Source organism: Lactococcus sp. bn62 (assembly GCF_029492705.2).
Taxonomy (GTDB): Bacteria; Bacillota; Bacilli; order Lactobacillales; family Streptococcaceae; genus Lactococcus; species Lactococcus petauri.
The window spans coordinates 1-57,671 of record NZ_CP120417.1 but is presented as its reverse complement, the minus strand read 5'-3'; the positions used below and the strand labels follow the sequence as shown (position 1 = coordinate 57,671).

At 37.2% G+C, this 57,671-nt stretch carries 55 protein-coding genes, 9 tRNA genes, 1 rRNA gene and 1 pseudogene (1 of these 66 running past the window's edge); 21 read left to right on the top strand and 45 right to left on the bottom strand.

The annotated features are described in order from the left end of the window. From P3G65_RS00330 to plsX, 3 genes are all read left to right on the top strand, one after another. Positions 1-1,090 carry the 3' portion of an ATP-binding cassette domain-containing protein gene (locus tag P3G65_RS00330; RefSeq protein ID WP_014024105.1) on the top strand. Its footprint begins 539 nt before the window's first position, so the window shows 1,090 of its 1,629 coding nt (coding positions 540-1,629); its start codon lies beyond the left edge, outside the window; the stop codon is at positions 1,088-1,090. Between the two features lie 75 nt (positions 1,091-1,165). Continuing rightward, positions 1,166-1,975 (top strand): Cof-type HAD-IIB family hydrolase, encoded by an 810-nt coding sequence (locus tag P3G65_RS00325; RefSeq protein WP_019292104.1) that lies wholly within the window; start codon positions 1,166-1,168, stop codon positions 1,973-1,975. A gap of 114 nt (positions 1,976-2,089) precedes the next feature. Beyond that, the gene (gene plsX, locus P3G65_RS00320) at positions 2,090-3,082 is read left to right on the top strand and encodes a phosphate acyltransferase PlsX (protein WP_019292103.1); all 993 of its coding nucleotides are present in this window, start codon (positions 2,090-2,092) and stop codon (positions 3,080-3,082) included. 35 nt (positions 3,083-3,117) lie between these two features. Here the strand turns inward: plsX and mgtA are convergent, their stop codons facing one another. Together mgtA and P3G65_RS00310 are read right to left on the bottom strand one after the other, a co-directional pair. After that, positions 3,118-5,715: a magnesium-translocating P-type ATPase gene (gene mgtA / locus P3G65_RS00315; RefSeq protein WP_019292146.1), complete on the bottom strand. Its 2,598-nt coding sequence runs from the start codon at positions 5,713-5,715 to the stop codon at positions 3,118-3,120. Positions 5,716-6,071: 356 nt separating this feature from the next. Further along, on the bottom strand, positions 6,072-6,512 hold the full coding sequence (locus P3G65_RS00310) for an OsmC family protein (protein WP_019292147.1): 441 nt from the start codon (positions 6,510-6,512) through the stop codon (positions 6,072-6,074). 418 nt (positions 6,513-6,930) lie between these two features. Between P3G65_RS00310 and trpS the strand changes: the two genes are divergently transcribed. The 8 genes from trpS (at position 6,931) to lpdA (ending at position 15,748) form a co-directional block, all read left to right on the top strand. Beyond that, positions 6,931-7,962, top strand: a complete 1,032-nt coding sequence (trpS, locus tag P3G65_RS00305; protein WP_019292148.1) for a tryptophan--tRNA ligase — start codon at positions 6,931-6,933, stop codon at positions 7,960-7,962. 17 nt (positions 7,963-7,979) lie between these two features. Further along, entirely contained in the window at positions 7,980-8,618 is a 639-nt protein-coding gene (locus P3G65_RS00300; protein WP_019292149.1) for an HD domain-containing protein, read from the top strand. An 11-nt stretch (positions 8,619-8,629) separates the two neighbouring features. Then, positions 8,630-9,400 (top strand): glycerophosphodiester phosphodiesterase, encoded by a 771-nt coding sequence (locus P3G65_RS00295; RefSeq protein ID WP_019292150.1) that lies wholly within the window; start codon positions 8,630-8,632, stop codon positions 9,398-9,400. 204 nt (positions 9,401-9,604) lie between these two features. Next, positions 9,605-10,600 carry a lipoate--protein ligase gene (locus P3G65_RS00290; RefSeq protein ID WP_019292151.1) on the top strand — a complete coding sequence of 332 codons (996 nt, stop codon included), beginning with the start codon at positions 9,605-9,607 and terminating at the stop codon, positions 10,598-10,600. 31 nt (positions 10,601-10,631) lie between these two features. Continuing rightward, positions 10,632-11,756, top strand: a complete 1,125-nt coding sequence (locus tag P3G65_RS00285; RefSeq protein ID WP_284071211.1) for a thiamine pyrophosphate-dependent dehydrogenase E1 component subunit alpha — start codon at positions 10,632-10,634, stop codon at positions 11,754-11,756. 2 nt (positions 11,757-11,758) lie between these two features. Beyond that, positions 11,759-12,739 (top strand): alpha-ketoacid dehydrogenase subunit beta, encoded by a 981-nt coding sequence (locus P3G65_RS00280; protein WP_003133589.1) that lies wholly within the window; start codon positions 11,759-11,761, stop codon positions 12,737-12,739. Beyond that, positions 12,732-14,303: a 2-oxo acid dehydrogenase subunit E2 gene (locus tag P3G65_RS00275; protein WP_019292152.1), complete on the top strand. Its 1,572-nt coding sequence runs from the start codon at positions 12,732-12,734 to the stop codon at positions 14,301-14,303. Before P3G65_RS00280 ends, P3G65_RS00275 begins: the two co-directional genes overlap by 8 nt. A gap of 23 nt (positions 14,304-14,326) precedes the next feature. Next, complete coding sequence (gene lpdA, locus P3G65_RS00270) at positions 14,327-15,748, top strand: dihydrolipoyl dehydrogenase (RefSeq protein ID WP_284071210.1); 1,422 nt, start codon at positions 14,327-14,329, stop codon at positions 15,746-15,748. Positions 15,749-15,782: 34 nt separating this feature from the next. Here lpdA and recO read toward each other — a convergent pair whose 3' ends face one another. From recO to P3G65_RS00255, 3 genes are all read right to left on the bottom strand, one after another. Continuing rightward, positions 15,783-16,541: a DNA repair protein RecO gene (gene recO / locus P3G65_RS00265; protein WP_019292795.1), complete on the bottom strand. Its 759-nt coding sequence runs from the start codon at positions 16,539-16,541 to the stop codon at positions 15,783-15,785. A gap of 859 nt (positions 16,542-17,400) precedes the next feature. After that, positions 17,401-18,303: a GIY-YIG nuclease family protein gene (locus P3G65_RS00260; RefSeq protein ID WP_019292796.1), complete on the bottom strand. Its 903-nt coding sequence runs from the start codon at positions 18,301-18,303 to the stop codon at positions 17,401-17,403. 231 nt (positions 18,304-18,534) lie between these two features. Then, positions 18,535-18,858, bottom strand: a complete 324-nt coding sequence (locus P3G65_RS00255) for a sigma-70 family RNA polymerase sigma factor (protein WP_019292797.1) — start codon at positions 18,856-18,858, stop codon at positions 18,535-18,537. A 220-nt stretch (positions 18,859-19,078) separates the two neighbouring features. Between P3G65_RS00255 and P3G65_RS00250 the strand changes: the two genes are divergently transcribed. Continuing rightward, positions 19,079-19,166, top strand: a tRNA-Ser gene (locus tag P3G65_RS00250). A gap of 808 nt (positions 19,167-19,974) precedes the next feature. Here P3G65_RS00250 and P3G65_RS00245 read toward each other — a convergent pair. From P3G65_RS00245 to P3G65_RS00175, 15 genes are all read right to left on the bottom strand, one after another. Next, positions 19,975-20,286: a hypothetical protein gene (locus P3G65_RS00245; protein WP_019336069.1), complete on the bottom strand. Its 312-nt coding sequence runs from the start codon at positions 20,284-20,286 to the stop codon at positions 19,975-19,977. A 288-nt stretch (positions 20,287-20,574) separates the two neighbouring features. Next, the gene (locus P3G65_RS00240) at positions 20,575-20,853 is read right to left on the bottom strand and encodes a hypothetical protein (protein ID WP_019292799.1); all 279 of its coding nucleotides are present in this window, start codon (positions 20,851-20,853) and stop codon (positions 20,575-20,577) included. Between the two features lie 86 nt (positions 20,854-20,939). Next, positions 20,940-22,031, bottom strand: a complete 1,092-nt coding sequence (locus P3G65_RS00235; RefSeq protein WP_195917647.1) for a hypothetical protein — start codon at positions 22,029-22,031, stop codon at positions 20,940-20,942. A gap of 279 nt (positions 22,032-22,310) precedes the next feature. Beyond that, positions 22,311-22,445 carry a hypothetical protein gene (locus P3G65_RS00230; protein WP_306723670.1) on the bottom strand — a complete coding sequence of 45 codons (135 nt, stop codon included), beginning with the start codon at positions 22,443-22,445 and terminating at the stop codon, positions 22,311-22,313. Continuing rightward, positions 22,430-22,657 carry a hypothetical protein gene (locus tag P3G65_RS00225; protein WP_019292802.1) on the bottom strand — a complete coding sequence of 76 codons (228 nt, stop codon included), beginning with the start codon at positions 22,655-22,657 and terminating at the stop codon, positions 22,430-22,432. The genes P3G65_RS00230 and P3G65_RS00225 overlap by 16 nt, the downstream gene beginning before the upstream one ends. 399 nt (positions 22,658-23,056) lie before the next feature. After that, positions 23,057-24,823: a hypothetical protein gene (locus P3G65_RS00220; RefSeq protein ID WP_195917646.1), complete on the bottom strand. Its 1,767-nt coding sequence runs from the start codon at positions 24,821-24,823 to the stop codon at positions 23,057-23,059. After that, a complete protein-coding gene (locus P3G65_RS00215) occupies positions 24,820-24,951 on the bottom strand; it encodes a hypothetical protein (RefSeq protein ID WP_019292804.1) in 132 nt (43 codons plus the stop codon). The genes P3G65_RS00220 and P3G65_RS00215 overlap by 4 nt, the downstream gene beginning before the upstream one ends. Beyond that, positions 24,948-25,277, bottom strand: coding sequence for an HTH domain-containing protein (locus P3G65_RS00210; protein ID WP_019292805.1), 330 nt, complete (start codon positions 25,275-25,277; stop codon positions 24,948-24,950). The genes P3G65_RS00215 and P3G65_RS00210 overlap by 4 nt, the downstream gene beginning before the upstream one ends. An 88-nt stretch (positions 25,278-25,365) precedes the next feature. Continuing rightward, positions 25,366-25,635, bottom strand: coding sequence for a transcriptional regulator (locus tag P3G65_RS00205; protein WP_019292806.1), 270 nt, complete (start codon positions 25,633-25,635; stop codon positions 25,366-25,368). After that, the gene (locus P3G65_RS00200) at positions 25,628-25,870 is read right to left on the bottom strand and encodes a hypothetical protein (protein ID WP_019292807.1); all 243 of its coding nucleotides are present in this window, start codon (positions 25,868-25,870) and stop codon (positions 25,628-25,630) included. The genes P3G65_RS00205 and P3G65_RS00200 overlap by 8 nt, the downstream gene beginning before the upstream one ends. A 1-nt stretch (position 25,871) precedes the next feature. Further along, positions 25,872-26,366 (bottom strand): hypothetical protein, encoded by a 495-nt coding sequence (locus P3G65_RS00195; RefSeq protein WP_019292808.1) that lies wholly within the window; start codon positions 26,364-26,366, stop codon positions 25,872-25,874. Continuing rightward, a complete protein-coding gene (locus tag P3G65_RS00190; RefSeq protein WP_019292809.1) occupies positions 26,363-26,545 on the bottom strand; it encodes a DUF1655 domain-containing protein in 183 nt (60 codons plus the stop codon). Before P3G65_RS00190 ends, P3G65_RS00195 begins: the two co-directional genes overlap by 4 nt. Then, positions 26,545-26,838, bottom strand: a complete 294-nt coding sequence (locus tag P3G65_RS00185) for a hypothetical protein (RefSeq protein WP_019292810.1) — start codon at positions 26,836-26,838, stop codon at positions 26,545-26,547. Before P3G65_RS00185 ends, P3G65_RS00190 begins: the two co-directional genes overlap by 1 nt. 102 nt (positions 26,839-26,940) lie before the next feature. After that, positions 26,941-27,201, bottom strand: a complete 261-nt coding sequence (locus P3G65_RS00180; protein WP_019292811.1) for a hypothetical protein — start codon at positions 27,199-27,201, stop codon at positions 26,941-26,943. Between the two features lie 105 nt (positions 27,202-27,306). Next, positions 27,307-27,450, bottom strand: coding sequence for a hypothetical protein (locus P3G65_RS00175; RefSeq protein ID WP_284071209.1), 144 nt, complete (start codon positions 27,448-27,450; stop codon positions 27,307-27,309). A gap of 266 nt (positions 27,451-27,716) precedes the next feature. Between P3G65_RS00175 and P3G65_RS00170 the strand changes: the two genes are divergently transcribed. From P3G65_RS00170 to P3G65_RS00130, 9 genes are all read left to right on the top strand, one after another. Next, complete coding sequence (locus P3G65_RS00170) at positions 27,717-28,100, top strand: XRE family transcriptional regulator (RefSeq protein ID WP_019292812.1); 384 nt, start codon at positions 27,717-27,719, stop codon at positions 28,098-28,100. A gap of 9 nt (positions 28,101-28,109) precedes the next feature. Beyond that, entirely contained in the window at positions 28,110-28,664 is a 555-nt protein-coding gene (locus tag P3G65_RS00165) for a hypothetical protein (protein WP_019292813.1), read from the top strand. 130 nt (positions 28,665-28,794) lie between these two features. Further along, the gene (locus P3G65_RS00160) at positions 28,795-28,953 is read left to right on the top strand and encodes a hypothetical protein (protein ID WP_019292814.1); all 159 of its coding nucleotides are present in this window, start codon (positions 28,795-28,797) and stop codon (positions 28,951-28,953) included. 211 nt (positions 28,954-29,164) lie between these two features. Then, entirely contained in the window at positions 29,165-29,428 is a 264-nt protein-coding gene (locus P3G65_RS00155) for a hypothetical protein (protein ID WP_195917645.1), read from the top strand. Between the two features lie 334 nt (positions 29,429-29,762). After that, positions 29,763-30,053 carry a bacteriocin immunity protein gene (locus P3G65_RS00150; RefSeq protein ID WP_019292615.1) on the top strand — a complete coding sequence of 97 codons (291 nt, stop codon included), beginning with the start codon at positions 29,763-29,765 and terminating at the stop codon, positions 30,051-30,053. 65 nt (positions 30,054-30,118) lie between these two features. After that, positions 30,119-30,355, top strand: coding sequence for a hypothetical protein (locus tag P3G65_RS00145; RefSeq protein WP_019292616.1), 237 nt, complete (start codon positions 30,119-30,121; stop codon positions 30,353-30,355). Between the two features lie 21 nt (positions 30,356-30,376). After that, the gene (locus P3G65_RS00140; protein WP_019292617.1) at positions 30,377-30,688 is read left to right on the top strand and encodes a bacteriocin immunity protein; all 312 of its coding nucleotides are present in this window, start codon (positions 30,377-30,379) and stop codon (positions 30,686-30,688) included. 47 nt (positions 30,689-30,735) lie between these two features. Next, entirely contained in the window at positions 30,736-30,972 is a 237-nt protein-coding gene (locus P3G65_RS00135) for a hypothetical protein (protein ID WP_019292618.1), read from the top strand. A gap of 749 nt (positions 30,973-31,721) precedes the next feature. Then, positions 31,722-32,903, top strand: a complete 1,182-nt coding sequence (locus P3G65_RS00130) for a site-specific integrase (protein ID WP_019292619.1) — start codon at positions 31,722-31,724, stop codon at positions 32,901-32,903. Positions 32,904-33,184: 281 nt separating this feature from the next. Here the strand turns inward: P3G65_RS00130 and P3G65_RS00125 are convergent. The 25 genes and pseudogenes from P3G65_RS00125 to dnaA form a co-directional block, all read right to left on the bottom strand. Then, a tRNA-Lys gene (locus tag P3G65_RS00125) sits at positions 33,185-33,257 on the bottom strand. Between the two features lie 552 nt (positions 33,258-33,809). Continuing rightward, positions 33,810-33,883: transfer RNA gene (locus P3G65_RS00120), tRNA-Asn, on the bottom strand. Positions 33,884-33,885: 2 nt separating this feature from the next. Beyond that, a 5S ribosomal RNA gene (gene rrf / locus P3G65_RS00115) occupies positions 33,886-34,001 on the bottom strand. Positions 34,002-34,003: 2 nt separating this feature from the next. After that, positions 34,004-34,077: transfer RNA gene (locus tag P3G65_RS00110), tRNA-Ile, on the bottom strand. 39 nt (positions 34,078-34,116) lie between these two features. Beyond that, positions 34,117-34,187 (bottom strand) — tRNA-Gly (locus P3G65_RS00105). A 3-nt stretch (positions 34,188-34,190) separates the two neighbouring features. After that, positions 34,191-34,263 (bottom strand) — tRNA-Phe (locus P3G65_RS00100). 22 nt (positions 34,264-34,285) lie between these two features. Further along, a tRNA-Met gene (locus P3G65_RS00095) sits at positions 34,286-34,359 on the bottom strand. A gap of 9 nt (positions 34,360-34,368) precedes the next feature. After that, positions 34,369-34,458, bottom strand: a tRNA-Ser gene (locus tag P3G65_RS00090). Positions 34,459-34,463: 5 nt separating this feature from the next. Continuing rightward, positions 34,464-34,535: transfer RNA gene (locus P3G65_RS00085), tRNA-Glu, on the bottom strand. Positions 34,536-34,760: 225 nt separating this feature from the next. Beyond that, a complete protein-coding gene (gene ftsH / locus P3G65_RS00080) occupies positions 34,761-36,806 on the bottom strand; it encodes an ATP-dependent zinc metalloprotease FtsH (protein WP_003133580.1) in 2,046 nt (681 codons plus the stop codon). A gap of 112 nt (positions 36,807-36,918) precedes the next feature. Then, positions 36,919-37,458: a hypoxanthine phosphoribosyltransferase gene (gene hpt, locus P3G65_RS00075; RefSeq protein WP_003133579.1), complete on the bottom strand. Its 540-nt coding sequence runs from the start codon at positions 37,456-37,458 to the stop codon at positions 36,919-36,921. Further along, positions 37,451-38,704: a tRNA lysidine(34) synthetase TilS gene (gene tilS / locus P3G65_RS00070; RefSeq protein ID WP_019292432.1), complete on the bottom strand. Its 1,254-nt coding sequence runs from the start codon at positions 38,702-38,704 to the stop codon at positions 37,451-37,453. Before tilS ends, hpt begins: the two co-directional genes overlap by 8 nt. Further along, positions 38,701-40,002 (bottom strand): serine hydrolase, encoded by a 1,302-nt coding sequence (locus P3G65_RS00065; RefSeq protein WP_019292433.1) that lies wholly within the window; start codon positions 40,000-40,002, stop codon positions 38,701-38,703. The genes tilS and P3G65_RS00065 overlap by 4 nt, the downstream gene beginning before the upstream one ends. Then, positions 39,983-41,419 (bottom strand): annotated as a pseudogene (locus P3G65_RS00060) (4-hydroxyphenylacetate 3-hydroxylase N-terminal domain-containing protein). The gene P3G65_RS00065 and the pseudogene P3G65_RS00060 overlap by 20 nt, the downstream one beginning before the upstream one ends. Beyond that, the gene (locus P3G65_RS00055; RefSeq protein WP_019292435.1) at positions 41,416-41,697 is read right to left on the bottom strand and encodes a S1 RNA-binding domain-containing protein; all 282 of its coding nucleotides are present in this window, start codon (positions 41,695-41,697) and stop codon (positions 41,416-41,418) included. Before P3G65_RS00055 ends, P3G65_RS00060 begins: the two are co-directional and overlap by 4 nt. Beyond that, entirely contained in the window at positions 41,694-42,065 is a 372-nt protein-coding gene (locus tag P3G65_RS00050; RefSeq protein ID WP_019292436.1) for a septum formation initiator family protein, read from the bottom strand. Before P3G65_RS00050 ends, P3G65_RS00055 begins: the two co-directional genes overlap by 4 nt. 27 nt (positions 42,066-42,092) lie before the next feature. Next, positions 42,093-42,365 (bottom strand): RNA-binding S4 domain-containing protein, encoded by a 273-nt coding sequence (locus P3G65_RS00045; protein ID WP_017370095.1) that lies wholly within the window; start codon positions 42,363-42,365, stop codon positions 42,093-42,095. A gap of 119 nt (positions 42,366-42,484) precedes the next feature. Beyond that, positions 42,485-45,970, bottom strand: coding sequence for a transcription-repair coupling factor (gene mfd, locus P3G65_RS00040; protein ID WP_040086925.1), 3,486 nt, complete (start codon positions 45,968-45,970; stop codon positions 42,485-42,487). Beyond that, positions 45,967-46,539 carry an aminoacyl-tRNA hydrolase gene (gene pth / locus P3G65_RS00035; protein WP_019292458.1) on the bottom strand — a complete coding sequence of 191 codons (573 nt, stop codon included), beginning with the start codon at positions 46,537-46,539 and terminating at the stop codon, positions 45,967-45,969. Before pth ends, mfd begins: the two co-directional genes overlap by 4 nt. Positions 46,540-46,647: 108 nt before the next feature. After that, positions 46,648-47,763, bottom strand: coding sequence for a redox-regulated ATPase YchF (gene ychF / locus P3G65_RS00030; RefSeq protein ID WP_284071206.1), 1,116 nt, complete (start codon positions 47,761-47,763; stop codon positions 46,648-46,650). Positions 47,764-47,878: 115 nt separating this feature from the next. Next, positions 47,879-48,082, bottom strand: coding sequence for a DUF951 domain-containing protein (locus P3G65_RS00025; RefSeq protein WP_019292460.1), 204 nt, complete (start codon positions 48,080-48,082; stop codon positions 47,879-47,881). A 1-nt stretch (position 48,083) separates the two neighbouring features. Beyond that, on the bottom strand, positions 48,084-51,647 hold the full coding sequence (gene addA, locus P3G65_RS00020; protein ID WP_019292461.1) for a helicase-exonuclease AddAB subunit AddA: 3,564 nt from the start codon (positions 51,645-51,647) through the stop codon (positions 48,084-48,086). After that, on the bottom strand, positions 51,640-54,963 hold the full coding sequence (gene rexB, locus P3G65_RS00015; protein WP_284071205.1) for an ATP-dependent nuclease subunit B: 3,324 nt from the start codon (positions 54,961-54,963) through the stop codon (positions 51,640-51,642). The genes addA and rexB overlap by 8 nt, the downstream gene beginning before the upstream one ends. A gap of 43 nt (positions 54,964-55,006) precedes the next feature. Next, complete coding sequence (gene dnaN / locus P3G65_RS00010; RefSeq protein WP_019292463.1) at positions 55,007-56,149, bottom strand: DNA polymerase III subunit beta; 1,143 nt, start codon at positions 56,147-56,149, stop codon at positions 55,007-55,009. A gap of 163 nt (positions 56,150-56,312) precedes the next feature. Continuing rightward, the gene (dnaA, locus tag P3G65_RS00005; RefSeq protein WP_019292464.1) at positions 56,313-57,671 is read right to left on the bottom strand and encodes a chromosomal replication initiator protein DnaA; all 1,359 of its coding nucleotides are present in this window, start codon (positions 57,669-57,671) and stop codon (positions 56,313-56,315) included.

Genomic DNA, 57,671 nt, shown 5'->3' with positions numbered 1-57,671 from the left:
CGAACCAACTAATGGTTTGGATATTCAAGCGATCAACTGGCTTGAAGACTTCCTTATCAACTTTGAAAACACCGTTATCGTTGTATCCCATGACCGTCACTTCCTCAATAACGTTTGTACTTATATGGCTGACCTGGATTACGGCAAAATCAAACTTTATCCTGGTAACTACGATTTTTGGAAAGAATCTTCCGAGCTTGCCCTTCGTCTACAAGGAGATGCAAATCGTAAGGCTGAAGAAAAAATCAAAGAGCTGCAAGATTTCATCGCCCGCTTCTCGGCCAATGCTTCTAAATCAAAACAAGCCACATCACGTAAGAAAATGTTGGATAAAATCGAAGTGGAAAGCTTTGTACCTTCTTCTCGTAAATATCCTTTCATCGGTTTTGATCAAGAACGCGAAATCGGGAATGACTTACTCCGTGTAGATAATTTGTCCGTCGAAATCGACGGTGAAAAAGTCATTGACAACATCAGCTTTATCTTAGCCCCTGGTGACAAAACTGCCTTTATCGGTCAAAATGATATCCAAACAACTGCTTTGATTCGTGCCTTGATGGGCGATATCGAATACACAGGTGAAATTAAATGGGGTGTTACTTCATCACGTTCTTATCTTCCAAAAGATAACAGCCGTGACTTTGCGACAGACGAATCTATCTTGGATTGGCTCCGCCAATTTGTCTTAACTAAAGAAGAGGATGACAATACTTACCTCCGTGGTTTCTTGGGACGTATGCTCTTCAAAGGCGAAGAATCTCTCAAGTCTGTTTCTGTCCTTTCAGGGGGAGAAAAAGTTCGTGTTATGCTTTCTAAAATGATGTTGCAACGTGCAAATGTTTTAGTTCTTGATGATCCAACTAATCACTTGGACTTGGAGTCAATTTCTGCACTTAATGACGGACTGAAAAAATTCAAAGGCAGCATTATCTTTGCTTCACATGACCATGAATTTATCAATACGTTAGCAAATCATATCGTTGTTATTTCTAAGAACGGTGTCATTGATCGTATTGGAGAAACTTATGATGACTTCTTGGCTAATGACGAAGTCCAAGCTAAAGTGAAAGAACTTTGGTCTGAAGATTAAGATCAACTTTAAAAGAATAAATTGTTGCTCCGCCAAGACTATCTTGAAGCGGAGTATTTTTAATAAGGGGACAAGATGAGTAATCAATTGAAAATATTTGCGACAGATATGGATGGCACTTTTCTCGACGAAAACCGTGCCTACGATAAAAGTCGTCTACGTGATATTTTAAAAGAATTTAAAAAAAGAAATTATCTTTTTTGTGCAGCAAGCGGACGTCAACTCTTGGCTTTAGAAGAACTTTTTGACGAGTTCCAAGACCAAGTCGCTTTCTGTGCGGAAAATGGCGCCTTGGTTAAATACCAAGGCGAGATTCTCTACAGCAGTATCTTAGGTCAAGATAAGGCCAGCAAACTCGTTGAACTTGTACGTCAAAATCCACACATGCATCGTGATGTTGTTCTCTTTTCAGGACTCAACGGTGCTTATGCACTTCAAACAGCCGATCCACAATTTGTCGAATTTGCCAATCTCTATTATTCTGATTTAAAATTGGTACAATCAGTCCATGATATTGAAGATGAAATCTTAAAAGTCTGTGTGGAGTTTCCACCAGAACAAATCCGCGAATGTGAAGACTGGATAAATGCACAAATGACCGATATTCGTGCAACAACGACCGGCTTCCGCTCTATTGACATCATGTCAGCTGGAATCAGCAAGGCTACAGGCCTCTCACACTTGCTCACACACCTCCAATCAAGTCCGGAGTCACTTACAGCTTTTGGTGATCAAAGCAATGACTTAGAAATGCTGGAATTAGCAGGTACCGCTGTAGCCGTTGAGAATGCTATTCCGGAGGTTTTGAAAATTTCCGATAAGGTTATCGGTCACAATCGCGACGCAGCAGTCTTAACTGAGCTCGAAGCCATTTTGGCACATTAATCAAGAGTATGAGCCTTGCCTCATACTTTTTTGACTGTTTTCAGCCTCAATCATATTGGCAAAAACAAAAGATTTTCGTTATAATTGAACAGAGAAATTATCGGAGGATACACTATGAGAATCGCAATTGATGCTATGGGTGGCGACTTTGCACCCGAGTCAATCGTTAAAGGAATTAATTTAGCAAAAAAAGAATTTCCAAATATTGAGTTTCAGCTCTACGGAAAACCTGAAGCAATTAAAGCACATTTAGAGGATGAAAAAAACGTAAAAATCATCGCAACAACTGAGCTTATCGACTTCCACGATGAGCCAGTAAAAGCTATCCGCAAGAAAAAAGATAGCTCTCTCGTCCGTGCGGTTAAAGCAGTCAAAGATGGTGAAGCTGATGCTGTTCTTTCTGCGGGAAACACTGGTGCTCTGCTTGCTGCTGGCTTATTTATTGTCGGTCGCATCAAACAGATCGACCGGCCAGCTCTTATGAGTACACTTCCTACTGCAGATGGTACAGGCTTCGATATGTTAGATTTAGGTGCTAACGCTGAAAATAAACCTGAACATCTGGCTGACTTCGCTATTTTAGGAAGCTACTATGCGGCCAATGTACGTGGTGTTAAAAATCCTCGTGTAGCACTTCTCTCCAACGGATCTGAAGAATCAAAAGGTTCAACGATGATTAAAGAAACGCATGCTTTACTCTCAAATATTGAAGATATTAATTTTATTGGTAATATTGAATCGCGTGACATCTTGACTGGAGCAGCTGATGTCGTTGTCGCTGATGGTTTCACGGGAAACGCTGTGCTTAAAGCTATCGAAGGGACTGCAAGTGTTCTGATGCGTCAAATCAAAAACGGCATCATGAATGGAGGATTCACCACTAAAATCGGTGGTGCTCTTGTGAAAAAAGAACTCAGTAAACTCAAAGACACGATGAGTACCGATAGCGCGGGTGGTGCAGCTTTAGTAGGTGTCAAAGCACCTGTTATCAAGGCTCACGGTAATTCTAGCCCTGAGGCCATTGTTTCAACGATTCGTCAAATCCATCGGATGCTAGAAACGGATGTTACTGGCCAACTAGTGAAACATTTCGAAGACAAAAACTAATAAAAAAGCTTTACCATTATGGTAAAGCTTTTTTATTAGTTATATTTCTTGTAGTACACATTTTTGACAAACTGTAACAATAAGAGATAAGCAAGGATAATTAGACCCCAGTAGAAGAAGAATTGAACAGGCAAGTGTGCTAAGTCAATAATTGATCCATATGAACTTAAAATCAATGTAAAGCCAACGACAAATGCGCCAATTGTGGAAAGAATGACTGGCAATGAAGGACGACTTTGCAAGAAGGGGACTTTTTTGGTACGCAAGATATGGAAAGCCAAAGCTTGTGTACCTAAGCTGACTGCAAACCAACCTGCTTGGAAAAGGTTAGCATGGGCAACTGTATTGAAGCCAAAGACATACCACAATACAAGGAAAGTGATGATGTCAAAGATAGAAGACACGGGTCCAACAATAAATGCAAAACGGGCAAGACCTTTAGTTTGCCATTTCACTGGACGCGCAATGTCTTCTTCGTCAACATTATCCCAAGGGATTGAAAGTTGACTCATGTCATAAATCAGATTCAAAGTTAAAATTTGTAAACTGAGCATTGGCAAGAAAGGTAAAAAGGCGCTAGCCACCAAGACTGAAAAGACATTCCCAAAGTTTGAGGATAAAGTGATACGAATATACTTCATCATGTTTGTAAAGACTTTACGTCCTTCAGTGACACCCGTTTCCAAGACCTGTAAACTTTTCTCGAGCAGAATGATATTTGAGGCGTCTTTAGTAATATCGGCTGCAGTGTCAACTGAAATCCCGATATCTGCCGCACGTAAACTTGGGGCGTCATTTATTCCGTCTCCCATAAAACCAACCGTGTGAACCTTACGAATAAGTTCAATAATTCGTGCCTTTTGCATCGGATTTAATTTTGCAAAAAGGTGTACTTCCATAGCTGTATTGAACAGTTCTTCATCATCCATAAGATCAATTTCACTTCCGATACAATAACGATCAACCGGAATTCCAACATCTTCACAAACTTTTTGCGCTACAATGGCATTATCACCTGTCAACACTTTTACAGTTACACCGTGATTTTGTAAACTATTGATTGCTTTAGCAGCAGATTCTTTAGCCGGATCCAGGAAACCGATAAATCCGACAAGTGTCATATCACGCTCGCTATCAGAGTCAAAGTCTTCTAGTTCATCATCTGAAATGATTCGTTCAGCAATAGTTAAGACACGCATGCCTTGCATATTCATTTCACGGTTGACTTCTTTCATCTCTGCTAAACGTTCTTCCGTAATTTCAACACGTTTCCCGTCTTCCATTACATGTGTACAGATGGCTTGCATCTCCTCAACGGCACCTTTTGTGACCATCAAGTTTTTATTATCGGTTTTTACAACGACAGATAAAAGACGACGTGAGAAATCAAAAGGAATCTCATCTACTTTTGTAATATTTTCATCAGGCAATTCACGGCCCAATTTTTTGAAATAGTCAATGACAGCAACGTCCATCAGATTTTTCCAACCGGTTTGGAAGTTAGAATTGATAAAAGCGGAATTTAATACTTCATCTGCCTTATTGCCACGAGAATTTACATATTCAACCATAACGACACGGTCTTCTGTAATTGTGCCTGTCTTATCTGTACAAAGTATATCCATCGAACCTAGATTCTGGATAGCAGATAGATTTTTTACAATGACTTTTTCTTTACTGAGAGCCACTGCACCTTTAGCCAAGTTCGCATTGACAATCATGGGCAGCATTTCAGGTGTAAGACCGACAGCTACAGCGATGGCAAAGAAGAATGATGTTTCAAAATCGCCTTTTGTTACCCAGTTCAAAACCAAAACAACTGGGAACATAATCGCAACTAAAGTCAATAGAAGGCGACTTACACGGCTCAATCCTTTATCAAAAGCGGATTCAACCTTTGTTGCTGTGGCTTTACTGGCAATATCACCGAACATGGTAGAAGCACCAGTTTTAACGATTAAAATCTCACCATTTCCTGATAAGACATCTGTTCCCATAAAGAGAACATTTGGAGCATCAAGTGCTGACGTAACTTCCCAATCAATTTGCTCATCTTCATCTAAATCCTCCGGCAAACGCTTCTCGACTGGGAAAGATTCACCGGTTAAAGAGGCTTGATTGATAAAGAGATCTCGGTGTGAGAGTAGAATAGCATCTGCTGGTATCATATCTCCCGTTTGAAGTTGAATGATATCTCCTGGAACAACTTCGTCCATTGGGATTTCAAAATTTTCCGCTCCACGTTTAACATTTGTGGTATTTTCAATCATCTCATGTAAAGCGATTGAAGCTTTTTGTGACTTGTATTCCTGTACAAAACTAACACCAGCAGATACGGTAACCATGAGCAACATGTAAAGTGCGCCCTCCATATCTCCTGTCAATGCGGAAACAACTGCCAAAAAAGCAAGAACAAAAACAAATGGATTTTTAAAAGCATGGAGCAGAATAATATACCAGGGAATGGGTTGCTGACTTGCAACCACATTCGGTCCGTATTCGTCTAAGCGTTCCTCAGCCTGTTCAGCGTTCAAACCCGTAAAACTCGTGTTTAAACGTTCAAAAAGCTCGTCACGATTCAACTGTGCCAACTCTTTTAGCACATCGTTTTTGTTTGTTTTCATTTTTTGCATACTTGCACCTCCCTCATTTCTAGGGCGTAAACCTTTGAAGGCCTACTTTTCTTTTATTATGGTGTGGTTTGCGAAATTCCTCTCTTTATTCTACTACAAATTATAGGAAAGTCCTATGAAGATACTTAATCGAAATTATAAAGTAATTTATTATACATACATGAACACACTTCACTTCTTAGTGTTATATTTGTAACCAAAACCAGATGAACCACATGTAAACTTAGTTGACACATTCTTGACAACTCCTCTTGTCTTGCTCGAAAGGTTATGCACATGTTTACAACTTTATTTTTGTACAAAAAAAACATGTGGAAAGATATGGAGGCACCTTTCCACATGTTAATAACTGTAGTTTAAATCACTAATTCAGCATCAAGTTCAATAGGAACTGATGCTAAAGCTTTAGAAACCGGACATGTTGCTTCGATTTCTTTTGCTAACTTTTGGAATTCATCATCAGAAATTCCAGCAATTTTAGATTGGTTTTTCAGATGGATTTTTGTAATCGCAGGACCATCGGCTGTTACCGCAAAGGTAACATCTGCTTGGGTATATATATTATTGACCTTGTAACCTTTTTCGCTTAAAAGCAATGAGAATGCCATGCTAAAACAAGCAGCATGTGCTGCACCCAAAAGTTCCTCTGGGGTTGTTATTGATGCCGAATGCTCTGCGCGCGCTTCAAAATTATAAGGTGTATCAGTAAATACTTGTGAAGAATCTAGACTGATGGTACCTGAACCATTTTCTAAATCTCCTTGCCATTGTGCTGATGCTGTGGATACATTTGCCATATTTTTCTCCTTTTTATGTTATAAATAGTTAGTTTTCCTATATTCTCAGTATAGGATTTTATTATAGCCTTTTCAAGAGATTGGGCTCAGACTTATTTGACATTATTTGAAAATAAATGTAGAATTTGTACTATCAGAAGAGTAGCTTTTCAAAGAATTCTTTAGGAAGTTGACGGTTGTGCAAGTCAATGTTTTCAGAAAAGTGAATGGGCTGATAATAACAAAAAATGATTTTAAGCAATATAAATCACGGCTGCTCCCGTTAAAAAAGCACTCGTTCCTAGGACGAGCTAGAGGAAATTCTTAAGGAATTTCGAATTACGGTGGTACCGCGTGTTAACGCCCGTAAAGTATTTTTACAATGCTTTACGGGTTTTTTTGTTATAAAAATTTGTACATCAAGAAGGAGAGAACTATCATGAATAAACCTACAATCTTAACTGGCGATCGCCCTACGGGCAAACTCCATATCGGACATTATGTTGGCTCACTTAAAAATCGTGTGCTTCTACAAAACACAGGAAAATACAACATGTTTGTTTTCCTTGCCGACCAACAAGCACTCACCGATCATGCTAAAGAACCAGAAAAAATTATCCAATCTGTTGGAGACGTGGCTTTAGATTATTTGGCTGCTGGCCTCGATCCAGAAAAATCAACCATTTTTATCCAGTCCCAAATTCCTGAATTGGCAGAACTTTCAATGTATTATATGAATTTAGTCTCTCTAGCACGACTTGAACGTAATCCTACAGTTAAAACAGAAATTGCTCAAAAAGCCTTTGGTGAATCTATTCCTGCTGGCTTCTTAGTTTATCCTATCGCTCAAGCCGCAGATATTACAGCCTTTAAAGCCAATCTGGTTCCTGTAGGAAATGACCAGAAACCAATGATTGAACAATGTCGCGAAATCGCCCGTTCTTTCAATAATGCATATAACTGTGACGTTTTAGTTGAACCTGAAGGACTTTATCCAGAAAATGAAGCGGCAGGACGTCTTCCTGGGCTTGATGGGAATGCAAAAATGTCTAAATCACTTGGTAACGGCATCTATCTGGCTGATGATATGGATACGCTCAAAAAGAAAGTGATGAGCATGTACACAGATCCCGACCACATCAAGGTTGAGGATCCAGGTAAAATTGAGGGCAATATGGTCTTCCATTATCTTGATGTTTTTGGACGTGAGGAAGATGCTACTACTATTGCTGAGATGAAAGAGCATTATCAAGCTGGGGGCTTAGGAGATGTAAAAACTAAACGCTATCTATTGGATATTCTCGACCGTGAACTCTCTCCAATTCGTGAACGCCGCATCGAATTCGCTAAAGACATGGGCGCTGTTTATGATATGCTTCAAGCGGGCTCTGAAAAAGCACGCGCTGTTGCTGCAAATACCTTATCTGAAGTAAAATCAGCGATGGGTATTAACTACTTTGATGCTAAATAAAAAGAAGGCAAGAACTTATGACAACTCAAGAAAAAATTGCCGCATTTGCCAAGAAAATCCATGAGAATAACAATGATGGACATGGCTTTGATCACGTCAGTCGCGTTGTCAAGCTCGCAAAGCAAATTCTTGCTACTGAGCCCCTTGCAGATTCGGATTTAGTTATTGCTGCGGCTTACCTGCACGATATCTATGATGAAAAGCTCTGTGCCAATGTTGACAAACACAAACAGGACCTTGCAGCCTTCTTAACTTCCTTAGATTTTTCCAAAGAGAAGCAGGATAAAATCTTTTACATCATTGACAATATGAGTTATTCTACTAACCTTTTGGAGAAAAAAGAACTCGACATCAATGGTCAAATCGTCCAAGATGCCGACCGTCTTGATGCGATGGGCGCTTGGGGCATTGTGCGGACTTTAGAGTATGGCTGGGCCAAAGGTCGCACCTTTTACGCCCCACAAATATTACCCGAAAAGTTTGAGAATAAGCATACTTACCACCAAAACCAAGGCACAACGCTCAATCATTTTTACGAAAAGCTCTTTTTGCTCAAAAATTTACTAAACACAGCACATGCTAAAAAATTAGCTGAGAAAAGAGATAAAATTATGCATGATTTTGTCACGGCTATCGAAGATGAATACAATATTTAGAAGGAAAAGATATGGACTTAGAGAAAAATGATTCTTATATGAAAAATCAGAATACTTGTCTTATTTTTGCTCACCGTGGCTCAAAATGTAACCGACCTGAGAATACGTTAGCCGCCTTCCAAGAAGCTCTTCGTGTCAAATCAGACGGTATTGAACTCGATGTCCATCTGTCTAAGGATAATCAATTAGTCGTCATTCATGACGAAAAAGTCAATCGGACAACCTCTGGAAAAGGACGTGTCCGTGACTTAAGACTGGCAGAACTTAAACAATTAGATGCTGGCTCTTGGTTTGATAGCCGTTTCAGGGGAGAACGTATTCCTACATTACAGGAAGTTATAAATCTGCTGACAAAAGAGAACTTTACAGGCTTCTTAAACATTGAGTTTAAGACCGACATTATTGACTACCCAGATATCGAAGAAAAAGTATTGGAGTTGGTTGCTCAACAAACTCTTCCATTTACAATCATCTATTCTTCTTTTAATGTCAATACACTTCAGCGGCTTCAGGATCTCGGTGTAAAAGATGAAATAGCCTACCTTGCAGGTAAAAAATTACAGAAGGTAAGCCTAAATAAAGTAGAGAACTTTATGTCCAGTCTTCATTTGAAAAAAAAGTATGTTTTAAAGTACCCCGAACTTCTAGCTTCTGATCATCGGCCAATCCGGCTCTGGGGGATTGATTCGGAAACGGACATGCGCTATGCCTTTCAGCATAATATAGCAGGAATTTTTACAGATTTTCCTGAAAAAGCACGACACATCAGGCAAGATTTATAAAAATTATTGAACTCATAAAAAACATGCCAATGCATGTTTTTTTTACATTCATAACTTCACAAATTTTTCAAAGAAATAGCATAATATTCAATTATGATAGCGGAGTCATTTTTCTTTACATTCTATTTCACAAGGGATATAATGAAACTATATGTGTTCAATGTCAAAGACATTTGACATATATTTTTAATGGAAGGAGAATCTATGCAATATATCAATTATCTCGGGCAGGATGCCTATACTAACATTGCGATGGATTCTTGGTTATTAAACAATCTGAAAGCAGACGAACCCGTATTTTCCCTTTGGCAAAATAAGCGCGCTGTTATCGTTGGACGTAACCAAAATACTTTTGCTGAGATAAACCAAGATTATATTGATCAACATGATGTACAAGTTGTACGTCGCGTATCTGGTGGTGGTGCTGTCTATCATGATGAGGGAAATATTTGTTTTACATTTTTTGTTCCCGTAGCCAGTTCAGCCCAGGTCAACTTTCATCAATTCGTGAAACCCATGTATGATGCACTTCGCTCCCTTGGTATTGAAGCCGAAATTACTGGAAGAAATGATTTAGAAATTTCGGGGAAAAAAGTTTCGGGGAACGCTCAACGTTACGCTGGTGGTTACCTTATGCACCACGGTACTTTACTTTGGGATACTGATGTGGAGGCGATGATCCGCTCACTGAATGTCTCTGACGAAAAGTTTGTCTCTAAGGCTGCTAAATCTGTTCGCGCACGTGTCGGGAACATTAAAGACTTTGCCCCTGACTTAAACTTAGATACTTTTATCGATGCCCTCAAATACTATTTGACGGACCAAGGTAAAGATGGTGAATATATTCTGAGCGATGAACAGCTGGCTGGTATAAAGGTTGCACGTGATGAACAATTTTCAACTTGGGATTGGAATTATGGTGAAAGCCCTAAATTCAGTTTCAACAACCATGCCAAATTTACTGGTGGATCAATTGATATCCAAGTTGACGTTGATAATGGTCTGATTACTGATATTAATTTCTTGGGGGATTTCCTTGGTGTCCGTGACTGGCGTGATATCAAACAAGATTTTATCGGTCTTCCATTTAATCCAGATGCTGTCTATGAAGTTTTAGAGAAAAACAAAGCAGGTCAGTATTTTGGAACAATTGAAAACAACGAACTTTCACAGCTTTTTAGAGCTGATGAATTAGTTTAAAAACAAGAATGAAGAAGAAAGTGAGATATTTATGTCAAACAGCACAAAAATCCTCGATTTCAAAGAACAATTAGAATTACAAGATAGCGCATTTCCAACGCTTCAAATCTTAGACGAAAATGGAAAAATCGTTGACGAAGAAGGCCTTAAACGTGCCGATCTTTCAGATCAAGATTTAGTAGAACTCTTTAAAAACATGCTTCTTAGTCGTCAAATTGACATCCGTTGCATGAAGCTTGCTAAGCAAGGTCGTATGGGATTCTTTGGACCAACTGCAGGTCAAGAAGCTTCTCAAATGGCTTCTGCTTTTGCATTCACTGACGAAGACTGGCTTTTTCCAGGTTATCGTGACTTACCACAAATTTACGCAAAAGGTTGGCCAATTTGGAAGGGGCTCCTCTGGTCTCGTGGTCACCAACTCGGTAACGAATATACAACAGACGAAGGTGCGGAAGTAAAATCTTGGTTCCCACAAATCATCATTGGTGCTCAATATGTTGAAGCTGCTGGTGTTGCTTTGGGCCTTAAAAAACGTAAAAAAGATGCAGTTGCCTTTGTTTACACAGGTGATGGTGGTTCATCTCAAGGTGATACTTATGAAGGTATCAACTTTGCTTCTGCTTACAAAGCTCCTCTTGTTGCTTTTATCCAAAATAATGGTTATGCAATCTCAACACCACGTGAACTCCAAACAGCAGCACCTCACTTGGCTGCTAAAGGTTGGGCAGCTGGTGCGCCTTCTATCGTTGTAGACGGTAACGATGCAATCGCTATGTATTTAGCAGCTAAAGAAGCTCGTGCTTGGGCTGTTGCTGGTAATGGACCGGTAGTTATTGAAGCTCTTACTAACCGTTTGGAGCCACATTCAACAGCTGGTGATGATCCACTTCGTTACCGTAGCCAAGAAGGACTTGATGCTTGGTGGGCAAAAGAGCCATTACTCCGTATGCGTACTTACTTGACTGAAAAAGGTATCTGGGATGATGCTCAAGAAGAAGCTTATATCGCAGAACTTGATGCTCGTATCGATGCAGACATCAAGAAAGCAAATAATGTTGAAAAACAAAAAATCTCAAGCTTCTTGAAAAACACACTTGAAGTACCTAGCCAAGTGATGGCAGAACAAATTGCAAAATTTAAAAGTGAGGGCAAGTAAACATGGCAGTAAAAACTTATATTGCAGCAATCACAGAAGCGCTTGACTTGGCGCTTGAACGTGACGAAAACACATTGATCTTCGGTGAAGACGTTGGACAAAATGGTGGGGTATTCCGTGCAACCGACGGACTCCAAGCCAAACACGGAGAAGACCGCGTCTTCAACACACCTTTAGCTGAATCTGGTATTGGTGGTTTAGCAATTGGTCTTTCAACTCAAGGCTTCCGCCCTGTTATGGAAATCCAATTTGGCACATTTGTGTATGAAGTTTTTGACTCAATTGCTGGACAAATGTCTCGTACACGTTACCGTTTTAATAACACACGTCATAACCCAATTGTTATCCGTACACCTTATGGTATCGGTACAAAAACACCTGAAATGCATGCCGATTCTATTGAAGGGCTCTTTGCTCAAATTCCTGGTCTTCGTGTTGTTATGCCTTCAAATCCGGCTGATGCTAAAGGTCTCCTTTTGGCAGCCATTGAAAATAATGACCCTGTAATGTACCTTGAAAACTTACACCTTTATCGTTCTGTTAAGGGTGAAGTTCCAGAAGGTTATTACACAACACCTTTAGACCAAGCAGTGGTTGCTAAAGAAGGTTCAGACGTTTCAATTATCGCTTATGGTGGTACAGTTCCTTTGGCTATCAAGGCTGCTGAACAACTCGAAAAAGAAGGTGTTAGCGCTGAAGTTCTTGATTTGCGTACTGTTTCACCACTTGACATCAAATCAATCGGTGAAACAGTTGAAAAAACTGGACGTGTTGTTGTCGTTCAAGAAGCTCAACGTACAGCTGGTATTGCTGCTAACGTTATGGCGGAAATTTCAGAACGTTTCGTTCTGTCACTTAAAGCACCTATCGGCCGTGTAGCGGGGCCAGATTCTATCTTCCCATTTGCTCAAGCCGAAAATGACTGGGCAATTAAAGCTGACGATATTGTGAAAAAAGTGAAAGAGGTAGTAGATTATGACTGAAATTTTTAAAATGCCTGATATCGGCGAAGGCATGCACGAAGGCGATATCGCCAACTGGCTTGTAAAAGTCGGAGATGTCGTTAAAGAAGACGATCCAGTAGCCGAAGTACAAAATGACAAATTGATGCAAGAAATTTTGTCTCCTTACTCTGGTACTGTAACAAAACTTTTCGTTGAAGCTGGAACAACTGTTGAAGTTGGCGCTCCACTTATCGAATATGATGGAGATGGCTCAGGTGAAGCTGGTACTACTGAAGCATCTCCCGCTGCTGCTTCTGAAGCTCCTTCAGGTGATGCTCAAATCTTCACTATGCCTGATATCGGTGAAGGTATGCACGAAGGTGATATCGCCAACTGGCTTGTAAAAGTCGGAGACGACGTCAAAGAAGATGATCCTGTTGCTGAAGTACAAAACGACAAATTGATGCAAGAGATCTTGTCTCCTTACTCTGGTAAAGTTACAAAACTCTTTGTTGAGGCTGGAACAACTGTTGAAGTCGGCGCTCCACTTATCGAATACAATGGTAATGGTTCTACAGCTGCCGCTACTCCAGCTCCTAAAGCTGCTACAACAGCAGCTGCCGATACAGCACCTTCTGCTCCTAAAACTGAAGGTGGTGCTACAACACGTACTACTGCAGACGGTCGCGTTCTTGCGATGCCATCTGTACGTCACTATGCGCGTGAACACGGTATTGATTTGACTCAAGTTCAATCTACAGGTCGTCATGGACACACAACCTTGGCAGATGTCAAAGCCTTTGCTTCTGGCGCAGCTGCTCCTGCGGAAGCTAAGCCAGCTCCTAAGGCTGATGCAGCTAAACCTGCTGCTCCTAAACCAGCTCCAGCTCCTGTACAAGCAGCTGAAGGTGATCGTCGTGAGCCAATGACGCCAACACGTAAAGCCATCTCAAACGCGATGAGCACACAAAATGCAAATATTCCAGCGGTTACTAACTTTGACCAAGTGGAAGTTTCTAAACTTGTTGCTCACCGTAAAGAATACAAAGAAATTGCGGCTAAACAAGATGTTAAACTTACTTACCTTGCTTACGTGACTAAAGCCTTGGCTGCTACAGCTAAGAAATTCCCAGAAATTAACGCATCTATCGACGGTACGGATATTGTTTACCATAATGATGTAAACATTGGTATCGCCGTAAATGCGCCAAGCGGACTTTATGTACCTGTGATTAAAAATGCAGATAAGAAATCAATCTTTACTATTGCTAAAGAAATTTCTGAACTTGCTGAAGCTGTACGTACTGGTTCTATCAAACCAGACCAAATGCGCGGTTCAACAATCACAATTTCAAATATTGGTTCTGCTCGCGGCACTTGGTTTACACCAATCATCAATGGTTCTGACGTTATGATCCTTGGCCTTGGTTCAATCGTTAAAGAACCAATCGTTAACGCTGAAGGTGAATTAGCTGTTGGTCAAAACATGAAGCTTTCTGTAAGTTATGACCACCGTCTCATCGATGGTATGCTCGGACAAGGTTCATTGAACTATCTTAAGAGTCTTTTAGCTGATCCAGCTTACATGCTCATGGAAGTTTAAGAAGAAAAGAGGAAAGAATAATTATGGTTGTTGGTGCACAAGCCACTGAAGTAGATACAGTTGTCATCGGATCAGGCCCTGGCGGTTACGTTGCGGCGATTCGTGCGGCTGAACTTGGTAAAAAAGTTGTTGTTATCGAAAAAGATAACGTAGGTGGGGTCTGCCTTAATATTGGTTGTATCCCTTCAAAAGCCTTGATTAACGTGGGACACCACTATCAAGACGCTCTTAAACAAGAAGCAGTCAAAAGTCCTTTTGGACTTTCTAACGGTGAAGTAAATCTTGATTGGGCCGCTGCTCAATCATGGAAAGATGAAAAAGTTGTGAAGCAACTCACTGGCGGTATCGCAATGCTCCTGAAAAAGCATAAAATTGAGTTGATTAAAGGAACAGCTGAATTCATCGATAATGAAACAATTAACGTGGAGCAAGAAGACGGCTTCCAATTGTTGAACTTCCAAAATGCAATTATTGCTACAGGTTCACGTCCAATTGAAATCCCAAGTTTCCCTTACGGCGGACGCATTATTGATTCAACAGGTGCCCTTAATCTGAAGGAAATCCCTAAACATTTGATCATCGTTGGTGGTGGTGTTATCGGTTCTGAACTTGGTGGCGCCTACCGTATGTTAGGTTCTAAAATTACTATTGTTGAAGGATTAGATCACATCTTGAATGGTTTTGACAAAGAAATGTCAGACATCATTGCTAACCGTGTAAAAACTGCTGGTTCAGAAATCTTCACTTCTGCTATGGCAAAATCTGCGACTCAAACAGATACAGATGTTACTTTAACTTTCGAAGTAGATGGTAAAGAACAAACTGTTACGGGTGACTACTTACTCGTATCCGTAGGTCGTCGTCCAAATACTGACATGTTAGGTCTTAACAACACTGACGTTAAGCTTACAGATCGTGGCCTCATCGAAGTCGATGACTCATTCCAAACTTCTGTACCACACATCTATGCTATTGGTGACGTTGTTCCTGGACCAATGCTCGCACACAAAGCATCATTCCAAGCGAAGATTGCGGCGGCGGCCATTGCGGGCGGAGAAGACGCTGTGGACTTGCATATCGCTCTTCCTGCTGTTGCTTATACAACAACAGAGTTGGCTACTGTAGGTGAAACACCTGAATCTGTAAAAGATCGTATGGATCAAGTTAAAATCAGCAAATTCCCATTTGCAGCTAACGGACGTGCTATCTCAATGGACGATACGACAGGTTTCATTCGTTTAATTACAGAGAACAAAGAAGGTGCCGTTATTGGTGCACAAATCGTTGGTCCTGGAGCTTCTGACTTGATTTCAGGTCTTGCTCTTGCAATCGAAAACGGTTTGACTTCAAAAGATATTTCCTTAACTATCCAACCTCACCCAACACTTGGTGAAGCTATCATGGATACAGCTGAAATTGCTGATGGATTACCTATCCACGTTTAAAAGAATAAAAAAAGCATTCATCTGAATGCTTTTTTTATTCTTTCATAATGTCGGCCCAATCTTTCATTCCATCTAAAAACTTTTTAGATTTCAAATGAATACCCACATACTCATCGTAGATACCATCAATAAATAAACGTATCTTTTCTTTCATCTCTCTTTTAACAGATATTTTCTCGAGTTGATCTAAAGATATTTCCTGAAAGAGATTAACCAAATAAAGAACGTTTGGATCCAGATGTAAGCGACGCATATCCTCATCAAAATGATTTTTGCAAAGGCAAGCGTTGAATTTATAGGAATAATCAAAAGGACCTTGCTTACTATGGCAAAAAGCACATTCCGTACAATTTAGAGCAACTCCAAAACGACTTAAAACTTGGATTTCAAAAATATTGGTAATGATTTCTTTATCAAAACCTTGATCCAACAAGTCCATACACTTAATCACGAAAGCATAAAGAGAAGAATCATATTGGTTATCCGGAATTGCTGCATCAGCTAGACTAATAATGTAAGAAGCATGAGCATTAAGGAAAATATCCTCACTGATACGCTTATAAGTTACGGCTTCACTTACATCATCAAGAAAGGAAAAACCTTCATCATTGATTGTTCCCATCAAACTTGCAGCTGTAAAGTTTTGTAAACTGCTGGCATATTTAGAACGTGCAAAATTTTTAACAAAAAACATACGCTTGCCAAAAGACTCAGTAAAAATCTTGACCAACTTATCCTTTTCACGATAATTTTTAGTATACAGGACAAGCCCACGGGTTTCAACACTCTTCATTCTTATATTTTACCACACCACTTAAATAAGGCCTAATGAGTGTCACTGAATGTAAAATATTGATTAAAATATGAAATTAGGTATAAATAACATATAATGACTTTCAACTAAAACGTAGTTAAAAACGTAACTAATTTTTGTCAGGCAAGGAGCTGTATATTAAAAATATACGGCTTTTTTTATTACCAAAATCTTACGAAAAACAGTCCTTTTTTACCATTGCTTTTAGGACAAGTACAAGATCTAAAAATAACGTGTATAAACTTTTTCACTATTGTGTTCCCTTAAGAACTACTTTTACAAACGTGATAACCACGCGCTTTATAAGCTCTGTTTTGTGTCTTTTTCGCAGTTCTTATGCGTGCTAAGGACACTATCAAATGCTATTTATCCCCACAGTTGAGCAATTTCTACTCAGAAAAAAAATATTTTCAGAACTCCGTACACTTGGAAAAAGCTAATCTCACTCGGTTCTTTTAGCTTTTATTTTTTTATTCGAGAGGTGGGGGGATAGTCAATTAATAATTTAACACCCCCTTTACTTTTTAAAATGTTGTGCAACTTTATCCGTGACTACACCTAACCTATCCTCTATCGAAATTTTTCATTTTATTTTGCACAGGGTGCTTGATACATAGACGTTCATCATTAACTATACATAATATATCTAATATCCTTTAATTATGGTAAATATATAGTATAATCGGAAATTGATTTATAAGTTGTAACTTGGCTTAACTACTGGAATTACAGCCCTTTTTATCAATCATTAAAACGATACATTTTTTCAATACTAAAAGCCCACAGTTTTGTGCTGTGAGCTTTTTTATTAGTTTAGTTTTACATGGGATTTAATTGGTTAATTATTATTATATCCAAATTTACGTGACTGTAGCATATTTTTCCAATAACTTTCGCGTTCCAATGCATTTTGCTTACCAATATCATTTTTATTAAATATTTCTAGAATACTATATTGAAAATTTTTCTTTATATATTCTATTCCCTTAACATTAACTATTTCCTTCAGTTTTGTATTGGGATATTTACTATCTTCTAACTCATTTTTATCATATCCCTCAGCAAGATATGTTGACCACCTACCATAAATACCATGTTTTCCTGTAGCGGATCCAACATATAATTTACCTGTTTTTATATCGGTAATTAAATAGACACCATAGACTTCTGATAAAGCCTGAATCCATGATTTATTATTCCAGTGCTGTTTTAAATCATAATAACTCTCACAAATATTATTATATCCAGGGAAATCGACATCTAATTCAAAATAAGGCTTAGGCAAAATAGAATTTATATGAATACTATTTATAATATCTTGGTTTACATAGAAAAAACTTTGACCACGGTTTTTAAAATTGACAACTAACTTTTCCATAAACTTGTCGTACTCTTGGAGTCTGACAGCCTCAGCATAACTTTCTGAGAACTCCTCAGATAAATCGTAAGTTAAGCTATGCTTTGTTTTTATATCGTATGCCCCTACAAAAAGCCATTTATGACGTTCTACTTCAATGAATTGGAACTGTATATCCTTTTCTGAGTTTCGAGATTGTTTTTTATTTCCTACCGTTAACATCATTGGAACAAATTTGTTTTCTTTTTTTCTACACATATCAGCATAATCAAAAACCATACTATTTTCTTGCCAATTTGTATTAAATCGAAGTTTAATTCTTTTTCCATTATATTTTTTTAACAAATCCTCGAAGTTAAAAATATCTTTTAGTAAAATGGTCATGGGTCTTCCTTCTAAAAATTATTAAGTTATTAATAGTATATCAAATTAAGCATTATCTCTGATAAACATATCTATTCTATTTCTTAACTACTTGATATTTTATAAATCAGTAAAAGCGCGTGACGGTACACAAAAAGCCCACTGGATATGGACTCCCTGCACTCTAAATTATAACATACACGCATTTCTGCGATTTTTATTTTGTAAGACTATTATGTTAAATGCCAGTATTTATTTCTTGTAATACTCTTTAGTCAATTTCTTAACTTCTCGGACAGGCTCAGCACACAGGCTATAAACCTTGTTATAAGTTAGTCCTGTGCGTTCAGCAACGTCTATAACCTTTAACTCGTCCACAAATCTTAACCTCATAAGCTCCAGTACCTGCTCACTGAGAGGGTTAAATATATCGTCCAGCTTGTCAATAGTCTGCCTGTTCCTTTTGATATTGGTATCATCTCCTCCGAAACGCTCGACAAACTTCTCTGCTCGGCTAGTAGACTCTTGTATGAACCCCAGTAAATAGAAACGTATTAAAAACTTGTAATTGCTCATGATTTAGCTCTCCTTTTTTAGATGCGATATAATATTCATGGCAATATTAAACTTAATGAAAAATGAATTACACTTCCACGTCTTGCCAGCGTGGTTTTTTGTTTATGAAAAAAGTTGTGTTAAAATTTGCACTCTATACTCATTGTCTGGTATACTAATTTTGTTGTCTGTCAACTGCTTTATTTAACACAGGTCTTTTTTCCAAAGTGAGAGGCAAATTGGAGAATTACTCAAGAGGCTGAAGAGGACGGTTTGCTAAATCGTTAGACCGAGAAGTCGGTGCATGGGTTCGAATCCTATATTCTCCTTTCCTATAAATAGGATATTCATTAGAGCACTTGGTTATGCAAGTGCTTTTTTTCGTTTGTAAAAAAAAGTTAGGGTATTACTTGAATTAATATTTTAACGTTTGGTACAATCACTACGTCAGGCAAATTTATATTAAAATTAGGTACCTTGCTTCTTGTATTTGTCTGATAAGCTCCCTCTTTCAAGAGGCTTTTTTCATGTCAACAAAAGTCAACATTTCACTTCAACATTTTTCAACATGACTAGCCCTTTTCCTTACCGTAACCTTACCGTTATTACTCTAAAAATTTTAGTGGAAACCTTGTAGTAACCTTGTACCTTTCATTGGTGTAACCTGGGTTTTGTTTTCAGTTATAAATATTACTGTTAAGCCAATGATAGCAAGCACAAACACTACTTTTATAACTTTGCTATCAACATACTTTTTATGCCAACATTTGCCAACAATACGTACCTCTTACCTTAGTAAAACCTTAGGGTTCTGATATAGTAAAAATTAGTATTATCGTACCTTTTAAAACTATATTCGTACTCGGGTACGATATTACAGTATTTAAATTTAACGAACGTCTAAGTAATGTAGTATACAAAAGGCTTTATACTTATTTTATATTCAATCAAAAACTCCGAAAACATGAAAAAACCTGCAATTTCGTACCTCTTTTCCTTAAGGGTATGATCAATTACACAAAACCAAACACTGAAATTTTCGTTAAACTCCTACTAAGCGAGTAAATACAAGGCTTCACATTACTTTTCAAATTCTCAAAAAGTCCCGTATTCGTTTGGTTTTGTATTATTTCGTACCTATTTTTTATCATACAGTTGCAAGAAGTAGTAAGCCCCATTCTTACACAGCTTTCTAATATAGCCTTCTGATACTCTCTGCTCTCTTGCTATGGTTGTATAATACACGCGCTTTAGATAGTGCCTAATGATGATGTCATGCTCTCGCGGGTGTTCTTGCTTGAACTGTTCAAGGGTGTTATTTAAATACTCTATTTCAGTATCTGAGAAACTATAATACTTGTCATTCCCAAACTCATAGACGTGCCATACCTTGAAAAATAGGCGTTCAAATCTAGTAAATTCATCTTCAGTTATTTTTGCTTTGCTCATGTTTATATGTTCCTTTCTGGTAAAAATAAATGTCAAGTTTTGTCAGGTTTTCGTACCCCTTTAACTCGTACGGATATTCCTACATTTTCCAACAATTCGTACTTTCTATATAGGTTTTAATGTTAGCATTTATTAGCAATTTCTTTTTTTAGGGACTCAGATAATGAAAGATAGACTCTTTTTAGGGACGGCAGAAAGGGAAATATCGTACATTTTTATTTTGAAATACCTACCCAAAACCTTACCTACTTAACCACCAAAAGCCCAGTCAATCGACCAGGCTATTTTTTATTTTGCTTTCTCATAACCTCGTGAGAGAGCTTGTGCTATTTCTGAGTGCGTACTTTTCCATTTCGAGAAAATGGCTTTGTCTACGCTTATAATTTTTGTTGCAATGTAAGACTGTTTAAAGCCTTGTCGTGCGTATTCTTCAAGTTTCTGCAATCCCTCATCAGTCAGCCACTCTGTTACGCTTGGCTTTCTACGTTGTAAGGGTCTTGCTCTGAACCCCAAGAAAGTATTGTCTGCATTGTAAGGATCACGTTTATTTATTTGTTCCTGTGGCAATGGTGCGAACTCTTCGGCAAGTTGTTCCAGCCCTCGGCTTGGTATGCCTGCGATAAAATCACAGACCTTAATTATCTTATCTATGATTATTCCTCCTCATGGTCGATTACACCTAAACTGCCTTCAAGAATAGAAATAGCTGTTTGGACTTGGTTCATGCTTACAGCATCTTGTCCGCTTTGTAAAACGTGATCTTGAACTTCATGGAGCTTATTCAACATATCCACGTTGAGCTTATCCTCTGCGGGTAGGCTTTCATAGACTTCTTGGTCTGCTAACTTTTCTGCAGTAGCTTTTACCCACTGTTCCCCCTCTACGATATGAATATCACGAATGCTAGAGAGTTCTTCGATACCTAATAAATCGGCTAAATCAAAAACATAGATACGCCCAAAATCTCTAAGACTTACAGGGTTCAAATCTTCGTTTGTAAGATCGTCATATAACGCTAAGAGAATATCCTTTACAGATTTATGTTTCTCCTTGTGCTCGTTAGTAGGTACTTCACTATCGCTCATATCTTCAAATCCTAGAGCATTACATAAATCTGCAACATAAGAGTAAATGAGGTCGCCTAAGACATCCATATCTTCCCCAGCGTATTCGCTCGGACGTGCAGAAACATCTTTAATATTTTGGATAATTGATTTTACCGTGTCCTGCGGTTTCTCTTCGTGGCTCTCGGTTACTTCATCTACCGAATAGCCTAAACTATCTGTAAGTTCGACAAGGTTGGTGCGTAAAGCCTTGGCAAGTTCCTGCTGTGTGGCTGGTGTTTCTGCTCCCTTATCATCAACGACGATAAAGTCAGTATCTGAATGAGATAGACCACTGGCAAGCGTAAAGAGAGTGAATAGCTTTGTTTTGATGTCATGGCTTCGGTTATTGCTTACTAATTGTTCTAGTGTCTTGGTATAGTCCTCTGTGTCTGAATAGCTAAAGCCCTCTGAACCCGTTTTTAATAGTTCGTGCATATCTAAATCGATACCTAAGATATTGCAAACTGTAATCATAGCTTTATTAAACTTTTCGTGTCGTTCTGTTGCTGTCAGTTTTGGGAAAATGTAACCATTTTGTAAGTCACTAATAGCCGTTAGTGCCTCCGCAAGTTCAAACTTCATTTTTCCGATTTCTGTTTTTGGTGTGTGTTCTTCGTTAAATTTGATAATATCTGTCATTTTGTGTTTTCCTTTTCTGTTTTATCTGAGGTTCTAGGCGTACCTATACGCTTGCTCACAAAAGCCAACGTATTGCCTAGGTCTTTATAGTTCAATGTCATAAGTGCGTGCCTAAGGCTCACTGGTAGCCGTATACGCTGTGTCTGCTCGAACTCATTAAGAAGTGCCTGTTTTTCCTTGGGTGCGTTATGGACGATTATAGGCGGTGTTCTGTTTTGGTTTTTCATGGCATTAGTTCCTTTTCTTTTCCTTGTTTTGAATAGAAAGCACAGTAGGTAGCTAATGAGGTTTCTTATAATTTCGTTTTGACTTCGCAAGTGGCATATTGAGTACCTTACCGTCTACTAAATAAATTAACGTTTGGGTTGCTCGGACTTGTACAGCTTGATTTTTGTTATCTAATAGGTGTGCCATACGTCATGAGCTTCAATACTTTGAAACACCCATAAAACGATATTAGAATAATCTTTCCCAAAATTTAAGACATAACCGCCCTCTTGACCATCACTAATACTTATCCCGTGTTGCTCCATGACGTGCTCAATATTAACAAAGGAACTATTACCACCGTCCTGCTTTATAAATTCGATACACGCTTTTGCAGCCCTGATTATTTTATCTTCCATTCTTTACCTTTCCTAAATTGGTATAGTTGTAATTTCACTGATTTTAAATCATCAATTTTCTTTTATTTATGAGTTACATTAAGCGTTTTTAGCAAATGTAACCTGTCAGTAACCGATTGTACCCCATTGTGTAACCTATCGAAACCGCATGGTTGTCACATTTTTAGCGTGTAACCTGTGTAACCTGTTCCTATACAAATTTTTAATAAAATTTTCTACTCCATAAAATGTTAATTTTATAAATTGGTATAGTTCATCTTTTATGTAGATATAAAATAAAAACATTAAGGGGGGTATAAATATAGGTTACAGGTTACAAAGGGTTATAAGGTGTTGGTATCACTGGTCTAAAGGCTGTAACCTGTATCGGTTACAACAGGTTACTGGCGGGTTACACTATCAATTGTCACTCATTAAACTTTCAATCCATGTTGTGATAGCTCGCTGGGCTCTTAAAGCGTCTTCTATAACCCACGCTTTAGTAACTTTCGTATTTCCCTCGTTATCTCTCCACCTTTTGGGCTTATAGACTCTACCAATTTCGCTCATGCTTTGATCTTTTAATTTTTTATTCCGACCAAACTCTTCTGTCATAATTTCAGAAAGTTCAGGAGTGACAGGGGTATAATTTAAACTGGTTTTTTGCTGGTGTTCTAAGATATAACTTTGACTTTCTCCAAAATCGCTAGTATTTCTAAAGTTATTCATCTCCACTCGGCGAAACGTTAAAACAAATTCTTCTGACTGCCAATAAAGAAAAGAATGAATAAGGAAAGCGATACCTGCAGTATCTTTTGGGCTCAAATTACTACTATTTGCCTTCTGCTCGGTAAAGTTATCCCAATAGGGTTTAAAGACCTCCTCACGCGCCTTATCGCTCTCTCCTGCGGGTCTATCATGGAAAGATATATTAACTGCTCGACTACTGAGCTGGCTTGAAAAACTCACTTTCTCATTCGTATCAATTGACAGGACACCACTCAAATTAACATCAACGGGATTGCCTCCTTGTGGTCTTGCTTTATGCGTGGAGTTTGTCGCCAAAATTTTAAGCACACGATCCATATTCGTAAGTTCGCCACTTTCTGGAACAATAAGCATTTCTCCACCGTCTAAGCCAGCCCAATGAATATCAGATACACCACCGATTAAGTTAGATAATTCTACCGTTTTATTTTCAAAGAGTGTGGCTATAATATCTTGCCTCAAACTTTTACCCGTACGTGGAAAGGATTTACTTACAAAGAAATGCCGTTTTGTATCTAATCGACACGCGACCAGCATTGTATAAATAATCTGTAACGTTGCATTATGCAAACTATCATTATTATTCATAGTTTCATCATAAAAATCTCTAACAAATGGCTGTAAGTCCATAACTTCCCGATAGGTGCAATCATATACTTTAAAATAAGACTCTTCTTGCTTAGGTTTGGTATCAAGCAGTAACTTTTTATTGTATAAGTCCAATTGAAAGTCTTTGAATGCTAAGGTATATCTTTTTAAGGACTTAGCGGGCTTTATTTTAAGCTGTTCATCAATAAATAGGATAACCTTTCTAAGCTCTGTAATATTGAAATTTCCGCCTTGACTCCCTTTCTTAGAAATTTTATAAATTCTTGAAAGTTCTAAATCTGACAGCAAAATAAACTGTATGCCCTTAACAAGATATAAGCTCCCCTTATCAACGACAATGCTTCCGAAAAGATAATCTAATATAAAAGGTACTTCTCTAGGTATCTTTTTGAGAGGCTGGGCTGTAACTGTGGTTTTTTCAATTGTTTCGTTTCCCTCGGGATCTTTTTCTTTTTTATCTGCAGTATTTACTGTGCCATGAAAGATTGATACTGTGGCTATGCCGTTGTTTAAGTAAAGACCAGGTCGTTTTATTCTTAAAGGTTCGGCACCGTTTCCTTTAATTTCAAGATAAGGGTGTCTGTAAATATCTTGGTGTAAGACATGCACGCTATCCAAATTTTCAGGTATCTTTGCACTATCGACGTTGTCGAAATTTTCCCACGGTAACGACTTAACAGCTTCAAGATTTTTTTCTAATACTTCCCATGCTTTACGCTGTTTCTCTAAGTAGCTCTGTTTTTCCGTACTGATTGGACTTATTTCATCATCCCAATCTAAAAGAGCCATATCCTTTTTTTTCTCCGTCACTCGTGAACCTCCTCTAATATCTCGTTGATACGCTCTTGGGGTGTTCCCTCTTTAACGATAACTGTATCTTCCATAAAGTTATAAAGATACTCAATACCAACTAGAAGGGCTGTTTTTACTTGTGTCATTCAATACCCTCCAACTGTTCAAGCCAATTCAACTCCGCAAGGTTGTAGCCGTCCACAGCGCGTGAAATACTGCTCCCTGTGCGCATTTTCTTGATGATCCCTAGCCGTCTTTCTTCCTCAGTCGTTGGGATAAAATAACCGTTATCAATTGAGCCAATGGCGCACCCCATGCCTTGTAGCACCTCAATTCGACTCTGTAAGCCCCGTTCTGTGAGTTTAAGCTGTTGGGCTAATGTGTTTAGCTTAATGGCTCTATCAAGGCCAATATGTGACTTCATAGCTGTTATAATAGCTTGGTCTGTCTTTGGAAAGTCTGTTAATTTCATTGTTCCTGTCCTTTCGGTTTGTTTTTCCGTGTGTTTTCTATACTTACTTATTGTTCAAATTCTCTTAACTTCGCCTTGCCTGTTAAAGTCAATAATTAAATCGGTGTAATTCTTCTAAAAGATAGAAGATTGAGCCACCTCTTACAGTGCGATTTAAGCCGTTATTCTCCCATTTCGCCAAAGTATTGGGGGATATACCTAAATCTTCGAGTAGTTCGCTTTGTCTGATTTCTCCTGTCTTGCTTTCACGCTTCAGCAGTTGTCTTTGTATCTCTAGACTCTCATTGAGCTTTTGACTTACTTCTTCAACTAAACCACGCGCCACCAATGCAGTTAAAGGATCATGTTGGTTACTCACTGTCGTCCTCCTTTTCCCTATGGAGTTCAGCTTCAATCAATTTGTCTGTAAGTTCCGCAATATCCTGCACTCGCTTATCAATCATGTATAGGGAAGTAACAAGAGAATTTTCTAATCGCTTAATTTCGTAAAGTCGTCCATTGCTTTCATTTTGATATAAACCTGTTATTTCATCTATGATCATAGTGATTAAAGCTGTATTTTCTGCGTTTTTTTCTCTTATATCTTCAATCATGCTACACCGCCTTTCTGCTTGCTGTGAGTCCAAGTACTGCAGTATTGAGCTTATTTATATCAATTCCAAGTGTCTGGGCTAAGTCTGCTATATCATTGCCAGTTAATGAACCGATATTACTCTGTTTTTCTTGATGTTCCCTTTGTGATTGTCGTTGTTCACGTATTCCTCTTGCATATCCAGACCAATACATTTCTTGGCTTATCCAATAGGGGTGCTTACCATTTGCATTATTGCTTAAAGATAATTCAAATGCTGTAGTAAATAACGGCTCTACAACTGATTTATCACGTCCAGCTTTTAAATCACGTTTCGCTTGTTGTATTAAGCGGTATTTATCAGCAATTTCTTTCGTAATAACAAGAGGCTTTCTCTCTGTATTTTCAGTGAAGTAGATGAACTTACTCACTAAAGCATGACTTTGCTTTTCATCACAGATAAGCAGTGTAAGATTTTTGGTTCGTCTTACTGTTAACGTATATTTTCCTAATCTCATGCTTTTACACCTCCAATATACTCCACTTGGTAACAATCCCCTAAAAAAGTAAAAGTAACGATAGTTTTGCCGTCAAACAGCTTGTCTGTATTGTCGTCAACCTCGATATGGTGGCGTGCTTTGGCTAAACATTTCCCAAACAATATTTTTGCCTCGTCTACATTTATAAATTGTGTCATTATGCTAACTCCTCTGTTATCATTCCTTTGTTTTTTATATGTGATAATTCTTTGCTTGCGTACTGATCAGCTACAATAAAAATAGTTCTGCTGTCTTGGCTTGTAAAGATTTTAGAAAGTACTTTGCGTAAAGCTGTTCCGTTATCCCTGTGTAAGACAAGGAGATAGCTATATAATGACGGTGCTGTTTCTGATTGATAGTTGTAAATATCAAAACTGTAAAATTCTTGTATCTCTAGCAGTCTTTTAAGAATGCGCCGATACATTAAAACAGTATATGGTGTTTTTCCCATTTCTTTTTAGCCTCCAATTTGTTACAATTAGAGAAAGAGAGCGCGTGAGTTCACGAGATTTTCTCTAATTTGGTTTAAAGTCGTCTTCGCTCTTCCAAAGTTTCAGACGGCTTTTTCTTTTGTCAAAAATTCTTTAATTTCATGAAATGCTAGTCCAGCTTGCAACATGCAGATAATGCTATCTGTGTAAGCTCTAAGCGTTTCTTTTTGTTCTGTGGTTAATTTATCGCCTGACTTCTTAAAAGCTGTCAGACTGCGATATTTCCCCTCTGTCGTGAGCTGTACAAGCAAGTCAATAATTATTTTATGATAGTACGGCTTAGAGTTTTTACTCTGTGAAATAGCTTGATTTAATCTGTTCATATTCTTACTCGATCGCTGGGCACGCGCTTTAGTCAGTAAAGGTCAGTTTATTTTGTAGGCTTCACATACTGCAGTGATAAAAATATTCGCGTATGGTGTGCCTTTCTATTTCCCTAAGAGAATTGCGGATACATCTTGTTTAGGGTATCCAGTTAATCGCACTAAGGCCTGTTGAGTCCAGCCCTTATCTGACAGATACTGCTTAATTTTCAAGCGGTATGCGTCCATGTTTTGCGTTGTGTCAATCATTGTTAAGTGTTCCTTTCTTTTTGTGTGTAAGGTATTTTGTAAGACTAAAAACGTGTTTTCCCTTGACAAAAACTAGAACAAAGTTTAGAATTAGTGTATAGAAAAAACTGCTTAATAAACTAATATCAACGGCTGGGGAGCTTATCGAATTTGTTTATAAGTGCTTTTTGCTTACGATTTATCTTACATTTCATATCCTAAACTTTATTCTAGTTTATGTCAAGAGATAACTCGTACAAAGTTTAAAAAATTTTGAGGTGTGTTAGATGACTGTTTATGACAGAGTTAAAGAGCTTGCTAGCCAAAGAAAAATGACTATTGCAGAGGTAGAAAAAGCTCTTGGAATGGGACTCAATTCTTTATATTCATGGAGAAAAAAGAAGCCAAATAGTGCCAGTTTAGAAAAAGCTGCCGACTACTTCAACGTATCCGTAGACTATTTACTAGGGCGTGAGGAAGTGAAGCCAATAAATGAACCCATTGACTTAGCAGAAATCGCAAACTCTGATGATGCTATTTTTGACAGCATTCTTAGCGCTGGTGGTCGTCCTCTTACTGATAAAGATAAAGCTATGATTAAATTAGTATTTGCGGATCGTTGGGAAGAACTCCAACAAACTGCAAAGAACTTGAAAGATAGCGAAAAATGAGGGCGATAGATGAATCAGGAAGAACTAATTGCTCTTGTAATAGCTGAAGTTGATAAACTGGGTATAGATTATCGACCTTTCGATTATAATAACCAAAAAGCTTGGATAGATGCAAGACTTTATATTGGGGGCTACAACCCGAACACAGCAACAGCATTTGACCATGCTCACGAATATATGCATGCCTATTACAAAGATTCCAGACGAGAAAATGAATGTGATACTCTAAGCCGCATAGAGAGGAGAGCCAATAAAGAAGCGATTCTCATGTTATGGGATTGGTTTATACAATACGGTGGGAAATTTAGCGATATAGCTCAATTCTGTGCTGTAACAGGTTGCCCTTATAGCATGACTGTAAGGCTTGTTACGTCATTGTGCTGTGATATGCGCGATAAAAGTTTTCGTGAATGTGCAATAGAATATCTCAGCCAATTTGATGTTATCACGCGCGACACGATCAATATATATAATTTCCTGGACTATTACGGCTATCATCACAACGCTTATGACGAAGCGCGTGCCTTGCTCTTTGATCTGTGTTGGTTTGAGTTAGCGGGGTGAGTAATGAAAAGGAAAAATAATAAAGTGTCAAAAAAAGAATCAGGTAAAAAGTTTATTTTATTCCAATTGATTGGGGATATTATTCTAGGCTTACTTGGTATTTGAACACACTTGCGGAAAGGATAGATATATGAAAGTTAAAATGTTGCATTCTTGGTGGAGCGATAAGCACTTAGAGGAATATATTAACGGATTTTTGGAATACTTAGATTACGAAGGACTAGAATTAGTAGAGATTCAATATAAACCGACTATATGGGGGTATTTTGCTGCGATTTTATACAGATAACCACTATTCCTAGATAATTTTTTGTTTGATTTTGTAGATATAAAATAACTGTATACATCATATTGTAGTAATTGCACGATAAAAAATATACAGGGTCGGTGTGAATCATAATATACGCTCTACTACATATCATATCGACAAACCTTAAAAATTATTAACAAAAAAGTTCCTATTACATTATTTTTAATTTATAAATTAAAAGGAGAATATAGTGAAAGATGTACAAAAAATGGGCTTCATTTATAAAATAATATTAACGATTATGATTTTCACTTATATAGTTATCAATATCTTTGTAAAAGATATCTTTGTAAAAGATATTTTTGAAAGTAGTTATATACCTTTTATTCAAGCCTTTACTGTTTTAAGCTATATTTTTATTGCAAAACTTAGTAAATCAATAGCTATAAATACTGTATTAATATGTTTAACAATCATTTTGTTTATCATTTCTTTATTCTTAATGTTTAATTAGTAACTAAATCTAACAAGGAGTAAAAACACAATCCCCTTAAAGGAGGGAACATGATCAAATTACCTAAGAAGTTAAATAATTTTATAAAAATAGTTATCTTAATTAGTGTTGCTATACAAAGCACTCATTACTTTCTATTATTTATAAATAATATTTTTAATAACTCGATACATTGGACTATACAAACGATTATAAGTGCAGTCATAGCTGGTTTTATTGCTAGTTGTCTTGTATCTGTATTTTGGGACAGAGACTAAAACAAACGGCTTATATTTTTACCGTTTATTCTGTATTTATAGTATGTATCACATTAATTGTATTAAAGGGGAAGAGAATGAAAAATAAGATAAAACAAGCAGAAATTGATGTTTTAAATGATTTATATAATACTATTTTAAACAATCATATTAACGGCTACGAAAGAGATATATTATTGTCCGCAAAAAATGAATTGGAGTATGACCAAAACTATACTAAGACGATAATGAAACTCCAAACTGAATTAAACGGCTTTGCAATTAATTCAAAGTTATCTCCTGAGGTCAGCAACTTTTATAAACAATTGCCCGAGTATCTTTTAAGAATAGCTCCTACCAATTTTACAGGGATTTATAGACCTTTTTAGCTCTGATTTAACTGTCATTTGAAATGACAAGCCTTAACATTTATTAACAACTAAAGGAGGGTATTATGAATACTGTATTTAATTTTTTGTTACTTATTATAAAAGTGGCGTTAGCAATGTATATTGCAATTTTCATTTTTGTGTTAGCATTTGACTTTTGTAAGGCAATATATGCAAAGCGACATAGCCAAAAACAGGTCATGGATATTTTTATATTTGAATTAAAAAATGATTTACATACTACATTTGTGAAAGTGCTTAATCCGCTTAGGTTTATTTCATGGATTATTTCTATAATTTAAGAAAAATAACTGAGGTAGTTTATGAAACAAGCAGAACAATTTGAAAAACATAAGAAAGACTTTCTAAATTCATTGTATAACTTAATTTTAAGTGAAGATATAACCACTGAGGAACGTAGAGTAATTACTAAAGCAAAAGATTTAATAGAACAGGGAGAATATGTCGTAGTAGTGATACGGCGCTTAGAAAGAACCCTAGCTATAAAGTCTATGTCTGAAAAACGTTCGCCTAAAGTAGACGATTTGTATAAAATCTTACCAGATTTAATTTATAACTTTACTATTTATCCCTATACTTACGGTATATTTGGAGAAATAATCACTCTTCTATAAATAATTAATAAAATAAAAAACGCTGGGCGCGTGAAAGGAAAAAATAAGTGAATAATATTGCAAATGAATCAGATAACCTTATTCAAATTTTTAGTCATAATCCATTAGCACTTATCGCATGTATTATATTGGGTATTGGTCTTTTATTTACTTTTGTGAGTAGACAGTTTATCATAATTAGATTACTCTTAGGAGATGTAAGCTTTATTAAGCAAAAAGTGTTAGGAATAATTTTTGGTTTAATAGGAGCACTGCTATTGATGTATTCAACTGGGAATTTATAAAAAAAAGGAACTTCAAGTCCAATATACCTCCCCAAAATCTCCCTAAATACCTTGTCAAAACCTTGCCTAATTCTAGCAATTTAATCGACGCCAAAGGTTGCCATATTTGTAAAAAAAGCGAAATGGTTGCGCAAGGGTGTGATGTTAACTGATCGTACCTAAACCGACAAAGTGTCGGGTATGCTTTATCCTTTAAAGTGTATAGCTAAGGTCGCATTTTACGACTTTAGATACTTGGTACAGGTTGTTTTTTATTTCCTACGGACAACTTGGACATAAACTCAGTGGCTCTGACCCATTTAGAAACAGGTCAATCAAAATGACCGAAAAAGTACAAGTGTAGTTTCAACTACGGAGGTTTAATGGCGTACCTGTAAGTACCTCTATCCGTTATGGGGCTGGACCATAACGACATTTGGACGAGTAACTTTTTACTTGTCCTCAACTTTCAGAACTTAAAACGAGGAGCGTATCTGTAACTACACACCACTTTTATAGCTCATATCATCATGAGGGAGTAGTTCAACCCGCACTCTAGCCATAATATCTAATCAAATGTACCACCTCACGCACCCTGTAACGCTCAAACTGCGCGTGTCTGATCCTTACGTGCAATACTAAGCCACCAACACAAGCTCATGTAATGCCTTCATTCTTGGTACAACAGTCAAATTTTTACGTGTTCCATTTTATACTCATTCAAATTCTTTTAACTTTGCCTTGCCTGACAATAGAACAGGAGAATAAACATGAATATAAAACAAATCACAAAAAAAGACGGCACAATCGTGTACCGCGCTAATATTTATCTTGGCGTTGATAGTTTGACAGGTAAACAAGTGCGTACAACTGCCACGGCTAAAACTCGCAAACAATGCGAAATCAAAGCCAACCAAGCTATAAATAAGTTTAACAAAAATGGTTGTACGGTAGCAAGGGAAAAAGTTGTATTTAAGGATTTTGAAGAGCTGGCTCTAAGTTGGTTTGAAAGCTACAAATTGACGGTTAAAGAGAATTCCATAAGAGTTGCGAACAACCAGTTAGCGGTTTATATATTGCCTGCTCTCGGCTCATATAAGCTTGATAAGATAAATACCGTCTTATTACAGGGGATAATCAATAAGTGGGCAAGAAACGCTAATACAGCCACCATAACCAACGGACGACGTGAGAAAGGCAACTCTAAAGATTATAAGTTACTACTTAACTATATCAAGCGTATTTTAGACTATGCAATGCAACTCGGAGCAATCGATATTAACCCAGCTAAACAAGTTATACCCCCTAAACTCAAAGTAAGAAACAACCAGAAAATAAAATACTTTGATAATGACGAACTAAAAAATTTTTTAAAGTACCTGGATAATTTAGAATCAACTGCAGAAAACCAAAGAATTGCTACTTTATATAAGTTATTGCTTGCCACTGGTTTACGTATAGGAGAAGCCTTGGTACTCTATTGGTCTGATATCAATTTTAAAGATCAGTGCCTTATTGTATCTAAAACACTGATACAAAAAAATAATACAGCTCAAAATAGTGCTAAAACAAAGGAAAGTAACCGTACTATATTTTTAGATATTGATACACTTCAAATGTTGAAAGAGTGGAGAATTAAACAAAACGACGGTACTATTTCTTTACAAGATTGTTTAGTTTTTTCATATCATCAAATCATGAAGTACTACTCAACCGAAAGAGAAACTTTGGTCAAGCATTTTAAAAAAGCTGGCGTCCCTAATATCGGATTTCACGGTTTTAGACATACTCATGCAAGTCTTTTGATGAATAATGACGTCAACCCAAAAGAGATACAGCACAGGCTCGGTCATTCTGATTATGGTATAACCATGAATACTTACAGCCACCTTGCTAAACATAAAGAAAAAGATACTGCAGAAAAATTCGGCAATATCTTAAAAGCTCTTTGATTTTTTGAGTAAACGTAGTTAAAAGCGTAGTTAACTAAAAATAAAAATGGTATAACCCTTTTAAAATAAGGGATATCAAGAGTTTTACTCTTCATTCTTATATTGTAAAGCCAGAGGTCTATCTTTGTCAAGAGACTTATCCTATTGCACCTACAGCTAAGGCTGTTACTCAGATAAGCAAGATAACATTACTACTATGAAAATAGCTTCAACGTCTTTTATCATCTTAATTCGATATAAAAAACAGTCTCTTCTTAAAGATGAGACTGTTTATTTTATAGTGCCCCCTGCAGGGCTCGAACCTGCGACCCATAGATTAAGAGTCTACTGCTCTACCAACTGAGCTAAGGAGGCTATTCACATGTAATAACTTACTTTATTAGTATAGCACTTTCAGTAAAAATTGCAAGAATTTTTGTATTTATTTCTCCCATCCTTCAAGGCTCCATATGAGCTCTTTTAGCGTCTTTTGCAGACCCTAGTAAAAGAGATATGTGAAACAGGTTAAGAAAGCTCACAATGGCATTTTATAGCCTTTTGAGTTAATAACTAAAGATACTAAGAGAATGACTTTATTTGTAAAAAAAATTTATAAATACACAAAAAAAACACTGATTGAATGCCGTATGCTTACTCCAGTATTGAACCCGCCAAGAAGCCAGGTGGGTGTTCTCGCTTCAGATCAGCTGCTCTTACTTTATTCAGAGTCTTAACGCTATCGAATGTCTCTTGAACCCCTATGCAATACAAATATAGTCGGTCAAAAATTTGAGTAAACTCGCACATTCCAGTGCTTTTCTATATACATATACTAACATGTTCCGAGGTCTTTTTCAAGTAAAAGAGTTAGCGGTTTCATCAGTAGTATATAAAATAAAAAAAGACAACCCTTAGATTGTCTTGGGACTGCGGATGTCAGACTCGAACTGACGACATCATGATTAACAGTCATGCGCTACTACCAACTGAGCTAATCCGCAATACTTGGCATCTACCTTATCTCACAGGGGGCAACCCCCAACTACTTCCGGCGTTATAGGACTTAACTTCTGTGTTCGACATGGGAACAGGTGTATCTCCTATGCAATGAATACCAAATATGGGAACACGAGGATTTGAACCTCGGACCCCTGCGTTATCAACACAGTGCTCTAACCAACTGAGCTATGCTCCCTCATATTTGAAATGTTTTTCATACTTTTATAAAAAACAAAGCGGGTGATGAGAATCGAACTCACAACATCAGCTTGGAAGGCTGAGGTTTTACCACTAAACTACACCCGCAAATGGCGCGAGACGGAATCGAACCGCCGACACATGGAGCTTCAATCCATTGCTCTACCAACTGAGCTACCGAGCCAAAAATGTAATTCAACAATTAATTGCGGGAGCAGGATTTGAACCTACGACCTTCGGGTTATGAGCCCGACGAGCTACCTAGCTGCTCCATCCCGCGATAATAAAAAGGAGGATGTGGGATTCGAACCCACGCACGGTTTTACCCGCCTGACGGTTTTCAAGACCGTTCCCTTCAGCCGGACTTGGGTAATCCTCCAAAAATAGTCCGTACGGGATTCGAACCCGTGTTACCGCCGTGAAAAGGCGGTGTCTTAACCCCTTGACCAACGGACCATCTTATTATTGCGCTGTCCTCTCGAACAGTACTTTTCTATTATACACTAATTTAGAAATATGTCAAGAATAAACTGTAGTTTTTCCAAAATAATTTCTTTTTAATTCGTGTTTAGATAGAACTTGTTGAGTGACAACTATATTAGTATACCATATTTTTATTTTTTGTCAAAGAAAAACTCGAATATTTAGATTATAAATATTCGAGTTTAGAAAAAAACAGTCTTATTCGACTGTTTTATCTTCTTTATTTTCATTAGCTGCTTCTTCTTGAGCTTTATTTGCATCTTCAAGGACTTCCTCGAATGATTTTGCTTCTACAGGCTCATTTTCGTGTTCGATAACATCATCCGGCATTTTACCTGTCTTATAAAGAGACATGATTTGTTTAGCATCCAATGTTTCGTATTTAAGAAGGGCAAGCGCAATAGCTTTATGTTGTTCACGGTGAGCTTCGATAATCTCAACAGCTTTATCGTAAGCTTCTTTCGTAATTGCACGGATTTCTTCATCAATAGCTTGTGCTGTAGCTTCTGAGTAAGTTTTTGTTTGTCCGTAATCACGTCCAATAAATACAGCTTGACTGCCTTCGTAACTGATTGTGCCCAGTCTTTCTGACATACCGTATTGTGTCACCATACCACGAGCGATACGCGTAGCTTGTTCAAAGTCATTTGAAGCGCCTGTCGTGATAGCATTAAAGATAATTTGCTCAGCTGCACGGCCACCCATAAGACCTGCAAGGTTTTCTTGCATATCTTCTTTTGAAAGAAGGAATTGATCTTCCTTAGGAAGAGCAATCATATAACCACCGGCGCGGCCACGTGGAACGATCGTAACTTTATGGACAGTATTAGCATTTGAAAGGACCAAACCAACGATTGTGTGCCCTGCTTCATGGTAAGCCACCATTTCACGTTCACGTTCAGAGATTTTCTTGTCCTTCTTAGCTGGTCCTGCAATAACACGGTCTTGTGCTTCATCAATATCTGAAGCATCGATAACTTTTTTATCACGACGTGCGGCCACGAGAGCAGCTTCATTAAGGACATTTTCAAGATCGGCTCCAACAAAACCTGGGGTTTGTTGTGCAACAACTTTAAGGTCAACACTTGAATCAAGGGGTTTGTTTTTCGCATGCACACGAAGTACAGCTTCACGACCTTTAACATCAGGGGCGCCAACAAGTACTTTACGGTCAAAACGACCTGGACGTAGCAAAGCTGGATCGAGAACGTCTGAGCGGTTTGTCGCTGCGATAACAATAACAGAGTTATCATTGTCTTGGAAACCATCCATCTCAACCAAGAGTTGGTTAAGTGTTTGTTCACGTTCATCATTACCACCGCCAAGACCAGCGCCACGTTGACGACCGACAGCATCAATTTCATCAATAAAGATGATTGATGGTGCTGTCTTCTTCGCGTTTTCAAAAAGGTCACGTACACGGCTGGCACCGACACCGACAAACATTTCGACAAAATCAGAACCAGAAATAGAATAGAAAGGAACGCCAGCTTCACCGGCAACAGCTTTTGCAAGCAAAGTTTTACCTGTACCTGGAGGGCCCTCTAAAAGAACACCCGCAGGGATACGTGCACCAAGATCATGGTATTTTTTAGGATTTTTGAGGAAATCAACAACTTCGACAAGTTCTTGTTTTTCTTCTTCTGATCCTGCAACGTCTGCAAAGCGAACTTTTGAAGTTTTAGCGTCTTGTTGCTTCGCTCTAGATTTACCAAAGCTCATTGGATTGCCGGCACCGCCGCCACCACGTGAGCCCATTCCGCCCATCATTAGCCAGAAGAAGCCGACCATGAGAAGCATTGGTAAGATGTATGAAAGAATTTGGATCCACATACCGCTTGTTGAAGCTGGAACAACACTCACTTGGATTCCTTTTTCTTCTGCTGCTGTTTGGACACCTTTAATCACACTATCTGTAGGGATAATAAGCGATTGGAAATTCGTTACTTTAGAATTGTTGCCTGGTAAAAATGGAAGGTTGTTATTACCTTCTACAGGTTTGGGATCCTTGTATTCGCCAGAAACTGTAAACAGACTATCACTAGGCTGCATTTTCAGTGATTTAATATTACCGTCTTTAATGTCACTCATCAATGTAGAGTAGCTGATTTTATCAACGTTAGATTGATTGCCACTAAAGAAAGCATTAATACCGAAAACGATGACGATTACAAGCAAGACCCAACCTAGAGTACTTTTAATAAAGCCTCCGTTTTTATTGTTGTTAGGATTTGGATTGTTCATATTTTCTTCTTTGCCTTTTATTTTTTTATCTCTTAGTTATAGCATACTTACGTATCTTTTGCTATTAGTAAGCCCTATCATGAGCATTTTTCATACTTTGGTATGAGTTTTTTTATTTGTTATAAACTTCTTCTTTTAATACACCGACATAAGGGAGGTTACGGTAGTGGTTATCAAAATCAAGTCCGAAACCGACAACGAATTCATTTGGAATTGTAAAGCCAGTATAATCTGCATCAATTTCCACAACACGTCCTTCTGGTTTATCCAAAAGTGTTACGATTTTAACGGTCGCCCCACGGTGTTCGAGAAGCTCTTTCAGATATTTCAAAGTACGGCCAGTATCGATGATATCTTCAACAATAATAATTTCTCGTCCAGTTACAGGAGTAGCCACGTCAAGAAGCAACTTTACTTCACCTGAAGACTCTGTTCCGCCATGATAGCTTGAAACGGTCATGAAATCCATTTCCAATTGGATATCCATGCGTTTAACTAATTCCGCAAGGAAGGGAACTGAGCCACGTAAAATGCCTAGAAGCAATGGATTTTTGTCTTTATATTCATCAGCAAGAATTTTTCCAAGTTCAATCGTTTTACTCTGGATTTCTTCTTCTGAAATGAGTACTTTTTTTATGTCTTTTTCAAGCATTATCAATATCCTCTCTTATAGTGGGTTTGACCCACAGCGTCCTTTTCATTTTATCATTTTTAAGGGCTTTACTCAAATCTGAAACAGTTAAATCAGTGATAGCATAGATATCTTTCTCAACTAAAATTAAAAGATTTTCGCGCTTTTCTAATGGAACATGTTGTTCAATAAAAAATTTCCGCAATTTTTTATGATGCCCATTTATCAAAATATAATCCCCTGGCTGACGCTTCCTTATTTCAATTTCACCTTCCATTGGAAGATCAACACGCATGAAACTAGCATCTTTGGGATCATTCTCCCTTATTTCGATTTCTTTTTTAGGGAAAGGTTGATTCGGAACAATCATGAAATACTGGTCATTTTTCACAAAAAAATAGGCGCTAGATAATTCCGAACGATATTGCTGCGGACGCTCAATAATCCATAAAAGTTCTGAAAATTTTGCTTTGGAAACCTGCAGGTCAGGGAATTTTTCTAGATATTCTTGAAGGATAAAATGTTGCAAAGCCCTCGATTGTCTGAGAAAAAGTTTGAGATTGATTTCGTCCTTGATAATTTCTAACTCTGCTATCTTATCTTTGATTACTGAAAAAGCCAAGGTAATTTCTTGCGACATACTTACAATTGCCTCAGAAAACTGTGGATTTTCCTGTGTAAGTGCTGGTATATATTGATTACGTACACGATTGCGCAAATAATCCGTTCCTGCATTTGTTACATCCTCAAAATATTCCTCCGCATCAAAATCTGCTTTACTAAAAGTGAGTAAAGGACGAATTAATTCACCGGTACCAAAGGCCTGACGTTCAGGAATTCCGGTCAAATGGCGTAAACGTCGTCCTGTAATTTCGCGCATGAGGACTGTTTCAACTTGGTCGCCTTTGTGATGCGCTGTGACCAAAGCAGTACAGTTTTTATCTGCCATAACTTGACGAAAAAACTCATAACGCATGTTTCTTCCTGCTTCTTCACTGAATTTCTCATCAGAATCATAATGAGCAACTTCCAATTCAATCTGGAGCTCCGTCATTTTTTGCTTCAGTTGTTCTTCTTCCCAATCTGCAACATCGCGTAAACCATAGTTTACATGTGCTGTAAACAACTCAACCTCAAGTTCTTTGCGATAAGTATAAAGCCAATTGAAAAGAGTCATTGAATCTTTCCCACCAGATAAGGCAACTAAAACGCGTCTGTGCTCTTTAAAGAATTCCTTTTGTTGAACCAGTTTTAGAAATCTATTCATTTGAGTACCTCATAGACATCCTTGGAAATTTGAGAAATGATCTTGTCACTACCACCTTTTGTTTCTACCACCAAGATATAAGGTTGATTTGTAAAAACAATAGCTGCATCATGATTGTAAGCATCAGCAGCACCAATTTTATGAGCAACACGAACATTTTTAGGTAAACCTGCCTGTATTTTTACATCGTCAAATTGTGTATCAAATAGAGCATTGAAGGAGTAACCTCCTTCATTATACAGAGCTTCGAGCACTCTTCCGGTCATTTCAGCTGAGGCTTCTCGCTCAACCGGATCCCAAGCTTCCCCTGCGATTTTTGTAATCTCATTTCGAAAAGCTGGAGAAAATTGTCCCGTTTCATAGTAGGCTAAAAGATTGCTTCCCACATTATCCGAGTTTTTTGCTGTCCGATCGATAACTTCTGATAAGGAGTAGCCTTTATTATCAGCTATAACTGGTAGTGTTCCTGTTCCTCCAGCTTCAAATGAACCTTTAAATGTATTAATTGCAGTATTATATAGCAATTTGTCGCTTAAGGTTGCTTGACCTTCATTTAAGCGCTTTTGTGTCCAATACAATATCGGAAGCTTCGATAAACTCGCTGCATACATCTTTTGCTTTTGGTTGACACCTATTGTAAATGAGTTGTCCAGTTGTTTAACATAAATAGAATACTTTGAATCGTCATACTTTTGCTTCAACATCTCTTGAGCCTGAACCATCTTAGGGTCTTCAAACTTCAAGTTTTCCTTGCTAATCCATCCTGTTTGTCCCCCATTAAAGCTAACCTCATAATAAGTGCCCCAATGAGTTGTGGCAACTTGATTGGTAAGCAGTTTTTGACCACCTGAAAGTTTTGTGTAAACTTCCTTGTCATAAGTCGTAAACGGACTATAATAAACTTCAGCTGTCTTTGCTGTATAAACACTTATCTTTTGCTCTTCTTTCTTCAGTAAAACATCTGAACCTATCATTTTCGGATCTGCTTTGACAAAAGTATGATTGGCCAATTCAAACATATTTTCTTTTAAATTTATAATTTCAAGCTGTTTCTGCCTCGGAATTTCCCCGATTTTTTGTGTCATGGATGCATCTTTGTAGGCTATTACTTGAGTAAGCGTCACGGCACGAGAAGGTATGCTTGTATAGTAATTTTCCTTACTTTGTGTTAAGCTTTTTACTTTGGAATCAATGCTTACATTTTGATTCTTCTGCGGCAAGATAAAAAAGGCTGGCATGAGCATTATAATCATTACCAACCAAACAGCTATATTCATTTCATTCTTCAGTTTTTGCATTTTCTAAAACCTTATCAATCATATCGTATGCTTTACTTAAGTCTGCGGTTTTCCAGTGCATATTCTTAATCCACATTGGATTACCACCGTGCAGAAATTCATAAGTTCTTTGGCGTTGGCCAAAAGATTCGCCAGTAATATCCCAAGCTAAATTAAGCAGAAGTGCACGATCCTCTGCCTGAAGCAATGGACTAGTCATACTTGCTTTCAAAAGGTCAGCTATTTCGGAATTTTCAAATTCTCGAAAATCTGGCACGCCAACAATTGAGCCACTAGCAAATTCAGCAATGGCCCGAAGAGCTTCATCATAATACTTTGTTAAACTCGCACGAACGGCAAGTAAAACTTGCATATTTGGTTTTAAGACTTCATTTTCTATCTGCGCAGTATATTCACTCGCCAGAATACTGGATTTAATTATTTCCAAATTTACTGTTAAAGTTCCTAAAATCTCTTGCACACGCAAAAACTCAGTCAAGCCTAATTTTTCTGCTAAGCGTACAGCTAAGCCTGTTACAAATTCTAACTTCACATAGCCGCGAACTTCATCTTAATGTGCCGTATGTACAAAAAAACCTGAACCTTCAAAGAATGCATTCGACAAGGCAACATCACCACAAACAAAAAGACGTTCGTTTGGGATAAAGACATCATCAAAAATGATAAACGCATCCATCTCGTCAAAAGATCCCGAAAGGGGATAATCTTTGAGAGAAAATTCCTCTCGCATTGTGGATTTACGACAGACAATCTTCATACCTTCAGTAGCTAAGGGAACAGAAAAAGCCAGAGCAAACTTTTTATCTTCAGCTGAGAGCCCCGGCAAGTTAAAGACCATTAATTCATCAGCTAAAGGCGCCAAAGTATTAACCTGTTTGGCACCCCGAACAAGCACACCATCTGGACGCTCTTCTTTGATCCAAACTGCTGCAAATTCTTGCCCTTCTTCAAGCAAGGTATTCAAATTTTTCGAACGATCCACTTGAGGATTCTGAATTGCATGGGAAACGAATAAGTCTTTCTCCTTAACACCTTCTCCCCATTTTTTAGCATTTAGTGCATAATTCGTGCGTTGATCTGCTCCTAGAATATCAGCATAATAATCAAGAACAGCAATGCCCGTATCAATAAAATCAGGTGTACGTCCTAGCATCCCAAAGCTTTCACGCGCCACATCCTCATAAATCTTACGTTTTTTGGCCAAATCCTCAATACTTTTAGGTGGAAGAAACATTGTAGGACGCTGAATACCCTTTTCATCATACATATGCCCTGCTTTTTCGTTTTGCAACTCGTAATAACGTTGAATATATTTTAAAGTCCGTGCAAAAACTGGTTCTGCTGTAAAATCTTCAATGCGTTTTCCTTGATAATATACAGCACGTCCGTCATTCAAGTTTCCATCTTTTGTCGTCATAATCTTTTAAGGTTCCCGTTTTTTGTGCTTAAATCTCTCAGCCGATCTTCAGTTTCTTCCAAAAAACTCCCAAAAGTTTCTTTAAAATCTTTTTCGATAAAAGATAGTTCTATTTTTCCATCTTCACGTTCCTTCAAAACTTCCACTTCAATAAGATCGCCTGCTTTAAATTTTATCTGTCTTTTAGGTATATTCGACCACCGTAAAAGACCTGTTTTTGAATCAGAAAAAAGGACAAAAAGTCCAAATTTACTGATTGATTTTATTTTTCCAATCACGGCTCTATCCCACCATTGACAAGTTCTGGAATGCTAAAAACTTTCTCATTTGCTTGGGAATCATCTAATTTAGCACGCGCATATTTTGCTAAAAAGGTTGGATCTTTGAGTTTACTGATATCTGAACTTTTAAGGGCTAAATCGTGGTCCAATGCTGCATTTTTCTGTGCAGCTTGAGCCTCCATTGCAATTTGTTTTTGCAAATTTTGATAAGACTGTACCACACTGATAGTTGCTAAGCTAAAAAGCAACATTGCTCCAATCAAAATAATACCTAGATGTTTCCGTCGAGGTAGAGGTTGGGAGTTTCTTTCTGTTTGTTTAGCATTCGTATAATCATTTTTCAAATGAATAATTTGTTTGTCCATTTTTCCTCCGAAAAATTTATAGCTGAATTATAGTTCAGTATCTGCAGTAATCCGTGTTTCACTCAAAATTTTATACATTTTTTCTGCATCTTCTTTACGCGTGAATTCTTTAAGTTCTAGAACACTTACTTCTACAATCTTGTTTCCAAAGCGAATTTCAATGACATCATCAAATTTAACATCACTTGAAGATTTCGCTATTTTCCCATTGATCTTAATTCGTCCCTTATCAGCAACTTCTTTAGCTACAGGGCGACGTTTTATCAGACGAGAAACCTTTAAAAATTTATCTAATCTCATAGTGGTTATTATAACACACTTCAAGCCTTTTGAAAAATCACTTGAAATTATTTTTAGAGTCGTTAAAGGCTTTTAAATAAAGAGTTTTCTAAAAAAAGAATAATGTTTCATATGAAACATTATTCTTTTTCGTGCTTATCTCTTAATTCTGAAAGTTTTTCAGTAAAATTCATGATTTCACGTAGAAGGACGACATCTTTTCGATTTTCAATTTTAAAACGAAAAGTCATTTTTCCTAGCTTCTCACCCACACTTGCTTTTAAGTTTGTTTCAGACAAAGCTTCAAAATACTCTTGTGGATCGTACATCGTATTGGCTGATTTAGCCATTGTTAGCACAACTTCAAATTTATTTTTTTCGATTTTTTCAACGAGAGCATTATCCGCAAATGTTTTCAATAACCCAATTTCTAACAAGTAGGCAACCTCATCCGGATACTCTCCAAAACGGTCCATCATCTCATCTTGTAGTTCTTCATAGTTTTTTCGAGTATCCACTTGGCGAATACGCTTATAAATCTCAATTTTTTGTCTTTCATCACCGATATAATAACTTGGAATAAAAGCATCTAAGCCAAGCATAATTTCCGCATTGGTCTTCGTCTTAATCTTATCGCCACCCATGCGTTTATGGACTGCTTCTTCAAGCAATTGCGAGTAAAGTTCAAAACCAACCGAATCAATAAAGCCAGATTGTTCTGCTCCCAGCAAATTTCCTGCGCCTCGAATTGAAAGATCACGCATTGCAATTTTGAAACCTGAGCCAAGTTCTGTAAAGCCCTTGATTGCTTCTAAACGCTTTTCTGAAACTTCAGATAAGATTTTTTCTGGTTTATACATAAAGTAAGCATAAGCAACTCGACTGCTTCGGCCCACGCGCCCCCTTAATTGATACAGTTGCGATAATCCCATCATATCGGCATTTTCAATAAAGAGCGTATTGGCATTTGGAATATCAACCCCTGTTTCAATAATCGTCGTTGCCACTAAGACATCATATTCATTATTTATAAAATCCATCAAGGTATTTTCTAATTGAATTTCTGTCATCTGTCCATGAATATAGCCAATTCTTGCCTCAGGTATCAACTCTTCCAGTTGGGAAACTTTTTGCTCAATACTGTCTACTCGGTTATGAACGTAGTAAACCTGCCCACCACGCGAAATCTCCCGAAGTACCGCATCACGTACAACTCCATAATTTGTTTCCATTACATATGTTTGGACAGGATAACGGTTTGTTGGTGGCGTTTCAATGACTGATAAATCACGAATACCTAACATTGACATATGCAAGGTTCTCGGTATAGGTGTTGCGGTAAGTGTCAAAACATCAACCTGTGTTTTTAATTCTTTCAAACGTTCCTTGTGTTTGACACCGAAGCGCTGTTCCTCATCAATAATCATTAAGCCCAAGTCAAGAAATTCGACATCCTTGGATAAAAGACGATGGGTACCAATGATTAAGTCCACGCGTCCTTTCTTTAACTTATCCAAAATCGCCGTTTGTTGAGCCTTGGTTTGGAAACGACTCAAAACAGCAATGTTTACACCAAAGTTTACAAAGCGTTCCATAAAGTTATTATAGTGTTGTTCCGCTAAAACAGTGGTTGGTACTAAAACGGCGACCTGTTTACTGTCATTAATTGCTTTAAAGGCTGCACGCATTGCAACCTCTGTTTTCCCAAAGCCAACATCTCCCACTAATAGTCGATCCATCGGTCGCTCAAGTTCCATATCCTTTTTGATTTCACTAATTGAGCGCAACTGGTCTGCAGTTTCTGGGTAAGCAAATCCATTGTCAAATTCTTCCTGGTTAACATCATCCACAGAAAAAGCATGACCTTTTAAAGCTTGTCTTGCCGAATACAGTTTGATCAGGTCCTCAGAAATATCTTCGACTTGTTTACTTACAGACGACATCGTTTTACGCCAACGGCCATCATTAAGCTTATTTATCTTGGGAGTTTTTCCCTCTGCAGCAGAGTATTTACTTAATAGATTCAGATGGTCTACTGGAACTGATATCGTATCACCATTTTGATATTGAATCGTCAAGTAATCACGATGCATTCCTGATACTTCAATGGTTTGAATACCTAAGTATTTCCCTATCCCGTGATTTTTATGTACAACGTAATCACCAACTTCGAGTTCGTTGTAATCTTTTAGACGTTCTGCATTAGTGATATTTAAACGCCGTGTTTTTTTCTTTCTTGCTTTACCAAAAATTTCTGACTCAGTAATAACAACAAGTTTCTCATCAATAAAATTAAAACCATTGTTAAGATTTAATTTCAAAAGGTTTATTTTTCCTTTTTGGATTTCATCAATGGACACCATTTGAAGCTCTAAATCTAGTTTCTGGAGCTCCGAACGTAGTTTCTCAGAAGACACAGCCAAAACAACTGTAAAACCCTGCTTTACAAACCTGTCAACTTCGGTGTAAAAGAGTTCCATTTGCCCAAAGAACTGCTGCATCGAATGTTGATTAAAATTATATAAAGCATCAAACTTTATATTACCTAAGCCTTTTTGAAAATTCGAGAAAAAACTTGCCGGTTTGTGAGAACGTAACTTAGAAATAACATCTAAAAGATAGGTTTGTCCTTCAAAAGAGCGTCCCATACTTTTTTCCGAAACAATAAATTCTGCAAGTTCTTGTTCTGTTTTATTATTGGCTTCGTTAATTTTTTGAAAATCATCAATAAAGATTTGAATATTTTTCGGAAAATAATTCAAAAGAGAGGCTGGCTTTTCGTAAAAATATTCTGCAAACTTGCGTAACTCTTTATGATAGTAATGATTTTCCGCTGCTGCAATCACTTCTTCAAAATAAGATTGAGCTGTAGGATCGGTTACATTTTGTAGCTGAGCACTTAATTTTTTTACACCTTGCTCAAATTCCCAAGGCATTAAAATAAAATCGCTCGCCGGATATATTTCTACTTGATCCATATTTTCGTGCGAGCGTTGTGTCTCACTATCAAATGCACGAATCGTATCTACTTCGTCGCCAAAAAATTCCAGTCTTAAAGGTTGAGCTGCATCGAGTGGATAAATATCCACGATATCGCCACGTTGTGAAAACTCTCCAGGTACCATCACACGCTGTGTCTTCTCATAACCGGCGCTGGCTAATATTTCGAGTAGACTTGTCATCTCAAATTCATCACCTTGAGTCAGGAGAAGGTAGTTTTCTTGAAAATTATCAGGGTGAGGCAAGAGCGAACGTAAAGCCATAAAAGGAACGACCAAAAATCCTTTTTGCTGTGTATCAAGCAGGAAATTTAGAGCTTCAAGACGATAGGCTGTCCGGTCTTTACTTGCTATTGCAAATTCAGCATAGACATTGTCATCTGAAAAAAATTGGTAAACCTTCTCATCTTCAACAAGATTAGTCAGTTCATCATAAAGTTCGTTTGCGTGGTATTGATTATCAGTGACAATCACGTACTTATCCGGATTATTCTCATAAGCATTAGCCATAACCATCGCCTGAGCAGTTCCAGATAGACCGGTTAAAAGCGTACGCTCTGCTTTTGCAAAACTTCTCTGCCATGATTGTAAATCGTGGTTTTGATCAAAAAATTCGTTTATCTTCATTGTCCGTTAAATTTATTCATTGCTTGTGAAAAATCATTTGATTCAATATAGAATTTAACTGCCTCTACAGCCTTGTTTATGCCGTCCTGTGCAATTTCTACATTTTCTTTATCAAATTTAGATAAGACATGTGCAACTACTGTTTTTCCATGTTCTGGACGTCCAATCCCAATTTTTACTCGGTTGAACTGCTCTGTTCCTAGATGAGTGATTGTTGATTTTATTCCGCGTTGACCACCTGAAGAACCTTTTTGACGCAGTCTCACGCGTCCAACAGCCGAGTCCATATCGTCAACAATAACCGTCAAATCTGCTGGATCCAGATTATAGTAAGTCAACAAAGGTTGGATGGCACGTCCTGATTCATTCATGAAGGTTTGCGGTTTTACTAGAAAAACTTTTTCACCATTAACGAAAGTGGAAGCAACTTCAGCCATAAAGGTTTTTTCCATGCTAAAGTTTACACCATAGTCTTTTGCAAGTAAATCAACAGCCATAAAGCCCATATTATGTTTGGTTTGCTCATACTTGTCGCCAGGATTTCCTAGCCCTACAATCATTTTTGTCATTTTTCTCCTCTTTCCCAAAAATAGCAAAAGGCTGATTCATACAAATCAGCTCTTTTTAGTTATTGTAAAACTTTTTGGCTCATAGACTTAAACGCTTGGGGAATTATCTTACACGTTAAAGCGGAATTCCATGATATCGCCATCTTGTCCCACATATTCTTTACCCTCTTCACGTAAACGTCCTGCTTCTTTAACAGCCTTTTCACTACCATATTTCATCAAATCATCATAAGACATAGTTACAGCACGAATAAATCCTTTTTCAAAGTCACTATGAATGACTCCTGCCAATTGAGGAGCTTTCATGCCTCGCTTAAAGTTCCAAGCACGCACTTCTTTTTCGCCAGCTGTAAAATATGTGGCAAGTCCAAGTAAGTGATAAGCTGCTTTTGTCAATTTATCAACACCAGATTCTTCTAAACCGAGTGCTTCAAGAAACTCTACTTTGTCCTCATCATCAAGTTCGGCAATTTCTTCTTCAGCACGTGCTGAAATAACAACAACCTCTGCATTTTCAGTCGCTGCAAATTCACGAATTTGTTTCACATATTCAATGTCATCTGGTGCACTTACTTCATCTTCACCTACATTAGCGACATACAGGACAGGTTTTGTAGTAAGTAGGAATAGCTGTTTGACAACTTTTTGCTCTTCTTCATCAAATTCTAATGTTCGCGCAGATTTTCCATCTTCCAAAACTGGCTTGATTTTAGACAAAACGTTGAATTCTGCTACCGCATCTTTATCCTTAACCGTACGTGCGACTTTTTCAACCCGCGCATAGCGTTTGTTTACGGATTCTAAATCGGCCAAAATCAACTCTAAATTAATTGTTTCAATATCTGCCAATGGATCAACAAAAGAATCCTCACGGTTATTTTCGCGCATCACGTTTTCATCATCAAAAGCACGAACCACGTGTACGATTGCATCAACCTCGCGAATATTCGCAAGGAACTTATTACCCAAACCTTCACCTTTAGAGGCACCTTTTACAATACCTGCAATATCTGTAAATTCAAAAGTTGTAGGAACAGTCTTTTTAGGTTTGATTAATTCTGTGATTTTAGTCAAGCGTTCATCGGGAACTTCAACCATACCTACATTAGGCTCGATGGTTGCAAAAGGATAGTTTGCTGCTTCAGCACCCGCTTTTGTAATTGCATTAAAAAGAGTAGATTTTCCGACATTAGGAAGGCCGACAATACCTGCTGTTAAAGCCATATTTATTCATTTCTCCGTCAAATTTTATAGTCATCCAATTATACCGTAAATCATGAAAAAAGACAAAAAAGCATATTCTATCAAGGTTTTTAAAAGCCCAAACAAAAAGTTGTGACTACATTGTCACAACTTTTTTTATTTTTTTATTGAAATCATTACGGTTCATCATAACGACATGATCACAATTCGTACATCGAATTTTGATATCTGCACCCATTCGAATTATTTCCCAACTGTTTGCTTTTTTTCCCGTTGATTTGATTGTACAAGCATGTGGTTTCTTCATTTCAACAATTGATCCTAATTGATAGTCTAACATTTTACAACCTTTCTACGACGACTTTTTGAGGTCCACCTAATAAAATCAAATACTTGTCAACTTGGTTGACATGATAGGCCTTCCTTAAAGCATCTGCATAGAGTTCCATCTGAACTTCATAATTTTTCTTGATTTCTGCAATCTGCGCTTGATTGCGAAAATAATCCGTTTTATAGTCAAACAAGATAATCTTATCTTCAAATTTTATAAAGCCATCACATATTCCTCGAACAATATATTGTTCTTGTGCAACTTCATCTGTTTTCAACATAGAAAAAGGTACTTCCTTGGTTGTACGCTCCACGTTATCAACCAGGACTTTACCAAAATCTGTGTCAAATAAAGTCAGAATTTTGGGTAAATCAATTTTGTTTTTCACTTCATCCAGAAGGTCCATCTGATCCAAGGTTTGTTGGAAGTCGAATAAGTTTGGTCGTGAAAAATCTGCATATTGCATAAAACTATGGGTAGCAGAACCTATTTCGGCAGCTGTAATTTTATGTTGACCAAAATCCAACATCTCCAACTGTTTTACACGTTCATACTCACTTGATGGTAAAACATTTCCCAACTCTAATTGCTTTTCATAACTTCTTTTTTTTACTTGACTGGGAGTTTGAATGCTTGAAAGCTTCGTTGCTGCTACCTTTGGATATTGATAATCTAATATAGCACGCGCTTGTTTTACATCGGATAAGCTGTCCATTATTTTATCAAATTTTTTCGCGTCTTCTGCTAATTTTTTAAAGTCAGGATAAACTGTAAACTTTTTATCAACTCCTTGTAAATCAGCAGCCTTGATTACTTTAAAATTCATCGGTAACTTATGTGCTTTTTGAAGAGCTAACAACCAATGTTGGTAGCCATTCGCAGCTTGACGATATTTAAGAGGTAAAATGCCTTTTTCTAATTTCGTTTCCACATATTTTTCCAGATCTTTTGGTTTGATTTTACCAACCATATAGAGTTTTTTCTTCGCTCTTGTAAAGGCGACATAAAGAACACGCATTTCTTCTGAAAGCATTGCATTTCGCTTCAAATCCTTATTGACGAGATACGGTAAGGTTTCCATTTTAACCAAAGCATAGGGGAAATCGGTCTCTACAGCTGACTCATTTTTTAAATCAGCAGTATATTTCATTCCTAAGCCATTTTCCCGAGTAAGTATCACCGAATCTCTTAGATCTTTCTGGTTGAACTTAGTTTGTAAATTCATGAGAAAGACAACATCAAACTCTAACCCTTTGGACTTATGAAAAGTCATTACTCTTACCGCATTTTGTGGCAACTTAATATTCACAGAAGCAAGGTCGTTGTTTTGTTCCATAAATTTATCAATCATCTTGATGAATCGGAAAAGACCTTTATAGCCCGAACTTTCATAGGATTCAGCCCTTACTGAAAGAGCATGAAGATTGGCTTGACGCATCTCACCATTTGGTAGCGCTCCAACATAGTCCAGATAAAAAGTTTCTGTGTAAATCTTCCATAGAAGTTCATGGATAGTGACTTCGTTTACAAGTTTACGCCACCCTGTAAATCTCTCCAAAAAGGTATCAATCTTTGTTTTAAGGGATTTGTCTATCAGCTCTCCATCACTAAGCTGCAACTTCTGCCAAAACCGGGTATCAGAACCAGCATTCAAACTAATCCTTGTAAGATCATCCTCTGTAAAGTTAAACATTGGTGAGCGTAAGGTCGCCACTAAAGGAATATCATAGAGCGGATTATCTATAGCACGCAAGATATCCAAAATTAAGGTTACTTCAAGAGATTTTAAAAAGTCAACGCGCCCCTCATCCAAAACGACTGGAATATCGTAAGCTTTTAAGATATCTTCAATTTTATTATTTTGAGATTTGGAACGTACCAAAAGAGCGATATCTTTATATTCTAAGTTCTCGTCAGATGCTATCAGCTCCTTAATTTGTTGAGCAACAACTTTTATTTCTCCATCACTCATTTGTTCTGACTCATCTTCTAAAGTATCTTCTTCATAAAGAAGGAGCTCAGGGTAAAAGTTATCTTTTAACTTCTCCGGATAGTCCATAAGATTCCCTTGGACCAATTCCTCTTCTTTACCGTAGATCATTTCTCCCACTTCTTCGTCCATCAAATGTTTAAATACCTCATTTGTGAAGGAAAGAACTTCACCGCGTGAACGAAAATTTTCTTTGAGACGAATCAGTTGATTAGGATTCGTTTCATCAGCATAGGCCATGTATTTCTTGAGAAAAAGACTAGGATCGGCCAAACGAAAACCATATATCGATTGCTTAATATCACCAACCATAAAAAGATTATCAGAGCCGTCACCATTTTTACTCAGCAACCGTAGCATCGCTTCTTGGACATGACTGGTATCTTGATACTCGTCAATCATGATTTCACTATATTTATTACGATAAGCCGTTGCGACATCTGGATTTTCTTCTAATATTTTAATTGCAAAATGGGCAATATCCGAATATTCAAATGCATTTTCCGAACGTTTTCGCTCCAGATAGACATTATAAAAATATAGAACAAATTTTTGAAGGGTTTCAGCCAAAACTTTTGCTTCAGGTTGATATTTTTCAATCGTTGACAAATGTTTTATTTTTTCTAAAAAATCTCTCACAAGACCTGGAGCAGTCTTGGTTCCTATCACAGACTTAAAACTTTCTGCTAAAATTTCATCTTTCTTTAATGACCAGCGCGAAAAGTCAAGAGATCTAAAAATTTCCGTAAATTGAAGATAATCTCTCCGAGCTAAACTAGAAAGAAGATGTTCTTGATTATCCACTACGATCTGTGCTTTTTCTAAAGTTTTCCCCGTAAGATTTTTTTCCGTCAGAGATTTCTGTAAATCTAAAATAAAGGTTTCGAGTTGTAAGACTACATCTTGTGAAAATGATTCGGGTAAATCAGAGAATTTTTGATAAAAATCAAATCCTTTAAGAAATTCATTTTTTAACCAATTTTCAGGACTTTCTGTTGCTGAAGCAAAGTTGTAAACCGTGTAAACCACGCTCTGGAAGCCTTTAATATTCCGATCTCTTGAAAAATTTTTTACCAGCTTTTCAAAGGTCTTTTTATCTATTTTTGCTATCTCTTTGATTTCTGATTGTTCTGAAAGATATTGCTCGACCAGATCATCAAAGACTTCTTGCTTCAAGAGATCACTCTCTGTCTGATCTGCTAGAATTCTAAAGTTTGGATCAATATCTACACGATTAAAATTTTCTCGTAACAATTTCTGTGTAAAGCTATCCATTGTACCAATGTCTGCATGAGGTAGTTTTTGTAATGCCAGTTTAATCCTTTGTTTTTCGATACTATCTTGAGATTTATAACTTGCTTTCTTTAGATCTTTTTCTAAACGCATGCGTAATTCTGCTGCCGCTTTTTTAGTAAAGGTTGAAATAAACAAGCTCTCAATATCAATGCCATTTTTTATTTTTTCAACAATCCGGTTCGCCATGACAAAAGTCTTTCCTGATCCAGCACTTGCTGAAACGAGTATATTATGTCCTTGGCTATGTATTGCTTCTTCCTGTTCGGGTGTCAATTTTACTTCAGTCATTTACTGGACCTCCTTTCAACTCTTCAAGAATCTCTTTGCGACTTTTTTGACCGACTTCACGGGCATAATCATTCATATGCCTGCTTGCTTCAAAGCGACAGATTGATTTTAAAGGACAATAGCGACATCCGTGTACATTACCAGATTTATCGATACCTTCTTTAGTCATGACTGGGTTAATCGCTATCTCTCCCTCACGCAGTCGTTCTCCCGCACGAGCATAATGACTTTCGTTGAGCTTGATAAGGCCTTCAAACTCCTCTTGACTATAGACATTATTTCGATTAATGTTAACAACGTCAATTTCCTGATTTACTTTATCCTTATACTCTTCCAGAATAAGACCTTCATAGCGCATTTTTTTAGCTAATAAGGCAGCTATTTCTCCTAAATAATCTACATCAGAAAGGTTGATGCTTTCGTTTTTTAACTGCAGGTAAAGAGCGCCCCAAAGCTTTTGATCAGCATTCATTTGCTTGAGGACATCTAAATAAGTAAGAAACTGTAAACTTGTTCCATCATAAGCTGACGCAAGATCAAATTTATGCTGACTAGATTTATAATCAATAGCACCAATACTATCATCAAAAAATTGATCAATTCTATCAATCCTTCCACGTAAATTAATATTGTCTATAGAAAAATTACCCAATTCACTTTGTGGTAAACCAAAAGCACTCTCGGTTGCTAAAGTCTTCATCTGAGCATTTTCCAAGCCTTTTTTCAAAACAACTGCAGTTTGCTTGACGATTTCTCCAAGATTTGTCCATGTAAATTGTGCTGTTGCATCTTGGGTGAAATAGCGGGCATAGGAAGTGTCAACATCACGTAAAACACTTTCCAAGTGATCATCGAAATTTTCGCTGGTCAAGTTAGGATTATCTAGGAGCTTTTCAAAAACTTCATGAAAGAAATTACCAACGACTTTTGAATTCAAATCTATATTTTCAAAACTTTCTAATCCTAAGGTCTGTTCTAAAAAGTACTGGTACTCGCAATTATAAAAACGTTCAAAACTACTCACAGAAGCATGGATTTTATCCTTGTAAATTTCTTTTACAGTCTCAGGATCCAAGGATACAGGGGCTATATCTTGATCAAGATTATAAATCAAACGTTGAAAATCTGGATTTTCTTTAAGAAGAATACGGAATAAACTGGACCAAAAACTACGTTTATCCTCTACCCCATCGATTTCCTCTTGAGCAAGTAGATGTTCAATTTTCCCAATATTTGTAATGAGAGAACGTGTATTCCCTATATGCGTTACAGTTTCCAGAAGATTAACTGAAGAGACTTCACGTTTAACACTTTCTCCTGCTTTTGTATGTTCAATAAATAACTGCAATAATGCCGAGCTATCATCTTGCGCATTCGCATAAATTTGAGGTGTCGAAAGTACGAGCTTTTCTGTTGCTGAATTGACCAAAGAGACACTTGTAAAGGTATTCTTACTAGAGTTTGTCACATTTAATTGCTCAATAAAACGAAAATCATCATGAGATACATTTTGATTAATAATCGCACGTTCTTCATCCGAAAGTAAGCTAGAATTTTTCTTGATTTTGGGAAAGTTAGCCATTGTCAGACCAATAGCATAGATATACTTATTGGTTCTTGCTTCCACCAGTTCATAGTCTTTTACATTGACAACATCAACATTTGCAGGAATTTGGCGATATTTCGCACCTTTCAACCCAGCTAAGATTAACTCAAGAAATTCGAGCACTTTCATCTTTTGCTCAGCAAAAACGGCCTGAAATTCCTTCAAATTAGAAAGCAGTAATTTCCAAACCTGTTCGTATTTATCTGCCAAGACATGATTTTCTTCAGCTTCAGCTTGATTATAAAGTAGATTCATATTCTCAAGAACATTGCCATTTTGGATAAAATGTTGAAATTGTTCAAGCCACTTGGCTCCCGTTTTTTCTGAACTACCTGTCAAAAACTTTTGAAGAGCTGAGGATTCACCAAGCATCTCTTCTCTTAAAGTTTCAACCTGCTCTAATTCTAAAAATTCACTTTCTTCAAAAGCAGTGGCAAATTTCTTTCTGCCTCGAATTTTATACTTGTTCACATAGTATTCAAAGTAATCTAAGGCATCTTGGCTAAAGTTTACACCACTGTAAACTTTGCTTTTAAGGAGATTGACCACATCATTCGTACGGTAATTGTTCTTTTTTATTGCATAAAGACTTTCTAAGAAAATTATCAAGGGATGCTGACTCATTGCTTCTTCCTGAGCATAGAAAAAAGGAATCTCATACAAATCAAAGATTTCTTGAACTGGTATTGCGTAAGCTTCCACATTACCAACCAATACCGTAAAGTCTTTAAATAAAGCGCCTTGAGCTATCTTTTGACGAATTTCTTTAGCAACGGTTTCGATTTCTGCCATCTGGTTTTCTGCTTCCCAGATTTCAAAATGTTCTTTATCTTTAGACTCTAGCTCAATATTTTCTCTTTCTTGAATAAAATTAGTTTCCAGTTCAATCAAACGTGTCAACTTATCATATACTTTATCTGGTTTTGTATTCGAAACAGAAGAGATTTGAGCAGAAAACTTATTGCGAAAACGTTGAATCATCTCTAGAGCATTCGTGTAAACCGACAAAGAAAAATCTGTCAACTTATAGTCTGATGAACGAGCATAGGTCCCAATGATGATTTCTGAACCTGCGGAATGAAGGGCAGAAATAAAACTTTCCTCTTCAGCAGTAAACCGCGTATAGCCATCAATAATGATTACCGCCTCATGTAACACCTGATTAAATTTGCCCTCATTTATACTTTGTATAAAATGTTGAAACTCTGAAAAATTAGCATAAGAAAGATTTAATTCATCTTCAAAACGTGCTAAAATTGCTGATAACTCCATATTTTTGGGACTTTCGGGTAATTCTTCACAGGTTAAATTTGCAGTAACTAATTCTGCACGCAAATTCACCAACATTTCAAGAAAAGCTGGTGAACTTTGCAAACTATAATAGAGTGGCAATTCTTCTTTAGAAAAAGACTTCAAAACTTTACGAAAAAGCATACTCAGTCCAGACTGACTGAGTTCGACTTTTTCATCTGTATTTTTTTCTTTACGATCAAAATAATAAGGAAGTTGCTTAAAACGTGTAACTAAGAGGTCAAAAACGGCTGTATCTGCACCTGATGAAATACGCTCTAAAATTTCCTTTTCTTTTTCAAAAGATATTGAAGATGGAACAATATAATAAACTTTTTTCTCTTCTTTCAATGCCTGTTGAGCACGCTCCAAAAGAAATTGAGTTATATCTTGTGTAATTTCAGTATAAATGATTTCCATAAAAAAATAGACCTCACTTTCGTTAAGTCTATTCTAACATTTTTTAGTTTGTTCTGACAGGTGTAATAAGCTGTACGAAACTGTCTGTATCATTTTTAGGAAGAAGTGTAAAAGGACGAACGTTTGAAATGAAACGAATACGAACTTCCGGTTCTTTTATAACACGAAGCGCATCAATCAGATATTGTGGGTTAAAGCTGATTGCAATATCCTCACCGATTTTTTCAATTGCAGTCAACTCTTCATGAACACTACCAACTTCAGGTGAATTGGCTGTTGTAATTACTGAATCTCCTGAAACAGTAAGTTTAACGGTACCATTTGCTGTTGCATTTGATAAGAGACGTGCACGTTCCATTGTACGACGTAAAGCAGCCACATCAAAGACGAGATTTAAGCTATAATCAGCTTCATTAGGTATTAAACGATTCGTATCAGGGTAAGTACCTTCAATTAGACGACTGTAGTAACTGATACGCTCATTACGGAAGAGAATTTGATTATTCGCCAAGGAAATATCCAAATCTTCCTCATCATTAGTAAATACATTTTTGAAACTTTGGATAGACTTACTAGGAAGAACGACATCAAAATCAGAACCGTCATTCTCAAGAGCAAGCAAGCGTTGGCTCATACGATGTGAGTCAGTCGCAACAGCTTTGAGATTTTTCTTATCTGATAAGACCAAATGTACCCCAGTAAAAATAGGACGACTTTCTTGCGTACTTACAGCAAATACTGTTTCTGTAAAAATTTCTTTCAAAAAACCAACATTAATTTTAAGAGGATTTTCTTGTGAAATTTCTTGAATACGTGGATAAATTTCGGCATCCTGTCCTTTTAAAGTAATTTCTGACTTTCCAGAAGTGAGTAGTACTTGTTTTTGTTCTAATTCTTCAAATTCTAAAGTAAGTTCTGGCATTTGACTAACTACACTTTCAAAGAATGAAGCTTCCAATAAGATACTACCAGTACCAGAGATATTCATTCCAGCATCTTTATCACTGGCAGGTAAAAAGTTCTCAATCGAAATTTGACCATTGGATCCTGTTAGTGTAATTCCTTCTGCACTGACTGTAATTTTTAATTTGGTTAAAGCAGGAATAGTAACTTTTGAACCAATCGCTTGTTTAGTAATTTTTAGTGCATTTTGAAAAGCTACTTTGTTAATTGAAAATTTTATCATGATAGTCCTTTTCTTTATTTATTTATATAAATATATTAGTAATAGTAGTAGGTCTTGTGAGTATGGGGATAAGCGCGAAAACATGAACTTTTATAAGTTTTCCACTGTGTATAAGTAGAGGATAACTCAAGGAAATCTTTTGAAGTTTTCCACAGGTCACTTTTTATTGAAACAGTCGCTTGATGGCGTCAATGTCTTTTTGAACATCGATGTCATTTTTCATTTTTTCTGTTATTTGCTTGTGCGCATACATGACAGTAGTATGATCGCGTCCACCAAACTCATTGCCAATAGCTGGAAGACTGAGTGCCAACAATTCACGAATCAAATACATTGCAATTTGTCTTGGAAATGCAATTTCTTTTGGTCGTTTAGGCCCAATAAGATCAGCTGTTGACACATGATAGTATTTTGCAACCTCATCTTGTATTTTTTTGACTGTCAAATTTGACAAAGGTTGCTGCGTATTACTTTTAAGAGAACGCAGAGCTTCACTGGCGGTATCAATATTGACTACCGTTTGGTTGTTTGTTTTCGCAACAAACTCTACACGATTAAGTGCACCTTCAAGTTCACGGACATTTGAGTCAATTTGGCCAGCGATATAACTAAGAGTTTCTTGAGGGAATTCTAAATTACTGCTCTCAGACTTTGTCTGGAGAATGGCCATACGTGTTTCATAGTCAGGTGCTGTGATGTCTGTCGTTAATCCCCATGAAAAACGAGTCACTAAACGCTCCTCAAGTTTATTGAGTTCTTGTGGTATACGGTCCGAAGTGAGAACGATTTGAGCACCACGATCATGAAGAGTATTAAAAGTATTGAAAAACTCGTTTTGGGTACCTTCTTTATCACTAAAGAACTGGACGTCATCAAGAAGAAGTATATCTAAGTTTCGATATGTTTCTTCAAATTTTGCCATCTGTCCTTTACGTGTTGCATTGACATAGTCATTGACAAAAGTTTCTGCAGATACATATTTAACCTTAGAATGCGGATTATCTTTCAAGATTTCGTTGCCAATCGCATGCATCAAATGTGTCTTGCCAAGTCCAGAACCTCCATAAATGAAGAGAGGATTATAAACATCCCCTGGTTTATCGGCAACAGCAAAAGCAGCAGCTTTTGCCCATTTATTACCTTCACCTTGGATGTAGTTATCAAAAATGTACTTTGGATTTAAGCGCGTGAAGTCCGGAGTTGCTAGAGCAGGTGCTTCATCAAATCCATCTTGTTCATTGGTTTCTTGTTCAATTTTTTCTGAAACTTCTTCTTCTGAAAGTAAATTGAAACGAATTGGTCGATCAAAAATTTCAAACCCAGCTGTACTGATTAGTCCTTCCTGACTCCGCCAAAAATCTTTATGAAACTTCGCACCCACGATAATGGTTGCTACATCATTTTCAATTTCTAACAGTTGGGCAGGCTCAATGAAGAAATCATAAGACTGCGGCTTGATATTTTTTTTCGCTAATTCTTTTACTCTCGTCCAAAATTCTTTTTTTTCTTTTTGGAGAGCCAT

What these genes read in the sequence shown, in the direction of transcription:
- P3G65_RS00325 (WP_019292104.1), top strand. Translation starts at nt 1,166, where the DNA reads ATGAGTAATCAATTGAAAATATTTGCGACAGATATGGATGGCACTTTT.
- plsX (WP_019292103.1), top strand. Translation starts at nt 2,090, where the DNA reads ATGAGAATCGCAATTGATGCTATGGGTGGCGACTTTGCACCCGAGTCA.
- mgtA (WP_019292146.1), bottom strand. Translation starts at nt 5,715, where the DNA reads ATGCAAAAAATGAAAACAAACAAAAACGATGTGCTAAAAGAGTTGGCA.
- P3G65_RS00310 (WP_019292147.1), bottom strand. Translation starts at nt 6,512, where the DNA reads ATGGCAAATGTATCCACAGCATCAGCACAATGGCAAGGAGATTTAGAA.
- trpS (WP_019292148.1), top strand. Translation starts at nt 6,931, where the DNA reads ATGAATAAACCTACAATCTTAACTGGCGATCGCCCTACGGGCAAACTC.
- P3G65_RS00300 (WP_019292149.1), top strand. Translation starts at nt 7,980, where the DNA reads ATGACAACTCAAGAAAAAATTGCCGCATTTGCCAAGAAAATCCATGAG.
- P3G65_RS00295 (WP_019292150.1), top strand. Translation starts at nt 8,630, where the DNA reads ATGGACTTAGAGAAAAATGATTCTTATATGAAAAATCAGAATACTTGT.
- P3G65_RS00290 (WP_019292151.1), top strand. Translation starts at nt 9,605, where the DNA reads ATGCAATATATCAATTATCTCGGGCAGGATGCCTATACTAACATTGCG.
- P3G65_RS00285 (WP_284071211.1), top strand. Translation starts at nt 10,632, where the DNA reads ATGTCAAACAGCACAAAAATCCTCGATTTCAAAGAACAATTAGAATTA.
- P3G65_RS00280 (WP_003133589.1), top strand. Translation starts at nt 11,759, where the DNA reads ATGGCAGTAAAAACTTATATTGCAGCAATCACAGAAGCGCTTGACTTG.
- P3G65_RS00275 (WP_019292152.1), top strand. Translation starts at nt 12,732, where the DNA reads ATGACTGAAATTTTTAAAATGCCTGATATCGGCGAAGGCATGCACGAA.
- lpdA (WP_284071210.1), top strand. Translation starts at nt 14,327, where the DNA reads ATGGTTGTTGGTGCACAAGCCACTGAAGTAGATACAGTTGTCATCGGA.
- recO (WP_019292795.1), bottom strand. Translation starts at nt 16,541, where the DNA reads ATGAAGAGTGTTGAAACCCGTGGGCTTGTCCTGTATACTAAAAATTAT.
- P3G65_RS00260 (WP_019292796.1), bottom strand. Translation starts at nt 18,303, where the DNA reads ATGACCATTTTACTAAAAGATATTTTTAACTTCGAGGATTTGTTAAAA.
- P3G65_RS00255 (WP_019292797.1), bottom strand. Translation starts at nt 18,858, where the DNA reads ATGAGCAATTACAAGTTTTTAATACGTTTCTATTTACTGGGGTTCATA.
- P3G65_RS00245 (WP_019336069.1), bottom strand. Translation starts at nt 20,286, where the DNA reads ATGAGCAAAGCAAAAATAACTGAAGATGAATTTACTAGATTTGAACGC.
- P3G65_RS00235 (WP_195917647.1), bottom strand. Translation starts at nt 22,031, where the DNA reads ATGACAGATATTATCAAATTTAACGAAGAACACACACCAAAAACAGAA.
- P3G65_RS00230 (WP_306723670.1), bottom strand. Translation starts at nt 22,445, where the DNA reads ATGGCACACCTATTAGATAACAAAAATCAAGCTGTACAAGTCCGAGCA.
- P3G65_RS00225 (WP_019292802.1), bottom strand. Translation starts at nt 22,657, where the DNA reads ATGGAAGATAAAATAATCAGGGCTGCAAAAGCGTGTATCGAATTTATA.
- P3G65_RS00215 (WP_019292804.1), bottom strand. Translation starts at nt 24,951, where the DNA reads ATGACACAAGTAAAAACAGCCCTTCTAGTTGGTATTGAGTATCTTTAT.
- P3G65_RS00210 (WP_019292805.1), bottom strand. Translation starts at nt 25,277, where the DNA reads ATGAAATTAACAGACTTTCCAAAGACAGACCAAGCTATTATAACAGCT.
- P3G65_RS00200 (WP_019292807.1), bottom strand. Translation starts at nt 25,870, where the DNA reads ATGATTGAAGATATAAGAGAAAAAAACGCAGAAAATACAGCTTTAATC.
- P3G65_RS00195 (WP_019292808.1), bottom strand. Translation starts at nt 26,366, where the DNA reads ATGAGATTAGGAAAATATACGTTAACAGTAAGACGAACCAAAAATCTT.
- P3G65_RS00190 (WP_019292809.1), bottom strand. Translation starts at nt 26,545, where the DNA reads ATGACACAATTTATAAATGTAGACGAGGCAAAAATATTGTTTGGGAAA.
- P3G65_RS00185 (WP_019292810.1), bottom strand. Translation starts at nt 26,838, where the DNA reads ATGGGAAAAACACCATATACTGTTTTAATGTATCGGCGCATTCTTAAA.
- P3G65_RS00180 (WP_019292811.1), bottom strand. Translation starts at nt 27,201, where the DNA reads ATGAACAGATTAAATCAAGCTATTTCACAGAGTAAAAACTCTAAGCCG.
- P3G65_RS00175 (WP_284071209.1), bottom strand. Translation starts at nt 27,450, where the DNA reads ATGATTGACACAACGCAAAACATGGACGCATACCGCTTGAAAATTAAG.
- P3G65_RS00170 (WP_019292812.1), top strand. Translation starts at nt 27,717, where the DNA reads ATGACTGTTTATGACAGAGTTAAAGAGCTTGCTAGCCAAAGAAAAATG.
- P3G65_RS00165 (WP_019292813.1), top strand. Translation starts at nt 28,110, where the DNA reads ATGAATCAGGAAGAACTAATTGCTCTTGTAATAGCTGAAGTTGATAAA.
- P3G65_RS00160 (WP_019292814.1), top strand. Translation starts at nt 28,795, where the DNA reads ATGAAAGTTAAAATGTTGCATTCTTGGTGGAGCGATAAGCACTTAGAG.
- P3G65_RS00150 (WP_019292615.1), top strand. Translation starts at nt 29,763, where the DNA reads ATGAAAAATAAGATAAAACAAGCAGAAATTGATGTTTTAAATGATTTA.
- P3G65_RS00145 (WP_019292616.1), top strand. Translation starts at nt 30,119, where the DNA reads ATGAATACTGTATTTAATTTTTTGTTACTTATTATAAAAGTGGCGTTA.
- P3G65_RS00140 (WP_019292617.1), top strand. Translation starts at nt 30,377, where the DNA reads ATGAAACAAGCAGAACAATTTGAAAAACATAAGAAAGACTTTCTAAAT.
- P3G65_RS00130 (WP_019292619.1), top strand. Translation starts at nt 31,722, where the DNA reads ATGAATATAAAACAAATCACAAAAAAAGACGGCACAATCGTGTACCGC.
- ftsH (WP_003133580.1), bottom strand. Translation starts at nt 36,806, where the DNA reads ATGAACAATCCAAATCCTAACAACAATAAAAACGGAGGCTTTATTAAA.
- hpt (WP_003133579.1), bottom strand. Translation starts at nt 37,458, where the DNA reads ATGCTTGAAAAAGACATAAAAAAAGTACTCATTTCAGAAGAAGAAATC.
- tilS (WP_019292432.1), bottom strand. Translation starts at nt 38,704, where the DNA reads ATGAATAGATTTCTAAAACTGGTTCAACAAAAGGAATTCTTTAAAGAG.
- P3G65_RS00065 (WP_019292433.1), bottom strand. Translation starts at nt 40,002, where the DNA reads ATGCAAAAACTGAAGAATGAAATGAATATAGCTGTTTGGTTGGTAATG.
- P3G65_RS00050 (WP_019292436.1), bottom strand. Translation starts at nt 42,065, where the DNA reads ATGGACAAACAAATTATTCATTTGAAAAATGATTATACGAATGCTAAA.
- P3G65_RS00045 (WP_017370095.1), bottom strand. Translation starts at nt 42,365, where the DNA reads ATGAGATTAGATAAATTTTTAAAGGTTTCTCGTCTGATAAAACGTCGC.
- mfd (WP_040086925.1), bottom strand. Translation starts at nt 45,970, where the DNA reads ATGAAGATAAACGAATTTTTTGATCAAAACCACGATTTACAATCATGG.
- pth (WP_019292458.1), bottom strand. Translation starts at nt 46,539, where the DNA reads ATGACAAAAATGATTGTAGGGCTAGGAAATCCTGGCGACAAGTATGAG.
- ychF (WP_284071206.1), bottom strand. Translation starts at nt 47,763, where the DNA reads ATGGCTTTAACAGCAGGTATTGTCGGCCTTCCTAATGTCGGAAAATCT.
- P3G65_RS00025 (WP_019292460.1), bottom strand. Translation starts at nt 48,082, where the DNA reads ATGTTAGACTATCAATTAGGATCAATTGTTGAAATGAAGAAACCACAT.
- addA (WP_019292461.1), bottom strand. Translation starts at nt 51,647, where the DNA reads ATGACTGAAGTAAAATTGACACCCGAACAGGAAGAAGCAATACATAGC.
- rexB (WP_284071205.1), bottom strand. Translation starts at nt 54,963, where the DNA reads ATGGAAATCATTTATACTGAAATTACACAAGATATAACTCAATTTCTT.
- dnaN (WP_019292463.1), bottom strand. Translation starts at nt 56,149, where the DNA reads ATGATAAAATTTTCAATTAACAAAGTAGCTTTTCAAAATGCACTAAAA.
- dnaA (WP_019292464.1), bottom strand. Translation starts at nt 57,671, where the DNA reads ATGGCTCTCCAAAAAGAAAAAAAAGAATTTTGGACGAGAGTAAAAGAA.